Annotated in this window: 51 protein-coding genes, 1 other RNA gene and 6 pseudogenes; 33 read left to right on the top strand and 25 right to left on the bottom strand. The window is 72.3% G+C overall.

Annotation, left to right across the window (positions count from 1 at the left end; all coding sequences use genetic code 11):
- Positions 1-154: 154 nt before the first annotated feature.
- The 3 genes and pseudogenes from rnpB to AAW14_RS17415 all read right to left on the bottom strand — a co-directional run bounded on the left by rnpB (position 155) and on the right by AAW14_RS17415 (position 2,356).
- Positions 155-560, bottom strand: an RNA gene (rnpB, locus tag AAW14_RS17425) — RNase P RNA component class A.
- Positions 561-684: 124 nt separating this feature from the next.
- A pseudogene (locus tag AAW14_RS39755) lies at positions 685-1,464 on the bottom strand (DMT family transporter); the annotation flags it as partial.
- A 19-nt stretch (positions 1,465-1,483) separates the two neighbouring features.
- The gene (locus AAW14_RS17415) at positions 1,484-2,356 is read right to left on the bottom strand and encodes an AraC family transcriptional regulator (protein ID WP_416223325.1); all 873 of its coding nucleotides are present in this window, start codon (positions 2,354-2,356) and stop codon (positions 1,484-1,486) included.
- A 282-nt stretch (positions 2,357-2,638) separates the two neighbouring features.
- Here AAW14_RS17415 and AAW14_RS17410 point away from each other — a divergent pair.
- The 3 genes and pseudogenes from AAW14_RS17410 to eda form a co-directional block, all read left to right on the top strand.
- A pseudogene (locus tag AAW14_RS17410) lies at positions 2,639-3,124 on the top strand (hypothetical protein); the annotation flags it as partial.
- A gap of 101 nt (positions 3,125-3,225) precedes the next feature.
- Entirely contained in the window at positions 3,226-4,026 is an 801-nt protein-coding gene (gene yaaA, locus AAW14_RS17405; protein ID WP_265564767.1) for a peroxide stress protein YaaA, read from the top strand.
- Positions 4,027-4,204: 178 nt separating this feature from the next.
- Positions 4,205-4,879 (top strand): bifunctional 4-hydroxy-2-oxoglutarate aldolase/2-dehydro-3-deoxy-phosphogluconate aldolase, encoded by a 675-nt coding sequence (gene eda / locus AAW14_RS17400; RefSeq protein WP_265564766.1) that lies wholly within the window; start codon positions 4,205-4,207, stop codon positions 4,877-4,879.
- Here eda and AAW14_RS17395 read toward each other — a convergent pair.
- The 3 genes from AAW14_RS17395 to AAW14_RS17385 are packed head-to-tail and all read right to left on the bottom strand — an operon-like array spanning position 4,854 to position 7,912.
- Positions 4,854-6,251, bottom strand: a complete 1,398-nt coding sequence (locus AAW14_RS17395) for a bifunctional RNase H/acid phosphatase (protein ID WP_265564765.1) — start codon at positions 6,249-6,251, stop codon at positions 4,854-4,856. The two genes, eda and AAW14_RS17395, sit on opposite strands and share 26 nt — an antisense overlap.
- A gap of 12 nt (positions 6,252-6,263) precedes the next feature.
- A complete protein-coding gene (locus tag AAW14_RS17390) occupies positions 6,264-7,007 on the bottom strand; it encodes a zinc ribbon domain-containing protein (RefSeq protein ID WP_265564846.1) in 744 nt (247 codons plus the stop codon).
- Complete coding sequence (locus AAW14_RS17385) at positions 7,004-7,912, bottom strand: Nif3-like dinuclear metal center hexameric protein (protein ID WP_265564764.1); 909 nt, start codon at positions 7,910-7,912, stop codon at positions 7,004-7,006. The genes AAW14_RS17390 and AAW14_RS17385 overlap by 4 nt, the downstream gene beginning before the upstream one ends.
- 254 nt (positions 7,913-8,166) lie before the next feature.
- On the opposite strand from AAW14_RS17385, the gene AAW14_RS17380 reads away from it, so the two are divergent.
- Both AAW14_RS17380 and AAW14_RS17375 read left to right on the top strand, forming a co-directional pair.
- Complete coding sequence (locus AAW14_RS17380) at positions 8,167-9,456, top strand: hypothetical protein (protein ID WP_265564763.1); 1,290 nt, start codon at positions 8,167-8,169, stop codon at positions 9,454-9,456.
- 48 nt (positions 9,457-9,504) lie between these two features.
- Positions 9,505-9,669 carry a hypothetical protein gene (locus AAW14_RS17375; RefSeq protein WP_265564762.1) on the top strand — a complete coding sequence of 55 codons (165 nt, stop codon included), beginning with the start codon at positions 9,505-9,507 and terminating at the stop codon, positions 9,667-9,669.
- 200 nt (positions 9,670-9,869) lie between these two features.
- Here AAW14_RS17375 and AAW14_RS17370 read toward each other — a convergent pair whose 3' ends face one another.
- The 3 genes from AAW14_RS17370 to AAW14_RS17360 form a co-directional block, all read right to left on the bottom strand.
- On the bottom strand, positions 9,870-10,826 hold the full coding sequence (locus tag AAW14_RS17370; protein WP_265564761.1) for a 3-oxoacyl-ACP reductase: 957 nt from the start codon (positions 10,824-10,826) through the stop codon (positions 9,870-9,872).
- Positions 10,827-10,985: 159 nt separating this feature from the next.
- Positions 10,986-12,062 (bottom strand): Zn-dependent alcohol dehydrogenase, encoded by a 1,077-nt coding sequence (locus AAW14_RS17365; RefSeq protein ID WP_265564760.1) that lies wholly within the window; start codon positions 12,060-12,062, stop codon positions 10,986-10,988.
- A gap of 29 nt (positions 12,063-12,091) precedes the next feature.
- Positions 12,092-12,949, bottom strand: a complete 858-nt coding sequence (locus AAW14_RS17360) for a MaoC/PaaZ C-terminal domain-containing protein (RefSeq protein WP_265564759.1) — start codon at positions 12,947-12,949, stop codon at positions 12,092-12,094.
- A gap of 246 nt (positions 12,950-13,195) precedes the next feature.
- Between AAW14_RS17360 and AAW14_RS17355 the strand changes: the two genes are divergently transcribed.
- The 4 genes from AAW14_RS17355 to AAW14_RS17340 all read left to right on the top strand — a co-directional run bounded on the left by AAW14_RS17355 (position 13,196) and on the right by AAW14_RS17340 (position 16,889).
- Positions 13,196-14,107 carry an ABC transporter ATP-binding protein gene (locus AAW14_RS17355; RefSeq protein WP_265564758.1) on the top strand — a complete coding sequence of 304 codons (912 nt, stop codon included), beginning with the start codon at positions 13,196-13,198 and terminating at the stop codon, positions 14,105-14,107.
- Entirely contained in the window at positions 14,107-14,823 is a 717-nt protein-coding gene (locus AAW14_RS17350) for an ABC transporter permease (RefSeq protein WP_265564757.1), read from the top strand. Before AAW14_RS17355 ends, AAW14_RS17350 begins: the two co-directional genes overlap by 1 nt.
- A 17-nt stretch (positions 14,824-14,840) precedes the next feature.
- On the top strand, positions 14,841-16,145 hold the full coding sequence (locus AAW14_RS17345; RefSeq protein ID WP_265564756.1) for a sensor histidine kinase: 1,305 nt from the start codon (positions 14,841-14,843) through the stop codon (positions 16,143-16,145).
- 111 nt (positions 16,146-16,256) lie between these two features.
- On the top strand, positions 16,257-16,889 hold the full coding sequence (locus AAW14_RS17340) for a response regulator (protein ID WP_416223324.1): 633 nt from the start codon (positions 16,257-16,259) through the stop codon (positions 16,887-16,889).
- A 49-nt stretch (positions 16,890-16,938) separates the two neighbouring features.
- Here AAW14_RS17340 and AAW14_RS17335 read toward each other — a convergent pair whose 3' ends face one another.
- Positions 16,939-17,391: a hypothetical protein gene (locus AAW14_RS17335; protein WP_265564754.1), complete on the bottom strand. Its 453-nt coding sequence runs from the start codon at positions 17,389-17,391 to the stop codon at positions 16,939-16,941.
- A gap of 374 nt (positions 17,392-17,765) precedes the next feature.
- On the opposite strand from AAW14_RS17335, the gene AAW14_RS17330 reads away from it, so the two are divergent.
- From AAW14_RS17330 to AAW14_RS17310, 5 genes are all read left to right on the top strand, one after another.
- Positions 17,766-19,505: an MFS transporter gene (locus tag AAW14_RS17330; protein WP_265564753.1), complete on the top strand. Its 1,740-nt coding sequence runs from the start codon at positions 17,766-17,768 to the stop codon at positions 19,503-19,505.
- A gap of 136 nt (positions 19,506-19,641) precedes the next feature.
- A complete protein-coding gene (locus AAW14_RS17325) occupies positions 19,642-20,343 on the top strand; it encodes a class I SAM-dependent methyltransferase (RefSeq protein ID WP_265564752.1) in 702 nt (233 codons plus the stop codon).
- A gap of 10 nt (positions 20,344-20,353) precedes the next feature.
- A complete protein-coding gene (locus tag AAW14_RS17320; protein WP_265564751.1) occupies positions 20,354-21,295 on the top strand; it encodes an N-acetylmuramoyl-L-alanine amidase in 942 nt (313 codons plus the stop codon).
- A gap of 156 nt (positions 21,296-21,451) precedes the next feature.
- Positions 21,452-22,252, top strand: coding sequence for a DUF5336 domain-containing protein (locus AAW14_RS17315; RefSeq protein WP_265564750.1), 801 nt, complete (start codon positions 21,452-21,454; stop codon positions 22,250-22,252).
- A 112-nt stretch (positions 22,253-22,364) separates the two neighbouring features.
- On the top strand, positions 22,365-23,399 hold the full coding sequence (locus AAW14_RS17310) for an LLM class F420-dependent oxidoreductase (RefSeq protein ID WP_265564749.1): 1,035 nt from the start codon (positions 22,365-22,367) through the stop codon (positions 23,397-23,399).
- Positions 23,400-23,429: 30 nt separating this feature from the next.
- On the opposite strand, the gene AAW14_RS17305 is transcribed toward AAW14_RS17310, so the two are convergent.
- Positions 23,430-23,984: a hypothetical protein gene (locus tag AAW14_RS17305; RefSeq protein WP_265564748.1), complete on the bottom strand. Its 555-nt coding sequence runs from the start codon at positions 23,982-23,984 to the stop codon at positions 23,430-23,432.
- A 192-nt stretch (positions 23,985-24,176) separates the two neighbouring features.
- Here AAW14_RS17305 and AAW14_RS17300 point away from each other — a divergent pair, with 192 nt between their 5' ends.
- A complete protein-coding gene (locus AAW14_RS17300; protein WP_265564747.1) occupies positions 24,177-24,470 on the top strand; it encodes a hypothetical protein in 294 nt (97 codons plus the stop codon).
- Positions 24,471-24,504: 34 nt separating this feature from the next.
- Here AAW14_RS17300 and AAW14_RS17295 read toward each other — a convergent pair whose 3' ends face one another.
- From AAW14_RS17295 to AAW14_RS17285, 3 genes are read right to left on the bottom strand one after another with little or no spacing between them, the layout of a single operon-like run.
- The gene (locus tag AAW14_RS17295; protein ID WP_265564746.1) at positions 24,505-25,575 is read right to left on the bottom strand and encodes a prenyltransferase/squalene oxidase repeat-containing protein; all 1,071 of its coding nucleotides are present in this window, start codon (positions 25,573-25,575) and stop codon (positions 24,505-24,507) included.
- Positions 25,572-26,315, bottom strand: a complete 744-nt coding sequence (locus AAW14_RS17290) for a class I SAM-dependent methyltransferase (RefSeq protein ID WP_265564745.1) — start codon at positions 26,313-26,315, stop codon at positions 25,572-25,574. Before AAW14_RS17290 ends, AAW14_RS17295 begins: the two co-directional genes overlap by 4 nt.
- Positions 26,309-27,781 (bottom strand): glycosyltransferase family 4 protein, encoded by a 1,473-nt coding sequence (locus AAW14_RS17285; protein WP_265564744.1) that lies wholly within the window; start codon positions 27,779-27,781, stop codon positions 26,309-26,311. Before AAW14_RS17285 ends, AAW14_RS17290 begins: the two co-directional genes overlap by 7 nt.
- 216 nt (positions 27,782-27,997) lie before the next feature.
- On the opposite strand from AAW14_RS17285, the gene AAW14_RS17280 reads away from it, so the two are divergent.
- Positions 27,998-28,690, top strand: a complete 693-nt coding sequence (locus AAW14_RS17280; protein ID WP_265564743.1) for a TetR family transcriptional regulator — start codon at positions 27,998-28,000, stop codon at positions 28,688-28,690.
- Positions 28,691-28,959: 269 nt separating this feature from the next.
- Here AAW14_RS17280 and AAW14_RS17275 read toward each other — a convergent pair whose 3' ends face one another.
- Both AAW14_RS17275 and AAW14_RS17270 read right to left on the bottom strand, forming a co-directional pair.
- Complete coding sequence (locus AAW14_RS17275) at positions 28,960-29,193, bottom strand: ferredoxin (RefSeq protein ID WP_265564742.1); 234 nt, start codon at positions 29,191-29,193, stop codon at positions 28,960-28,962.
- A gap of 3 nt (positions 29,194-29,196) precedes the next feature.
- Positions 29,197-30,657: an aldehyde dehydrogenase gene (locus AAW14_RS17270; RefSeq protein WP_265564741.1), complete on the bottom strand. Its 1,461-nt coding sequence runs from the start codon at positions 30,655-30,657 to the stop codon at positions 29,197-29,199.
- Positions 30,658-30,864: 207 nt separating this feature from the next.
- On the opposite strand from AAW14_RS17270, the gene AAW14_RS17265 reads away from it, so the two are divergent.
- From AAW14_RS17265 to AAW14_RS17225, 9 genes and pseudogenes are all read left to right on the top strand, one after another.
- A complete protein-coding gene (locus tag AAW14_RS17265; RefSeq protein WP_265564740.1) occupies positions 30,865-31,923 on the top strand; it encodes an MBL fold metallo-hydrolase in 1,059 nt (352 codons plus the stop codon).
- Positions 31,924-31,980: 57 nt separating this feature from the next.
- Positions 31,981-32,445: pseudogene (locus tag AAW14_RS17260) on the top strand (nuclear transport factor 2 family protein).
- A gap of 334 nt (positions 32,446-32,779) precedes the next feature.
- Positions 32,780-34,006 (top strand): prenyltransferase/squalene oxidase repeat-containing protein, encoded by a 1,227-nt coding sequence (locus AAW14_RS17255; RefSeq protein WP_265564739.1) that lies wholly within the window; start codon positions 32,780-32,782, stop codon positions 34,004-34,006.
- The gene (locus AAW14_RS17250; protein WP_416223322.1) at positions 34,003-34,629 is read left to right on the top strand and encodes an SCO2322 family protein; all 627 of its coding nucleotides are present in this window, start codon (positions 34,003-34,005) and stop codon (positions 34,627-34,629) included. Before AAW14_RS17255 ends, AAW14_RS17250 begins: the two co-directional genes overlap by 4 nt.
- Positions 34,602-35,708 carry an energy-coupling factor transporter transmembrane component T gene (locus AAW14_RS17245; RefSeq protein WP_416223321.1) on the top strand — a complete coding sequence of 369 codons (1,107 nt, stop codon included), beginning with the start codon at positions 34,602-34,604 and terminating at the stop codon, positions 35,706-35,708. The genes AAW14_RS17250 and AAW14_RS17245 overlap by 28 nt, the downstream gene beginning before the upstream one ends.
- Positions 35,705-37,441, top strand: coding sequence for an ABC transporter ATP-binding protein (locus tag AAW14_RS17240; RefSeq protein ID WP_265564737.1), 1,737 nt, complete (start codon positions 35,705-35,707; stop codon positions 37,439-37,441). The genes AAW14_RS17245 and AAW14_RS17240 overlap by 4 nt, the downstream gene beginning before the upstream one ends.
- Positions 37,438-38,301 (top strand): ECF transporter S component, encoded by an 864-nt coding sequence (locus tag AAW14_RS17235; RefSeq protein ID WP_265564736.1) that lies wholly within the window; start codon positions 37,438-37,440, stop codon positions 38,299-38,301. The genes AAW14_RS17240 and AAW14_RS17235 overlap by 4 nt, the downstream gene beginning before the upstream one ends.
- A gap of 440 nt (positions 38,302-38,741) precedes the next feature.
- On the top strand, positions 38,742-39,158 hold the full coding sequence (locus tag AAW14_RS17230; protein ID WP_265564735.1) for a transglycosylase SLT domain-containing protein: 417 nt from the start codon (positions 38,742-38,744) through the stop codon (positions 39,156-39,158).
- Between the two features lie 176 nt (positions 39,159-39,334).
- The gene (locus AAW14_RS17225) at positions 39,335-40,030 is read left to right on the top strand and encodes a YoaK family protein (protein ID WP_265564734.1); all 696 of its coding nucleotides are present in this window, start codon (positions 39,335-39,337) and stop codon (positions 40,028-40,030) included.
- A gap of 15 nt (positions 40,031-40,045) precedes the next feature.
- Here the strand turns inward: AAW14_RS17225 and AAW14_RS17220 are convergent, their stop codons facing one another.
- Positions 40,046-40,336: an ATP-binding protein gene (locus AAW14_RS17220; RefSeq protein WP_322741080.1), complete on the bottom strand. Its 291-nt coding sequence runs from the start codon at positions 40,334-40,336 to the stop codon at positions 40,046-40,048.
- Positions 40,337-40,413: 77 nt separating this feature from the next.
- Between AAW14_RS17220 and AAW14_RS17215 the strand changes: the two are divergent.
- Positions 40,414-40,485, top strand: a pseudogene (locus AAW14_RS17215) (DUF397 domain-containing protein); the annotation flags it as partial.
- On the opposite strand, the gene AAW14_RS17210 reads toward AAW14_RS17215, so the two are convergent.
- On the bottom strand, positions 40,469-41,638 hold the full coding sequence (locus AAW14_RS17210) for a steroid 3-ketoacyl-CoA thiolase (protein ID WP_265564733.1): 1,170 nt from the start codon (positions 41,636-41,638) through the stop codon (positions 40,469-40,471). The pseudogene AAW14_RS17215 and the gene AAW14_RS17210 sit on opposite strands and share 17 nt — an antisense overlap.
- A 260-nt stretch (positions 41,639-41,898) precedes the next feature.
- Between AAW14_RS17210 and AAW14_RS17205 the strand changes: the two genes are divergently transcribed.
- Together AAW14_RS17205 and AAW14_RS17200 are read left to right on the top strand one after the other, a co-directional pair.
- Positions 41,899-43,134, top strand: coding sequence for a cytochrome P450 (locus tag AAW14_RS17205; protein WP_265564732.1), 1,236 nt, complete (start codon positions 41,899-41,901; stop codon positions 43,132-43,134).
- A gap of 185 nt (positions 43,135-43,319) precedes the next feature.
- On the top strand, positions 43,320-44,942 hold the full coding sequence (locus tag AAW14_RS17200) for a hypothetical protein (protein WP_416223320.1): 1,623 nt from the start codon (positions 43,320-43,322) through the stop codon (positions 44,940-44,942).
- On the opposite strand, the gene AAW14_RS17195 is transcribed toward AAW14_RS17200, so the two are convergent.
- A complete protein-coding gene (locus AAW14_RS17195) occupies positions 44,902-46,947 on the bottom strand; it encodes a bifunctional glycosyltransferase 87/phosphatase PAP2 family protein (protein WP_265564731.1) in 2,046 nt (681 codons plus the stop codon). The two genes, AAW14_RS17200 and AAW14_RS17195, sit on opposite strands and share 41 nt — an antisense overlap.
- 293 nt (positions 46,948-47,240) lie before the next feature.
- Here AAW14_RS17195 and AAW14_RS17190 point away from each other — a divergent pair.
- Together AAW14_RS17190 and AAW14_RS17185 are read left to right on the top strand one after the other, a co-directional pair.
- Positions 47,241-47,584 (top strand): annotated as a pseudogene (locus tag AAW14_RS17190) (MFS transporter); the annotation flags it as partial.
- A gap of 212 nt (positions 47,585-47,796) precedes the next feature.
- The gene (locus AAW14_RS17185) at positions 47,797-48,471 is read left to right on the top strand and encodes an O-methyltransferase (protein ID WP_265564730.1); all 675 of its coding nucleotides are present in this window, start codon (positions 47,797-47,799) and stop codon (positions 48,469-48,471) included.
- 15 nt (positions 48,472-48,486) lie between these two features.
- Here AAW14_RS17185 and AAW14_RS17180 read toward each other — a convergent pair whose 3' ends face one another.
- Positions 48,487-48,882: a hypothetical protein gene (locus AAW14_RS17180; RefSeq protein WP_265564729.1), complete on the bottom strand. Its 396-nt coding sequence runs from the start codon at positions 48,880-48,882 to the stop codon at positions 48,487-48,489.
- Positions 48,883-48,999: 117 nt separating this feature from the next.
- Between AAW14_RS17180 and AAW14_RS17175 the strand changes: the two genes are divergently transcribed.
- Positions 49,000-49,419: a DUF1992 domain-containing protein gene (locus AAW14_RS17175; protein ID WP_265564728.1), complete on the top strand. Its 420-nt coding sequence runs from the start codon at positions 49,000-49,002 to the stop codon at positions 49,417-49,419.
- A 171-nt stretch (positions 49,420-49,590) separates the two neighbouring features.
- Here the strand turns inward: AAW14_RS17175 and AAW14_RS17170 are convergent, their stop codons facing one another.
- The 4 genes from AAW14_RS17170 to AAW14_RS17155 form a co-directional block, all read right to left on the bottom strand.
- Positions 49,591-50,139, bottom strand: a complete 549-nt coding sequence (locus AAW14_RS17170) for a hypothetical protein (protein WP_265564727.1) — start codon at positions 50,137-50,139, stop codon at positions 49,591-49,593.
- Positions 50,140-50,144: 5 nt separating this feature from the next.
- Positions 50,145-50,822, bottom strand: coding sequence for a hypothetical protein (locus AAW14_RS17165; RefSeq protein WP_265564726.1), 678 nt, complete (start codon positions 50,820-50,822; stop codon positions 50,145-50,147).
- Between the two features lie 108 nt (positions 50,823-50,930).
- Complete coding sequence (locus AAW14_RS17160) at positions 50,931-51,353, bottom strand: nuclear transport factor 2 family protein (protein WP_265564725.1); 423 nt, start codon at positions 51,351-51,353, stop codon at positions 50,931-50,933.
- 106 nt (positions 51,354-51,459) lie between these two features.
- Positions 51,460-52,176, bottom strand: a complete 717-nt coding sequence (locus AAW14_RS17155; RefSeq protein WP_265564724.1) for a helix-turn-helix transcriptional regulator — start codon at positions 52,174-52,176, stop codon at positions 51,460-51,462.
- Between the two features lie 136 nt (positions 52,177-52,312).
- On the opposite strand from AAW14_RS17155, the gene AAW14_RS17150 reads away from it, so the two are divergent.
- A complete protein-coding gene (locus AAW14_RS17150) occupies positions 52,313-52,804 on the top strand; it encodes a GNAT family N-acetyltransferase (RefSeq protein WP_265564723.1) in 492 nt (163 codons plus the stop codon).
- Between the two features lie 6 nt (positions 52,805-52,810).
- Here the strand turns inward: AAW14_RS17150 and AAW14_RS17145 are convergent, their stop codons facing one another.
- Positions 52,811-54,910, bottom strand: a complete 2,100-nt coding sequence (locus AAW14_RS17145; protein WP_265564722.1) for an MDR family MFS transporter — start codon at positions 54,908-54,910, stop codon at positions 52,811-52,813.
- 222 nt (positions 54,911-55,132) lie between these two features.
- On the opposite strand from AAW14_RS17145, the pseudogene AAW14_RS17140 reads away from it, so the two are divergent.
- Positions 55,133-55,907: pseudogene (locus tag AAW14_RS17140) on the top strand (hypothetical protein); the annotation flags it as partial.

Here is a 55,907-nt window from a genome sequence, read left to right as displayed (position 1 = left end):
GTCTGAGCTTGACTCTGTCGTGACCTTCCTCAGCTACGCCGAACTCGGGCGGAAAATGCGCGGGCCCGAATTCGACCCGGATTCGACCCGGATTCGACCCGGGAGCTTTGTTCAGCGCGAAAAAATTGCCTCTGACCTGCGGAAATAAGAGCGGCAGACGAGTCGGGCTGTACGCCGGGTTCTGTCCCGAAGGGTCCTCGCGGGCCCTTCGGTGACGGCCATCCATCTAGGGCCGGCGTTGCCGCCGGCCTCGTGCGGTCTACCCGCGGACTCGGGCGGGCAGCCCTCAAGCGTCCGCGCAGAGCCGCCTGTGACAGCGGCTCCTTTTGACCTTGCTCCAGGTGGGGTTTACCTAGCTGCCCAGGTCACCCTGGGCACTGGTGGTCTCTTACACCACCGTTTCACCCTTACCGAGGACCGAGATCCCCGGCGGTCTGTTTTCTGTGGCACTGTCCCGCGGGTCACCCCGGGTGGCCGTTAGCCACCACCTTGCCCTGTGGAGCCCGGACGTTCCTCGGGGAGGTCCACCAGGGCCTCCACGCGGCCGTCCGCCCGGCTCGTCTGCCGTATCGACCATGGTACCGGGCGCCTGCCGCGCCCCGGTCCGGAGGCCTGTCCCGCGGCGGCGAGCACCGAGCCCGCCAGGATCAGGGCGAAGGCGGCGAGGATCCCGGCCGTGAGGCGTTCTTCCAGGAAGAGTGCTCCCGCCGCCACCGCGATCGCCGGATTGACGTACGTGATGACGGTCGCCCGGGCCGGCCCGGCCTCCTTGATCAGCTCCAGGAAGGCCACGAAGGCCACGGCCGTGCAGATCACGCCGAGGCCGGCCAGCGCGGCCAGGACCGGTGCGGACGGTACGCCGGCCGGCCGGCCGGCCGCGGCCGCCGGGGCGTAGACCAGCGCTGCAAGGGTCAGGCAAGGCGCGGTGAGCTGGAGCGAGGGGACATCCTTGAGGTGCCGGGCGGCTATCAGCGGTGCGGTCGCGTATCCGAGGACCGTCAGCAGCACCTCCGCCAGCGAACGCGCGTCGCCACCGGTCAGATGCGGGACCGTGAGGACCGCGACGCCGCCCAGGCCGAGTGCGAGCCCGGCCACCCGCCGCACGCCCAGCCGCTCGGTGTCGCCGAAGAACCGGGCCAGGACCAACCCGACGATCGGTACGCCCGCGATCAGCAACCCGGCCGTGGAACTGGACAGATGCCGTTCGGCGTCGGTGAGTGTGAACCAGGGGCCCATGATCTCGATGCACGCGAAGGCCAGCATGGGCCGCCAGTGCGCCCGTACGACCCGGGGCAGGCCCCCTTGCCGTACCGCGAAGGGGAGCAGGAGTGCGGCGCCCAGCGCACAGCGCGTGAACACCACCACGGACGGGGACACGGCATCCACCGCCACCTTGATCATCAGATAGGGGATGCCCCAGACCACTCCCATCAGGGAGAACAGAAGCCAGCCGCGTGCAGTCATACGCCGAGTTTCGGCCGCGTCAGGCCTGCGTGTCTTGAACGCTGTTGCGGTACGCCGTCGTGGCCACGCCCGCGCGGTACGCCGCCGGGGTCACCCCGAGCACCCGCCGGAACCACCGCGTCAGATGCGCCTGGTCGGCGAAGCCCACGAGCTCGGCGACCTCGGCCGGACGCACTCCGCGCTCCAGCAGTCCGCGGGCCCGGGACACCCGGTACTGGGCGAGCCAGGCGTACGGCGGTATCCCCATCGTCGTACGGAAGGCGCGCAGAAGCTGGTACCGGGACAGGCCCAGGTCGGCGGCGAGGTCGGCGAGGGAGGGCGGGGCGGCCAGTTCGTCGGCCAGGCGGTCACGTACGACGTGGGCGACGGACGCGGCGCCGGGGACCGTGTCGGAGACCGGACGGGCGGCGGAGTGGCGGCGGGCGAGAGCCGTGAGCAGCCACGGCAGCCGGGACTCGGCCTCCAACGGGTCGGGGCAGGCGCTGAGTTCGGTGTGCGCGAGACGGAATGCGGCGGCCAGCTCGGGGTCGTCGAGGAGCGGTTCGCGAAAGTGCGGGGGTCCGCCGAGGGTGCCGTCGGCGAGCAGTGCGGGGTCCGCGTACAGGGCGCGGTAGGCGTAGCCGTCGGTTGCGGTGGCCGGGCCGCCGGTGTGCATCTCGCCGGGGGCCAGGACGACGATGGAGCCCGGGCCGGTGCGGATGTGGCCCCCGCGGTAGTCGATGACCTCCGAGCCGCCGACGCAGACTCCGATGGTGAACTCCTCGTGGGCGTGCGGGGCGTAGACGTGCTTGTCGAAGCGGGCGGTGAGAAGGTCGAGCGGCGGGCCGCAGCGGCCGAGGCGCGCCCTGGTCCACCAGGCCTGTTCCCGCGTGCTCACCGTGTCCCCTTCCATTCCCCGCCAGGCGGTGTCGGACACCGCCTGGGATGCAACGCCTGGAGGCCCCGTTTCCATGCCGCGTACCTCCGGTACGCCTCCGTCGGCGCCCGCAGCCAGCCGGGGGCACGAGTCCCGGCGGCCTCCAGGGCCTCGGCCGGAACCTGCCGCACAGCGCCCCACGGCCGGGGCCCGGGTGATGGGCGCGGCCGTGGTGCGGACGGTCGACGTCGTGACAGCCGGGTGCCCCGGCCGCCCGGAGCCGGCGGGGCTGTTGGTGCGACCGGACGGGTTCACGCGGTGGGCCACGGGCACGGGCCCGGGCTCCGGGCCCGCCGGGGATCCGGGGCAGACACTCGGCGACGCTCCGGAGCGGTGGTCCGGGGCGGCGGCCCCTGTGTGAGAGCCCCCGTGCTGCTGCGCGACTGGCAGGTGCTGCACGGGGTGATGCTGTTCCTGGACGTCTACGCCGTCGTCTTCGTCGTCGCCCTGCACGCGGCCTCCGTGGTCCGCCCGCACGTCCTGGACGCCGTCTGTCTGCGGGTCCGCCGCGCCGTCCATGTCGATCTGCGCATACCGCTGGAGCGGATCGCGACCGTGCGCCACGAGCTGGTGACCACGCACGGGCGCGCCGACGGCGAACTGAACCTCCCCGTCGGCTCCCAGACGTCCGTAACGCTCGAACTCACCGAGCCGGTCGCTTACTTCACCCTTTTCGGCCGCAGGCGGGAGGTCTGCGTCGTCCGCGTGCACGTCGACGACGCCGACCGTTTCGTCCGAGCGGTCGTACCGACGGGGGCCCGGGGACCGAGCCCCGGGGACGGAACCGCGTCGGCGGGACCCCGTAATCTGGCGCAGGCCCCACCACTCGTCCTCGAGGAGAATCCGTGCTCGTCCTGCTGCCGCCCTCCGAAAGCAAGGCGTCCTCGGGGCGTGGCGCCCCGCTGAAGCTGGAGTCGCTGTCGCTGCCGGGACTGACCGCCGCGCGTGAGGCCGTCCTCGAGGAGCTGGTCGGGCTGTGCGAGGGCGACGAGGACAAGGCACGCGAGGTGCTGGGGCTCAGTGAGGGGCTGCGCGGCGAGGTCGCCAAGAACGCCGGGCTGCGGACCGCGGGGGCGCGGCCGGCCGGGGAGATCTACACCGGTGTCCTCTACGACGCCCTGGACCTCTCCTCGCTCCCCACGGCGGCCAAGCGGCGCGCGTCCGCGTCCCTGCTGGTCTTCTCCGGGCTGTGGGGCGCGGTCCGCGTGACGGACCGCATCCCCTCGTACCGCTGCTCGATGGGTGTGAAACTGCCCGGGCTCGGCGCGCTGGGTGCGTACTGGCGTACGCCGATGTCCGCGGCCCTGCCCGAGGCCGCCGGCGACGGCCTGGTGCTCGATCTGCGCTCCTCCGCGTACACGGCCGCGTGGAAGCCCAAGGGCGAGGTCGCGGGGCGGACTGCGACCGTGCGGGTGCTGCACTCCCAGATCGTCGACGGGGTGGAGAAGCGGTCGGTCGTCAGCCACTTCAACAAGGCGACGAAGGGGCGGATCGTCCGCAGTCTGCTGACGGCGGGGACCACGCCCAGGGACCCCGCGGAGCTGGTGGAGGCGCTCCGGGACCTGGGGTACACGGTGGAGGCCGAGGCACCGGCCAGGGCGGGAAGGAGCTGGTCGCTGGACGTTGTGGTGACGGAGATCCACTGACCGTGTCGGGGACCGCCAGGGCTGGACGTTCCCGCTGGCCTGGGCAGTCGTAGAAACAGCCGTTGGGCAGTCCTAGGTTCCGTTGGGCAGTCGTAGCAGCCGTTGGGCAGCCACAGCGGTCGTTGCAACCTGTGCAACGACCTTTGCGCATGCTGCACACCCCGGGCAGGATGAGGCCATGGCCTCACCGCTGCCCCCGTCGCCGTCCGCGGCCTCGGTCCTGGACCTCGCGCCCGTCGTCCCCGTCGTCGTCGTGCGGGACCCCGCCGACGCCGTACCGCTCGCGCGGGCGCTGGTGGCGGGCGGGCTGCCCGCGATCGAAGTGACGCTGCGCACGCCGGCCGGCCTCGGCGCGATCCGGGCGGTCGCGGACCAGGTCGCGGGCGCGGTGGTCGGGGCGGGCACGGTCATCACTCCCGGGCAGGTGGCCGCCTGCGTGGCTGCGGGCGCGCGCTTCCTGGTCAGCCCCGGATGGACGGACGCGCTGCTGGCGGCGATGCAGGCGTCCGGAGTGCCGTTCCTGCCGGGGGTGTCGACCACCTCGGAGGTCGTGGCGCTCCTTGAACGGGGCGTGCGGGAGATGAAGTTCTTCCCCGCGCAGGCGGCGGGCGGCACCGCATATCTGAAGTCGCTGGCCGGACCGCTCCCGCAGGCCCGCTTCTGCCCGACGGGCGGGATCGGCCCGGCCGACGCCCCGGAGTATCTGGCCCTGCCCAACGTCGGCTGCGTGGGCGGGACTTGGATGGTCCCGCAGGACGCGCTCGCTGCGCATGACTGGGCACGCGTCGAGCGGCTGGCGCGGGAGGCTGCGGGGCTGCGCCGCCCGCTCAGCGCAGGTGGGACGTGTCGTTGAGCAGGCGCAGGCTGGCGTTGCCGTCCGCGTAGTACGCCACCGCGGTCAGGGAGGCGGCGGACAGCTCCATGCGGAACAGCGCCTGCGGGGGTGCGCCGAGCGCAAGCCGGACCAGGGTCTTGACGGGCGTGACGTGCGAGACGAGCAGCACCGTGCGGCCCGCGTACGAGGCGATCAGCTTGTCCCGCGCGGCGGCGACCCTGCGGGCGACGGCCGCGAAGCTCTCGCCGCCACCGGTGGGCGCGGCCTCCGGATCGGCCAGCCAGGCGTCCATCTCCCGCGGGTACCGCTCGCGGACCTCGCCGAACGTCAGGCCCTCCCAGGCGCCGAAGTCGGTCTCGCGCAGCCCGTCCTCGACACTCACCCCGAGACCCAGGCGGGCGGCGACGATCCCGGCGGTCTCCCGGCAGCGGGCGAGGGGCGAGGAGACGACGGCCCGGACGGTCCCCCGCGCGGCGAGCGCACCGGCGACGAGCTCGGCCTGGCGTCGGCCGACTTCGGAGAGGGACGGGTCGCCGCCGCCGCTGCCGGAGAACCGTTTGAGGGGGGTGAGGGGCGTCTCGCCGTGACGCAGCAGGACGAAGGTGGTGGGGGTGCCGAGGTCGGGCGGAGCGGAGGCGACGTTCCGGGCGGCCCGGACCTCGGCCGTCACTGCACCGCCGCCGGAAGGCTCAGCCGCGCTCACAGCCGCTTTCGCGGCCACACCGGCAGGCGCGTTCGCAGCCACACCGGCAGGCGCGTTCACACGCGCGTTCGCAGCGCTCATGGTCTGCGCGCCCGGCTGGTCCGCCTCGCCACGCCCGGCCGGTGCGCGCGTGGCGGTGCCCGTCAGAGCCGCCCGCACCCGTGCCGCGCCGACGGTCGCTTCACCCGGGGTGCCCAGCTCCTCGGCTGCCGTCAGGCCCGGGATGCCGGTGGTCCCGGACCCCGTCACGCCCGACCGGGACGGCTCCCACCGCTCCCCCCGGCTCCCCGCGTCCATCGCCTCGTTGGCCAGACGGTCCGCGTGCTTGTTGCGGTCGCGCGGGATCCACTCGTAGGTGACCCGGTCGCCGGGGAAGACGGCGGCGGCCTGCATCGCCAGGGGCCTCATGGCCGGGTGCTTGATCTTCCAGCGGCCCGACATCTGCTCCACGACGAGCTTGGAGTCCATACGGACGTGGACGCGCGCGGCCGGGTCCAGGTCATGCGCCGCGCGCAGCCCGGCCAGCAGTCCCCGGTACTCCGCAACGTTGTTGGTGGCGACGCCGATGAACTCGGCCCGTTCCGCCAGCGTTTCGCCCGTCGCGGCGTCGCGCACCACCGATCCATAGCCCGCGGGCCCCGGGTTGCCCCGGGACCCGCCGTCGGCCTCGACGATGAACTCCCGCACGTCGTACGCCTCTTACAGGCCCGACTCGGACGTGCGCACCAGGATGCGGCGGCAGTTCTCGCAGCGGACGACCGTGTCGGGGGCGGCCGCGCGGATCTCGTTCAGTTCGGTGATCGCCAGCTCCTGGCGGCAGCCCTGGCAGGTGCGCTGGTACAGCTTGGCCGCGCCGATGCCGCCCTGCTGCTCGCGCAGCTTGTCGTAGAGCTTGAGCAGGTCCGCGGGGACGGAACCCGCGATGACCTCGCGCTCCTTCGTCACCGACGCGGCCTCGCCGTCGATCTCCTCGAAGGCCGCGTCCCGGCGCGCCGTGGCGTCGTCGATCTTCGACTGCACCGACGCGACCCGCCCGGTCAGCTCGGCGACCCGCTCCTGCGCGCCCTCGCGGCGCTCCATCACCTCCAGGACGACGTCCTCCAGGTCGCCCTGGCGCTTGGCGAGCGAGGCGATCTCGTGCTGGAGGTTCTCCAGGTCCTTCGGGGAGGTGACCGCGCCGGAGTCGAGGCGCTGCTGGTCACGGGCGGCGCGCTGGCGCACCTGGTCCACGTCCTGCTCCGCCTTCGTCTGCTCGCGGGCGGTGTCGCTCTCCTCGGTCTGCGCGGCCACCAGCAGGTCGCGCAGCTGGGTGAGGTCCTTGGTCAGCGACTCGATCTCGGCGTGCTCGGGCAGGGACCTCCGCCGGTGCGCGAGCTGCTGCAGGCGTACATCGAGGGACTGGACGTCGAGGAGTCGGATCTGGTCGGCGGGCGCGGCGTTCAGTTGGGGGCTCCCGGGGCATCGGAGGAGGCGCGCGAAGCGCTCCTTGGAGGGGTGGTGGCGGGCGACGGGTGGGAGGACGCCGCGTGGGCGGTCCAGGGGTCGGTGACCGTCTTCGAGACATGGACGCGAAGGTCCCATCCGTACCGGTCGGAGATCTCGTCGAGTTGGGTGGCGGCCAGCTCGCACCAGGGCCATTCGGTGGCCCAGTGCGCCGCGTCGAGCAGCGCGAGAGGACTGTGGGCGCGAGCCGCCATGAACTCTGACGCCGGGTGGTGGCGCAGGTCCGCGGTGAGGAAGGCGTCGACGCCGGCCACGCGGACATCGTCGAACAGGCTGTCGCCGGAGCCGCCGCTGACGGCGACCGTGCGCACCGTCGCCCCGGGGTCGCCGGCGACGCGGATGCCCTGCGCGGTGGCAGGCAGCCGCTCGGCGGCGCGTGCGGCCAGCTCGCGGACGGTCAGCGGGTGGTCGAGCTCGCAGACACGGCCGAGGCCCCGGCGGCCCTCCGGGTCGGTCGGGTCCGGGACGAGGGGTCGGACGACCCGCAGGTCGAGCGCGCCGGCGAGGGCGTCGCTGACACCGGGGTCGGCGCGGTCGGCGTTGGTGTGGGCGACGTGCAGCGCGATGTCGTTCTTGATGAGGGTGTGCACCACACGGCCCTTGAAGGTGGAGGCCGCCACCGTCGTCGTACCACGCAGATAGAGCGGGTGGTGGGTGACCAGCAGGTTCGCTCCCAGTTTCACCGCCTCGTCGACGATCTCCTGGACCGGGTCGACGGCGAAGAGGACCCGGGCGACCTCTTGGTCGGGGTCGCCCACGACCGTGCCGACCGCGTCCCAGGACTCGGCCCGCTCGGGGGGCCACAGGGTCTCCAGCGCGGCGATGACTTCAGACAGACGGGGCACGGGGAAAGGCTACCTGCCCCGGGTCCGTGCCCCACCTGTCGCGGGTCCTTCCACCAGTCCGGACTTCCGGGCGAGCGCTCCGCACGGCGCGGAGGGGTGTGTGCGGATGGGGCGCGCGCCCCCTCGTGCAGCACATCCGCCCCCATTTCCTCAGGCGAACCCCGGGACGAACACCCTTATGTGTGAAGCGTCCACCCAGGGGTGTCACGTCTGTGCGTACGAAAACTAGCTTCGTCGCCGGAGGTGACCGAACGATGACGGTCTGTGCTCTCACGTCCACCACGGCGAACGGTTACGAGGGGGCGGCCCGGCCCGGATGCGTGATCACCGCGGACGGGTCCTACGCGGCGCGCCTCGCCCTGGACGGCGAGTCCTGGTATCCGGAGCGCTGGACCCTGGACGGCCCGGAACCCTACGCGGTACCGCTGCCCGGCAACCAGCCGGAGGAGCCCGGTACGGAAGTGCAGCCGATGGCCGACGGCCGGGTGCTGATCCACCGTGTCGTGGCCGGGCGACACCTGTTCTCGCTGCTGTACCCGACGGGGCCGGGGACCGGCGAACTGCAGCTGGGCTCGGTGGACTGCCCGGACGGCGCGACCCGGCTGTGGCTGCTGCCGCCCGCGCCGACGGGGGACCGCGCGTTCGCGCTCATGGCGGGCCCGGTGTCCACGACGGTGTGGCTGGTGGCGGGCGGGCGGTTCGGGCCCGAGCAGCTGGCTCAGGTGCCGGGCCGGTGCTCGGGCGGGGTGTGGCTGGACCGCGTGGACCGGATGCTGGCCCTGGACCGCACACCGGACGGGGGCCCCACGAAGACGGTGGTGGTGGATTTGGCGCGGGGCGGGGAGGTGTCGCCGCTGCTGCAGATCGCGGACGGGAGCGACGACCGGTTGCTGCTCGCGGATGCGGACAGCGGTCTCCTGCTGATCCGCTCGGACGCGCCGTCCCCGGGCCACGGCAGGCTGGGCTGGGGGGTGTTGGGAAGCATGCTGCCGGTACGTTTTCCCGAGTGCCTGCAGCTGGACGGGCCGGTGACCCCCTTCGCGATCCAGCCGGGACAGGCGCTGATGCCGGAGAGCTGCGCGGTGGCGCTGCGGATCGGCGGCGCGTCGGGCAGCTGGGTCGGGGTGTGGTGTCCGGCGGAGGGCCGGGTCCATCATCTGGCGCCTCCCGAGGGGTGGTTGGCGGGGGCGGGGCTGTGGACGCCGGACGGGATGCTGCGGCTGCCGTATGCGACGGCGGCGGTGCGGTGCGGGGTGGCGGGGGTGTGGGCGCCCGCGGGGACGACCGGTCCCGGGACGCGGACGGCGGGCGAGTGGGCGGTTCCGGAATCCACGGAGCGTACGGAGCGGACGCACCAGGCGGCCGCGCGGCCGGTGCCGTTGCAGCAGGCGCCGTTGTGGAGGCGGGTGGAACCGGAGGAGGTTCCCCTGGTGATGCTCCGCGAGACGCCGCCGGTGACCGGGCTGCGGCTGGAGCGGCGGGAGAGGAACGGACACGGCGCGACACCCCTGACCCCCGACGCGTCTGTCAGTGCGGCCCGTTAGACTCGCCCGGCTGTACGAAGGATCATGTTGACGGGGTGAACACTTCCGATGAGCGACATCAGTACCACAACGCTTCCGCCTGCCGAGGCCCAGGAGAACCCGGGGCACGGCCGGCACCGCGGGCCGGTCTCCGCCGAGGACCACGAGGCGGCTCCGCACGGCCGGCACCGCAAGCCGTCCGAGCAGTCCGGACAGACCGGCACGGCGGCCTGACGTCACGGGGAACCACACACTGACGGGGCGTCAACTCCTCTGATCGAGACCGGTTGCCGCACCCGCACGGCCCCGCCCGTTCCCTGACGGGCGGGGCCGTTCCGTGTGTGCTGCCCCTGGGCGCGCGGGACCGTTCCGCCCGGGCTCCCCGGATTGACGGGTCCGCCCTTCGCGTGCCTCCCTCGACGGCGTCCGATCGCTCAGTGGTCCGCCGACGCCCGGCCGTGCCTGAGCCCGAGTACCTCCACCGCCCCGAACGTCTCGCCCTTCGGCCGCTGCGCATAGTGCTCGGTCAGCAGCGCGTCGAGTTCGTCGTAGGTGAAGGCGTCCTGCTTCGTGTCGAACCTGGCCCGCACCCGGGGCCGTTCGACGATCGCCACCATGCCGCCGTGCACGACGAGGAGCTGTCCATTTATCTGTGCGGCCGCGGGTGAGGCCAGATAGCCGACGAGGGGGGCGACATGCTCGGGGGCCAGCGGGTCGAGACCTTCGCCCGGCTCGTCGAGCCCGGCGAAGACGTCCTCGGTCATCCGGGTCCGGGCGCGCGGGCAGATCACGTTCGCCGTCACTCCGTACTTGGCGAGGGCGAGGGCCGTCGAGGTGGTGAGGCCCACGATCCCGCCCTTGGCCGCCGCGTAGTTGGGCTGCCCGGCAGAACCCGCCAGGAACGCCTCGGAGGAGGTGTTCACGATCCGCCCGTACACGGGCCCGTCCGCCGCCTTGGACCGCGCCCGCCAGTGCGCGGCGGCGAAGCGGGTCGTGTTGAAGTGGCCCTTGAGATGGACACGGATGACGGAGTCCCACTCGCCCTCGGACATCGAGAAGACCATACGGTCGCGCAGGATGCCCGCGTTGTTGACCAGCACGTCCAGCCGGCCGAACTCGGCGACCGTCAACTCGACCAGTTCACGGGCCTGTTCGAAGTCGGCGACGTCCCCGGTGTGGGCAACGGCCCGCCCGCCCGCCGCGCGGATCTGGGCGGCGACCGCCTCGGCCGGGGCCGCGGACGCCTCGCCCGAGCCGTCCCGGCCCGGCTGCCCGTAGTCGTTGACGACGACGGCCGCGCCGAGCCGAGCCAGCTCCAGCGCCTCCGCGCGGCCCAGCCCCCGGCCCGCGCCCGTGACGACCGTGGACAGCCCATCGAGTGGCAGTGACATCGGATCCCCTTCACTCCAGGCACTACGGGTGGGTTCAACTCCAGGCATTACGAGTGCGTCCGACCCCGGGCAAGCCGGGCGGGTCCGACCCCGGGCAAGACGGGCGGGTCCGACCCCGGGCAAGACGAGTGGGTCCGACCCGAGGCAGGACGGGCGGGTTCAGATCTCGATGCACGTACGCAGCGCCGTACCCGTCCGCATCTGGTCCAGAGCCTCGTTGATCTCGGCGAACGGCACCCGGTGGGTGATCAGGCCCGCCAGATCGATGCGCCCGGCGCGCCAGAGGGCGATGGCCCGCTCGTAGGAGCGCACCACGTCCCCGCCGCCGTACAGGGACGGCAGGATCCGCTTCTCGTCGAAGAACAGCTCGAACATGTTGAGCCGGAGGAAGTCGTCCATGGCGCCCGCGCCGACCACGACGAGCGTGCCGCCGCGCCGCGTGTTCTCGTACGCCGTGCGGGCCGTGGCCGACCTGCCGACGACCTCGAAGACGTAGTCGAAGCCCTCGCCGCCGGTGACCTGCTGCTTGGCGTCCGGCAGTTCGTCGGGCGACACCGCCTTCGTGGCGCCGAACCTGAGGGCGGACTCGCGGCGCGAGACGACCGGGTCGACGGCGACGATCTCCGCCGCGCCCCTGAGCCGCGCGCCCTGGATCGCGGAGATGCCGACTCCCCCGCAGCCGATGACGGCGACGGACGAACCGGCCTCCAGGTCCGCGGTGTTGAGCGCGGCACCGAGCCCGGTCGTCACCCCGCAGCCGATGAGCGCGGCAATGTCGAAGGGCACGTCGTCCGGGATCGGCACCGCGCAGCCCGCGTCGACGACGACCTCCTCGGTGAAGGTGCCGGTGCCCGCGAAGCCGAAGACGTCACCGCCGGGGCGCTTGAAATTGGGGGTGCCCGCGTTCATGAACCCCGCCAGGCACAGCTCGGTCTGGCCGCGCCGGCACGCGGGACAGGCTCCGCAGGCCGGCAGCCAGCAGACGACCACACGGTCACCGGCCTTCAAGTGGCCGACTCCCTCGCCGACTTCGAGGATCTCGCCGGCGCCCTCATGGCCGGGTACGAAGGGAGCGGGCTGCGGCAGTACGCCGTTCATCGCGGACAGGTCCGAGTGGCACAGCCCGGTGGCGCGCACCCGGATCCTGACCCTGCCGGGGCCGAAGCCCGTCGCCTCGACGTCGTCGAGGACCTCCAGCTTGTCCTGGCCGATCTCGTGCAGTACGGCTGCGCGCATGGTGCGGCTCCCCTCGAGGACTCGGTGGCTCAGGAGTGTTCGACGATCGTGTCGGTGAGGACCGGCGCGTCGTCCCGCTCGACCGCGCTCACGGCCGCGCGCACCTCCCCCTTCCGCCGCCACAGGCGGATGCGCAGGGTCTCGCCCGGGAAGACGACGCCGGCGAAGCGCGTGGAGTAGGTGCGGACGCGGGTCACGTCCCCGTCGAGCAGCGTGTCGACGACCGCCTTCAGCGTCATCCCGTAGGTGCACAGGCCGTGCAGAATGGGCCGCTCGAACCCGGCGAGCTTGGCGAACTCGGGGTCGGCGTGCAGCGGGTTGCGGTCGCCGGAGAGCCGGTAGAGAAGGGCCTGGTCCTCGCGGATCCGCCGCTCGACCACCTTCTCGGGTTCGCCGACGGGCGCCTCGAGACGGGTGAAAGGCCCCCGGTCGCCGCCCCAGCCGCCCTCTCCTCGTACGTAGATCTGCGCGTCGTTGGTCCACAGCGGGCCCTCGGCGTCTGTGACATCCGTGCGCATGACGAGTACGGCGGCCTTGCCCTTGTCGTACACGGCCGCGATACGGGAGGTGGCCCTCGCCCTGCCCTCGGCCGGGATGGGGCGATGGATCTCCAGGGTCTGACCGCCGTGCAGGACACGGGCGAGGTCGACGTCCACACCGGGCATGGACAGGCCGCCGATGACGCCCGGGGAGCCCGCGCCCGCGACGGTGGCGAAGCTCGGCAGGACGTGCAGCCGGGACTCCAGGGTGTAGCGCAGCTCGCCGGGGTCGGTGGCGGGGACTCCCGCGCCGATGCCGAGGTGGTAGAGCTGGACGTCCTTGGGGGTCCAGGTGAGTTCACCGGTCCGTGGCTCGGCCGCGAGGGCCGTGGCTGCGTCGATGGGCATGTGACTCCTGAGAGGTCCAAGACCCCGGTGCGGCCGTCCGCACCGTCGGCCGCACCGAGGTCGTCACGGGCCGGAATGGAACGCGTTCCAGTCCGGCGCCCCCTGTATAGCCCAGCGCTCCTTCGTTGTGAAGGCTCCTGACGTCGTGTCAGGTCAAGGGGCGATGTGCGCCGTGACATTTGTCCTGCCGGAGTCCGTACAGGAGCATCTGCCGCCGGGCGCCCCGCTCTCCGTACCGTCGACGTCATGACGAAGACGACTGGGACACCGCCCGCGGTGTCCTTCACGGGGGCGGTCAGGACCTACGGCGCCCTACGCGCGATCGACGGCGTCGATCTGGAGATCGCGACCGGCGAGACGGTCGCGCTGCTCGGCCGCAACGGCGCCGGGAAGTCCACGACGATCTCGCTGCTGCTCGGCCTGAACGAGCCCGACGAGGGCACGGTGGAACTCTTCGGCGGGCCCCCGGAGCGCGCCGTGCGCGCGGGCCGGGTGGGAGCCATGCTGCAGGAGGCGCGGGCGGTGCCCCGGGTCACCGTTCGCGAGCTGGTCGCCTTCGTGGCCGGCCGCTACCCGGCCCCCCTGCCCGTCGCGCGGGCCCTTGAGCTGGCCGGGATCGCGGACCTCGCCGGGCGGCGCGTGGACCGGCTCTCGGGCGGGCAGACCCAGCGGGTGCGGTTCGCGGTGGCGCTCGCCGGCGACCCCTCACTTCTCGTCCTCGACGAGCCGACGGCGGCCCTGGATGTGGAGGCACGGCACGTCTTCTGGACGTCGATGCGGGCGTACGCCCGCCGTGGTCACACCGTCCTCTTCTCCACCCACTACCTGGAAGAGGCGGACGCGCACGCGGACCGGATCGTCGTCATCGACCGCGGCCGGGTCGTCGCGGACGGCACGGGCGAGCAACTGCGGCGGGCCGCCGGCGGCAATCTGGTCTCCGTCGACCTGGCCGGCCGGGGCACGGAGGGCCTGGGTCTGCTGCCCGGCGTGCGGTCGGTGGAGGTGCGCGGGGACCGGGCGCTGCTGCGCACGGACGACTCCGACGCCACGGTGGTCGCCCTGGCCCGGCTGGGCGCGATACGGGGCCTGGAGGTCACCCCGGCGTCGCTGGACGACGCGTTCCTGGCTCTGACGGCACCCGAGACGGAGACGGTGTGATGCTGGATTATCTGCGGCTCGAGGTGCGCCGGACGCTGCGCGACGTGGGCTTCGTGATCGGCGGGATCGCGATGCCGGTGATGATGTATCTGCTCTTCACCAACATCGGCGCGAACGACGGCGCATGGAAGACGGCTTCCATGGTGGGCATGGCCGCGTACGGCGCGGTCGGCTCGGCGCTGAACACCGGCGGCGGGGTGGCCGAGGACCGTGCGATCGGCTGGCTGCGGCAGCTGAGGGTGACCCCGATGACCCCGCGCCAGGTCGTCGCAGGCCGGGCGCTGACCGGTTCGGTGACCGTGCTGCCCGCGATCGTCGCGGTGCTCACGGCGGGCGCTCTGGTCAACGGCGTACGGCTGGCGGTCTGGCAGTGGGCGGCTCTCGCGCTGCTGCTGTGGCTCGGTTCGCTCCCCTTCACCCTGCTCGGTCTCGGCAACGGCTACCGGCTGACCGCGCAGACCACGGGCGTGGTGAACATGGTCTGCAACCTGGGGCTCGCGGTGCTCGGCGGCCTGTGGTTCCCGACGGCCCTGTTCCCCGGCTGGCTGCGCTCGGTGTCCGCGTACACACCGACGCACCGCTTCGCCCAACTCGGCACGTCGGTCGCCGACGGACACGCCCCGGCCGTCGGTGCGGTCCTCGTGCTCGCGGCCTGGTCGGGGGCGTTCGGTTCGTACGCTGTTCTGGCGTACCGCCGGGCCGGGCGGAACGTCTGAACGGGGGGAGCGGGAACATGTCGTGGTCGCAGAAGTTCGCGGGGCACGTGGAGACATGGCGGGCGGCGCTCGAGGAAGGGCGGCGGCAGCAGCGCCACTACCAGGAGAACAAGGCGCGCCTCAAGGCCGAGCACCGGGCCGCGTGCAAGGCCGGGAAGGTCGACGAGCATCCGGGCCCGCCTCCCACCGGTTTCACCCTGCTTCCATGGCTGCTGATGGGGATGGGCGCCTTCTCCAACATCTTCCAGGGCAAGACCCCGAACCCGTGGATCGGGGGGACGGGCCTGCTCGCCTTCAACTCCCTGTACATCTACTTGGTGTTCCGCGCTTTCGACAAGAGGACGCGCGAGGCCGTCTCCACTCGGGTGGCCCTCGGGCTGATGACCGTGGTGACCTGCGGGCTCGCCATCGGCTACGGCGGCAACTGGCTGCTGTTCTTCCCGCTGCTGGGCCTGGCGGCCGGCGCGGTCCTGCGCGGACCGCGCCTGCGCCAACTCGGTACGGTAGTGGCCGTGCTGGCGGGCGCGGTCTCCGGCGTCCGCGACGGCTGGAGCGGGCTCAACATCGCCTATGCCACCTGGATCTCGACCTGGGTGACGGCGGCGATCCTGTCCCTCTCCGAGGCCGTACGGGAGCTGCGCGCCGCCCGCGAGGAGCTGGCCCGGCGCGCGGTGGAGAAGGAACGCATGCGCTTCTCGCGCGATCTTCACGACCTGCTGGGCCACACCCTCTCGGTGATCGTGGTGAAGTCGGAGGCGGCCCGCCGGCTGGCCCCCCGCGATCTGGAGGCGGCACTGGCACAGGTGACGGACATCGAGTCGGTCGGCCGCCAGGCGCTCACCGAGATCCGCGAGGCGGTGACGGGCTACCGCGAGGGCAGTCTGACCACGGAACTGGACCGTGCCCGCTCGGCCCTGACCGCCGCCGGCATCGAACCCGTCGTACGCCGGTCCGGTGCTCCCCTGGTGCCCCAGACCGAGGCACTGCTCGGCTGGGTGGTACGGGAGGCGGTCACCAACGCCGTACGCCACAGCGGCGCGAACCGCTGCGGGATCACCGTCGACAGTACGGCCGAACGCGTCCGGCTGACGGTCTCCGACAACGGCGACGGCGAGCCCTCGGCACCGGCCCCCGCGGGTGTCGGCGGGACCGGTCTGAAGGGCCTGACCGAGCGGCTCACGGCGGCGGGCGGCTCCCTGCGGGCCGGCCCGTCGCCGCGCGGCGGCTTCAAGGTCACCGCCGAACTCCCGGTGGAGTCCGAACTCCCCGGCCGGCCGCCGTACGCCCTACGCGCGGCGGCCACGGCGCCCACGACCGACTGACGACCCGGCTCGCGTCGTCCGCCCATGACGTGGCGCCGTCGCAGGTGTTGGCGCCACCGGGGGCCGCCCGGGCGGGCGCGCACGCCCCGTACGCTTGGCCTCGTGGATGAGATCCCTCCCCGTCACAGGCCGGTGAAATGCATCAGGGTCCTGCTCGCCGAGGACCAGGGCATGATGCGCGGCGCCCTCGCACTGCTGCTCGGCATGGAGGAGGACATCGAGGTCGTCGCACAGGTCGCGGCAGGCGACGCGATCGTGGACGCCGCCTTGGCCCACCGCCCGGACGTGGCCCTGCTGGACATCGAACTGCCGGGGATGAGCGGCCTGGACGCGGCGGCCGTGCTGCGCGAACGGGCCCCGGACTGCCGGGTGTTGATCCTCACCACCTTCGGCCGCCCGGGCTATCTGCGCCGTGCCATGGAGGCGGGCGCCGCGGGCTTCCTGGTCAAGGACGGGCCGGTGGAGGATCTGGCCGCCGCGATCCGGCAGGTGCTGGCCGGCGAGACGGTCGTCGACCCCGCGCTCGCCACGGCCGCGCTCAGTGCCGGTCCCAACCCGCTGACCGTGCGTGAGTGCGACGTCCTGAAGGCCTCCGTGGACGGGGCGACGGTGGCCGACATCGCGGCCAGGCTCCATCTTTCCGAGTCCACGGTTCGCAACTACCTCTCCTCCGCCATCGGCAAGACGGGCACCCGCAACCGCATGGAGGCGATGCGGGAGGCCCGGCAGCAGGGGTGGCTCTAGTACTGCAACGGTGTTCGCCGCGCCTGGTGGCCGAAGAGGTCTCGGCCGATCAGGCGGGCCCGTCCAGGCTGACATAGCACGTGTAATTGCTCCCAGGGTCCTCCGACGGAGTTCCGTTGTATCCGTCTTCCCAGCCGCCCCCGTCCTCGGGGAATCCTGTGTACGCCTCCTTCTTGGTCCCACCGATCCAGAAGTGGGCCTCCCGAGTGTTGTCGACGTCGGAGTCCAGCACGCAGGAGAAGTTGTTCTTGCACCAGAACTTTCCGCTCGGCGCCCCCGAGGAAATAAATTCGACGTACCAGTAGTCGAATTCCTCCGAGCCGATCCCGGTCTGGTAGTGCCGAAGGAACGGTCCGGCACTCTCCCCGTTCTTCAGCGAGTCGATCTTGTACGTATCGGCTTCGACACCACTCTTGGACGCGCTGAACTTCAGAACGACGTTCTGAATGTCCGCACCCCACATGTTGAAGAACCGAACATTGATGGTCCGATCGGTCGACACTTCGAAACCTTCCTTGTCGGATTGGGTGGGCGAGCCCACACGGCACCTCGCCCACCACCAGATGCACGTCGAACCTATTTGGCCTGACAAACCCCCGCAAATGGTGCACGGAGAAACCACTCATATGGCCCCGGCCATATGGCCCCGAGCCGCAGGCGGGCGAAATCGAAGGCGGGGCCGAGGCGCATGCGGAGCCCGGAGGGCCGGTCTGACGAAACGTCAGATTCCCATGGAATGTTCAAGGATTCATTAGTATGCCGAAGCATCGGAATAGTTGCCCGTGCATACGAGGTTTACCCAGCACCTATCCCGCGCGGATCTTCGCGAACGATCCCGCGCGCACCACTCCCCTTCCGGCCTGGAGGCCCCTCGTCATGACGCACACGACCACCGACCAGCCCGTCCGCAGGCCGTCCGGCGCGGTCGTGCCGGTGCTCGCCTTCGCGGGCATCGTGGTCGCGGTGATGCAGACCCTGCTGGTCCCGGTCATCAAGGATCTGCCCCAGTTGCTGAGCACCTCGCCCAGCAACGCCACCTGGGTCCTGACCTCGACCCTGCTCTCTGGCGCCGTGGCCACGCCGATCATGGGCCGCCTGGGCGACCTCTACGGCAAGCGGCGGATGCTGCTCACCAGCCTGGCCGTCATGGTGGTCGGGGCGCTGGTCAGCGGATTCACCAGCACCGTGCTGCCGATGATCGTCGGGCGCACGCTCCAGGGCTTCGCCATGGGCGCGATACCGCTCGGCATCGGCCTGATGCGCGACATGCTGCCCCGCGAACGGCTCGGCTCCGCGATGGCCCTGATGAGCTCCTCGATCGGAGTCGGCGGCGGACTCGCGCTGCCCGCCGCGTCCCTGGTCGCCCAACACGCCGACTGGCACGCCCTGTTCTTCGGCGCCGCCGGACTCGGCGCCCTCTCCATCGTCCTCACCCTCCTCGTCGTGCCGGAGTCCCCGGCCCGCGCCGAGGGCTCTTTCGACCTGCTGGGCGCGCTCGGCCTGTCCGCCGGCCTGGTGCTGCTCCTGCTGCCGATCACCAAGGGCAGCGACTGGGGCTGGGCGTCCGCCACCACGCTCGGCATGTTCGCGGCCTCCGTCACCGTCCTCCTCCTGTGGGGGCTGCTGGAGCTGCGCGTCAGCGCCCCGCTCGTGGACCTGCGCACCAGCGCCCGCCGTGAGGTGCTGCTCACCAACCTGGCCTCGATCATGGTCGGCGTCTCCTTCTACGTCGTCTCCCTCGTCCTGCCGCAGCTGCTCCAGCTGCCCACCGCCACCGGGTACGGCCTCGGCCGGTCGATGGTGGTCGCGGGCTTCTGCGTGGCGCCGCTGGGCCTCACGATGATGTTCACCGCGCCGGTCTACGCCCGGCTGTCCGCCAGGTACGGCCCGAAGGTCACCCTCATCATCGGCCTGCTGGTCATCGCCATCGGCTACGGCGGCGGCCTCGGCCTGATGGGCGCCGCCTGGCAGACCGTGGTCACCTCGGTGGTCCTGGGCGCGGGCATCGGCCTCGCGTACTCCTCGCTGCCCGCGCTGATCGTCGGCGCGGTCCCGGCCTCCGAGACGGGCGCGGCCAACGGCCTCAACACCCTGATGCGTTCGATCGGCACGTCGGTCTCCAGCGCCGTCATCGGCATGGTGCTGGCCAACACCGCACACCATGTGAACGGCCTTGCCATCCCCACCATGCACGGCTTCCGCGTCTCCTTCCTGATCGCGACCGCCGCGGTGGCGCTCGGCCTGCTGCTCGCCCTCTTCCTGCCCGGGCAGCGCCCCTCGGCGAAGCCGCAGCTGCGCGCGAGCAGCGAGGAGGACGCCAACCTGGAGCGGGCCGAGGAGGTGCTGCGGGGCTTCCGCGGCCGGATCCTGGACGCCGAGGGGGCCCCGGTCGCCCGCGCCAAGGTCACGCTGATCGACCGCCGGGGCCGGCAGGCGGGTGCCACGCTGTCCGGGGAGGACGGCAGCTACGTGCTGGCGGTGCCGGCCAAGGGCCCCTATGTGCTGGCCGCCAGGGCCGTGGGCCACGCCCCGCTCGCCTCGTCGGCGACCCACACCGGCGACGACCGCCCGGTCGACCTGGACCTCTCCCTGCCGGGGGAGACGGTCCCGGCCTGATCCGGGTCCGGACGCACACCCGCACCCCCCCTCTCCCACGTGACGGGGGGTGCGGCAGCATGGGCCGTCCACAGGTCCGTACGACGCCACCGGGGCCGTACGGCGCCTGCCCGCACCGACGACCGAAAGGACCCCCATGCCCGCGGCACCCTCCCCCGAGCACTCGCCTTCGCTCGAGCAGGGGGGACCCTCACCCGAGATCCTGGCGACGTTCGAGGCCGCCAAGGGGTTCATGCCGCTGCGCGAGGGGCTCGCGCTGTACGAGGCCGCGGTCGCGGCCGGGCGGCTCGGGCTGCCCCTGCTGGAGGTCGGAACGTACTGCGGGCGCTCCACGATCCTGCTCGCCGACGCGGCCCGTTCCGCCGGGGTCACCGCGCTCACCGTCGACCACCACCGCGGCAGCGAGGAGCAGCAGCCGGGCTGGGACTACCACGACCCGGAGACGGTCGACCCCGAGGTCGGCCTGATGGACACGCTGCCCACGTTCCGCCGCACGCTGCACCGGGCGGGCCTGGAGAACCACGTGGTCGCGCTGGTGGGCCGTTCGCCGCAGGTGGCCAGGGTCTGGAACACCCCGCTCGGTCTCGTGTTCATCGACGGCGGCCACACCGACGAACACGCGAGCGCCGACTACGAGGGCTGGGCCCCGCACGTGGCCGAAGGCGGGCTGCTCGTCATCCACGACGTCTTCCCGGACCCCGAGGACGAGTTCACCGGTCAGGCTCCGTACCGGGTGTACCTCAGGGCGCTCGGGTCCGGCGCGTTCACGGAGGTCTCGGTGACCGACTCACTGCGCGTCCTGAGGCGAACGCGGGCGGGGAGCGGACCGCGCGGTTAGGGTCGCAGTCATGTCGTACGTGGGTCCCGACTTCGATCCTCCGCAGCCGCGCCGCCCCCGGCGCGGACCGCTGATGGTGGCGGTCGCCGCGCTGGTGCCGGCCGCGCTCGTCGGCTGGCTGGTGTACGAGGCGGTGGCCGACACCGGCGGCCGGTCCGGCGCCGCGCCCGCCACGCGTTCCTCGGCGCCCTCGACCGTCACGGGCTCCCCCGAGGACGACGGCAAGCAGCCGGCCGCCTCCCCGGCGCGGACTCCGACCGCCGCCGCGGACGCGTCCGGGGCGCTCAGGGGCAAGGTCGTCGTCATCGACCCCGGGCACAATCCCGGCAACGTCCAGCACGCCACCGAGATCAACCGCAAGGTGAACATCGGGACGAACTGGAAGGAATGCGACACCACCGGGACCTCCACCAACTCCGGCTACACGGAGGCACGTTTCACGCTGGACGTGGCACGCCGGCTGCGCACGATCCTCCAGCAGCAGGGCGCCACGGTGAAGTTCACCCAGGACGGGGACCGCCCGTGGGGACCGTGCGTGGACGAACGGGCGCGCTTCGGCAACGAGGCGCACGCCGACGCGGCGATCTCCATCCACGCGGACGGTGCGGCGGAGGGCGACCGCGGCTTCCATGTGATCCTTCCGGCCTCGGTGCACCAAGGCGCCGCGGACACCCGTCCGATCATGGCCTCCTCGCGCTCGCTCGGCGAACGGGTCGCGGGCAGCTTCGTCCGCGTCACCGGAAGCGCACCCTCCAACTACGTGGGCGGCGGCACCGGTCTGGTCGTGCGCGACGATCTCGGCGGTCTCAATCTGTCAACGGTTCCAAAGGTGTTCATCGAGTGCGGCAACATGCGCGACAGCAAGGACGCGGCACTGTTGACCAGCGATGCGTGGCGGCAGAAGGCGGCGCAAGGAATCTCTGAGGGAATCGTGAGTTTCCTGCGCGGGTAGCGATCACCCGTCCGGACCCGGCGGACACCCAGCTCGGGCGGACGATAGTGTCGCCCGTACGATAAAGGGCCCACCCCCGCGCTTCACACCGCGGCCCGAGGTCGACATGGTGACAGCGACGCCTCCACCGACGAGACGACAGACGAAGGACCCGAAGTGAACATCCGCTCCCTCACTAGGGGCGACGGCGTGGTGATCGGAGCAGCGGTACTGCTGTTCATCGCGTCGTTCCTCGACATCTACTCGATTGACGGGGCCCCCAGCGGCATCAGCCTCCCCAACGCCTGGGGCAGCGGACCGCTCCTGCTGAGCGTCTTCCTGGCGGGCATCATCGGCGCCGCGCTCGTCGTCGTCGCCCGCGGACTTCCGCAGACGCCCAAGGTCGTCGGCCTCGACCTCGGTCAGTTCGGCGCCGCCTTCACGGTGTTCGCCGCGTGGAGCGCACTCGGCAACGTCTTCGACCCGGCCGGAGGCTTCGACAACATCCGTGACGGTTCGAGTGGCCTCAGCGCCGGCACGGGTGCGATCCTCGGCCTGGTCGCCGCCCTGGTCATGGCCGCGGCCGCCGTCGCCACCCCCCTCGTCCCGGCCCTCCAGGCCCCTCTTCTCCCCGCCCCCAAGCCCGCCGCTCCCCAGCCCTACGGCGCGCAGCCGCAGGGCGGTTACGGCTACCCGGGCGCGCAGCAGCCGTCGTTCGGCAGCCAGCCGCAGCAGGGTCAGCCCTTCGGCGGACAGCCGCAGCCGGCCCCCGCCGCGGCGGACTTCTCGCCGTTCTGGTTCGCCGTGCCGGTGCCGCGTCCGCTGTACGCGGAGGACGGCTCGCCCACACCGATCGCCGAACTCGCGCCGGGCACCTGGTACTTGGCCGTCGAGCAGCGCGGTCCGGCGCTGGTGGCGCAGACTCAGGACGGCCGTCGCGGCGTGCTGCAGGACACCACCGGGATCCAGCGCGGCTGAGCAGGTCCACGCACGGCCCCTCGCCCTTCCGGGCGGGGGGCCGTTGTCGTACAGTCGGGGCCCGCAAGAGAACTGACGTGACGTCAGATAATGGGTGGCGGCTGGAGGCGGCATGCGGCTCGGACTCGCGCTCGGCTACTGGGGCCGCGGCCCCGCGAGTGACCATGTCGCGCTGGCGCGGGAGGCCGAGCGGCTCGGCTACGACTCCGTGTGGACCGCCGAGTCCTGGGGTTCGGACGCCTTCACCCCGCTGACCTGGATCGCCGCCCGGACGACGAGGATCGAACTGGGCACGGCGGTGGCCCAGATGGCCGCCCGCTCCCCCACCACCACGGCGATGCACGCGCTCACCCTCGACCACCTTTCGGGCGGACGCATGATGCTCGGCCTCGGTCTGTCGGGGCCGCAGGTCGTCGAGGGCTGGTACGGGCGGCCGTTCCCCGCGTCACCGCTGACCGCGACCCGGGAGTACGTCGACGTCGTACGGCAGGTCCTGCGGCGCGAGGCCCCGGTCACCCTGGACGGGCGCTTCCACCCCCTCCCCTACCCGGGGGCGGACGGCACCGGGCTCGGCAAGCCGCTCAAGCCGATCACACACCCCCTGCGCGCCGATCTGCCGGTCCTGCTCGGCGCCGAGGGGCCGAAGAACGTGGCGCAGACGACCCGGATCGCGGACGGCTGGCTACCGCTGTACTGGTCGCCGAACCGTCCGGAGGCGTACGGGGTGTCGCCGGCCGGGCTGTGCGAGGTCCACGGGGGCTCCGGCACACATCACTTCCGCGTCGCCCCGATGGCCCGGGTGAAGGTGTGCGCGGATGTGGCCGAGGGGCTCCTGCCGGTGAAGGCGATGCTCGGCTTCTACATCGGCGGGATGGGGCACGCGGCCCGCAACTTCCACGCCGACCTCATGGCCCGCATGGGGTACGAGGAGGAGGCGCGCCGGATCCAGCGGCTGTTCCTGGAAGGCCGGCGCCAGGAGGCGGTGCTGGCCGTGCCCGATGCCTTCGCCGACGAGATCTCCCTGGTCGGGCCACGTGAACGCATCGCGGAACGGCTGGAGTTGTGGCGCAAGGGGCCGGTGACGGACCTGCTCGCCCTGGCGCCGGATCCGCACACGCTGCGGGTGCTGGCGGAGCTGAACGCATGAGGCGCCACGCCCCGGTGGCGTGGTCACAGGTCAGCCCCGATGGAGTTGTGCGGCCGACGGGACGTGGTTGCCGACCGGGGCGCCCGAGCGCCTGCCGGCGTCCTTCACCTTGGCGATGACGTCGTCGAAGGACCGCACGGCCGACTCGTCGCCCTTGCGGAGCCTGGCGGACAGGCCCTTGAGCGCGTCGATCCCCTCGACCAGCGGGGCGAGGGACCTGGAGAGCCTGGGGTCGCCGTGGGCGTTGCGCACGGCGGCCTTGAGGCGGTTGTAGGCGAAGGTGCCCGCGAGGGCCGCCTTGGCGAGGGCGGCCGTCCGTCCCCTCGTGCCCTTCCTGAACGCGCCCGCCTTCCATGGCTTCACGATCCACTGGTACGACGCCCCGGCCGCGAGACCCGCGTTCGCCACGAAGCGGGTCCTGGCGAACTTCTGCCGCTGCGCTTGGGTGGTCGGGGACGGCGTAGGTACCGCGATGTAGGCGGCGGCCTCCTGCGCCGCACTACCGCCACCGCAGGCGGCGGCGCCGACGAACAGGGTGGAGCAGAGTGCGAGCGCCACGGCGAGGGCTCGTATCGGTGCGGGCACGGGGTCCTCCGGGTCTCCGGGACGGCTGGGACGGCTCTCCCGGGCCGGGAGAACACGGCTCTACCGGCAGCCTCACCCGCCCCGTCCGGCCGTGCCGCCCCGGCTGGCCCGTTCGGGTGACGTCCGGGCCGGGCGAGCGACGCGCCGCACCCGTACGGGTTTCAGTCGAGGATCCCGGGCAATCCGAAGGGCATGTCCCCCAGATATCGCAATGGCGCCAATCAGGCCGGCACGGTGATAGCGATCGTCGCCGACGTCATGGCCTTCATCCTGGGCCTGTGGATCCTGATGTACCTGCTGGACGCGAACCGCGCCAACGAATTGGTGCAGTTCGTGCATGACGCGGCCAACTGGCTCGCCAGTTGGTCCTACGACCTGTTCACCTTCAACAAGGCGTGGGCACGGGTGGTCGCCGGTTACGGTCTCGCCGCCGTCGTCTACCTCTTCGTGGGCCACGCCATCGCCAACCGGATGCACCGGCAGTGAACCGCCCAGGCGCACTGCACCGGCAGTGAACCGCCTATTCGCAGCAGTCCGGGTCCAGCCCCCTGGGCAGGTGTTCGCCGCCGAAGACCGCGCACGTCGGCTCGTCGCCGCCGAGCGCGGCCACGGCGAGCAGGAGTGAGCCCGCCGTCCAGGTGGTGAGTTCCTCGGGCCAGATCGCCCCGTCGTCGAAGACGTAGCCCGTCCAGTAGAGGCCCGTCTTCGGGTCCCGCAGATGCTGGATGGACTGGAGAATCTCCAGGGCGCGGTCGGACTCGCCCATCGCCCAGAGCGCCAGGGCGAGTTCGGCCGACTCGCCTCCGGTCACCCACGGGTTCGGGACGACGCAGCGCACCCCGAGGCCGGGGACCACGAAGCGGTCCCAGTCCCCTTCGATGCGCTCCTTCGCCTCCGCACCGGTGAGCGCGCCGCCGAGGACGGGGTAGTACCAGTCCATCGAGTAGCGGTCCTTGTCCAGGAACCTCTCCGGGTGCCGGCGTATCGCGTGCCGCAGCACGCCCACCGCCAGCTCCCAGTCCGGCTGGGGCTCTTCGCGTAGCTCGGCGATCGCCAGGGCGCAGCGCAGCGCGTGGTGGATCGAGGAGCAGCCGGTCAGCAGCGCGTCCGCCGTGGGCGTGCCGTCGTCCTCGCGCTTCCAGCCGATCTGCCCGCCGGGCTGCTGCAGCCGGAGCACGAACTCCACCGCCGCGTACACCGTCGGCCACATCCGGTCCAGGAACGTGTCGTCGCCGGTCGCGAGGTAGTGGTGCCAGACACCGACGGCCACGTAGGCGACGAAATTCGTCTCCCGGCCGCGGTCGCCGACCTCCTCCGGGTCGCCGTCGGCGTACGCCGCGTACCAGGACCCGTCCTCGTTCTGGTGCCGGGCCAGCCAGTCGTACGCCCGCTCGGCCGCCGTGTGCTCCCCCGCCGCGTCGAGCGCCATGGCCGCCTCGACGTGGTCCCACGGGTCGAGGTGGTGCCCGCGGAACCACGGTATGGCGCCGTCCTCCCGCTGCACGGCGAGGATCCCGCCGACGGTCGCGGCGGCCTGCTCCGCGGTGAGGACCCCGGGCAGGACGAGGTGTTCTGTCCGGGGAGTGGTCACGTGGCGTCCGCCTCGGAGACGCGCGGCAGGTGGGGCTTGGTCGCGTACGCCACGAAGCTCTTGCCGATCAGCGGGTTCAGCGCCTGCTCGGCGACCCGCGTGGCGAGCGGCTTCTTCATGATGTCCCAGACCAGCAGCTTGTGGTACGCGCGCACCGGCAGCGCCTTGTCGTTGTCGACGCCGAACGCGCACTTCAGCCACCAGTACGGCGAGTGCAGCGCGTGCGCGTGGTGCGTGCCGTACGGCTCGAGCCCCGCCTCCCGGATTCTGGCGAGGAGTTCGTCCGCCTTGTAGATGCGGATGTGGCCGCCCTCGACCTCGTGGTAGGCGTCGGACAGGGCCCAGCAGACCTTCTCGGGGCCGTAGCGCGGGACGGTGACGGCGATGCGGCCGCCCGGCTTGAGCACCCGGACCATCTCGGCGAGGACGCCCTTGTCGTCCGGGATGTGCTCCATGACCTCGGAGATGATCACGACGTCGAACGACTCGTCGGGAAAGGGAAGCGCGAGGGCGTCCCCCTCCATGGCGGTCGCGGTGGCTCCGGCGGGGGCCTCGCCCGCCTCCTTCATCGCCGCGAACCACTTGGCGACCTCGCGGATCTCCTCGCCGTTCCGGTCGACGGCCACGACCCGCGCGCCGCGCCGGTAGCACTCGAACGCGTGCCGTCCGGCACCGCAGCCGAGGTCCAGGACTCGGTCGCCCGGGGCGAGCGGGAACCGGGAGAAGTCGACGGTCAGCACGTGGCCCTGCTTTCGCGGTTGGGTACGACTAGTTCTTCGGCGGCGACGGTTACCCGGGCGGCGACCGCCGCTTCGGCGCGGACAGTTGCTCCGGCGGCAGCGGCCTCCTCGGCGGCGGAGCGACCCGGGTGCCGGGGCGCCGAAGGCTCGGGGCGCGCCGCGGTGCGGACGATCGCCTCGCGGTACCGCGCCACCGTGCCCTCGGCCGCCTTCGCCCAGGTGAAGTGGCGTAGCACCCTTTCCCGTCCGGCGGAGCCGAGCCGTACCCTCAGTCCCGGGTCCGCGAGCAACCGGCTCAGCCCGGCGGCCAGCGCACCCGCGTCGCCGGGCGGTACCGCGAGGCACGTCTCGCCGTCCGGCCCCGCGACCTCCGGTATGGCACCGCCGGTCGTGGCCACCAGCGGCGTACCGGTCGCCATCGCCTCGGCCGCCGGCAGGGAGAAGCCCTCGTACAGCGACGGCACGCACGCCACCTCGGCCGAGCGCACCAGGTCGACCAGTTCCGCGTCCGAGATGCCCTTCACGAACTCGACGGCGCGCTCGAGCCCGTACCGCTCGATCGCCTGCGCGACCGGGCCGTCCTCGGCGCGCTTGCCGACCACGACGAGATGCGCCCCGGGGTGCTCGGTCCGCACCTTGGCGAGCGCCTCGACCAGGAAGACGAGGCCCTTGAGCGGGACATCCGCGCTGGACGTCGTCACGATCCTGCCCGGCACCTGCGGCACCGACGGATCCGGCGAGAAAAGGTCGGTGTCGGCGCCGATGTGCACGACATGGACACGGTCCCGGGAGACGCCCAGATGGTCCACGATCTCCTGGCGGGACGTCCCGGAGACGGTGAGCACCGACGGCAGCCGGCGCGCGACCCGCCTCTGCATCCGGGTGAACGCGTACCAGCGCCGTACAGACGCGCGCCGCCGCCAGCCCTGGGCCGCGTCCAGCTCCAACTGCCGGTCCACGGTGATGGGGTGGTGGATGGTGGTGACCAGCGGCGCGCCCACATCGCCCAACAGGCCGTATCCGAGTGTCTGGTTGTCGTGCACGACGTCGAAGTCCCCGCGCCGGGCGCCCAGATGACGACGGGCGCGCAGCGAGAACGTCAGCGGCTCGGGGAAGCCGCCGGTCCACATCGTGGCGACCTCGAGCGCGTCGATCCAGTCCCGGTACTCGTCGCGCTTCGGGGTGCGAAAGGGGTCGGGCTGGCGGTACAGGTCGAGGCTGGGCAGTTCGGTGAGGGAGAGCCCCTCCAGACCCTCGCCCTCGTCGAGGACGGGGTACGGCTGTGCGCCGATGACCTCCACCTGGTGGCCGAGCCTGGCCAGCTCGCGCGAAAGGTGCCGTACGTACACGCCCTGACCGCCGCAGAACGGGTTGCCCTTGTACGTGAGGAGCGCGATGCGCAACGGGCGTTCGCCGCCCGCGGCCGACCCCTCCTGGGGACCCGCCTCCCTGGCCTCAGCGGTCACTCTCGGCCCCTTCTCCCTGGCATTTCCCGCGAGATTACGCCGGGACGGTAATCTAGAACAAGTTACAGACTTGATCGTTCAGGAGGCTCCGAATCTACCGGCAGGTAAGGGCACTGTGAGCAGTGGATCAGGTGATTCGCGCCACGACGCAGAACCCTGCCATGCTGTCTGATCATTTGCCCTCACCGACCGTCACGGAACAACGGAACGGGATCCATGCCTGCGGAAGCCAAGGTGCCAGCCAGTACCGCGCGACCGGCGGCACAGCCGGCCTCACCTCCGCTCACCGAGCGGCAGGAGGCGCGCCGTCGCCGCATCCTGCACGCGAGCGCACAGTTGGCCAGCCGGGGCGGTTTCGACGCGGTGCAGATGCGCGAGGTGGCGGAGTCCTCACAGGTGGCTCTCGGCACGCTGTACCGCTACTTCCCGTCGAAGGTGCACCTGCTGGTCGCCACGATGCAGGACCAGTTGGAGCACATGCACGGCACGCTGAGGAAGAAGCCGCCGGCCGGCGAGACGGCGGCCGAGCGGGTGGCGGAGACCCTGATGCGCGCCTTCCGCGCGCTGCAGCGCGAGCCGCATCTGGCCGATGCCATGGTCCGCGCGCTGACCTTCGCCGATCGCAGTGTCTCCGCGGAGGTGGACCAGGTCTCCCGCCAGACGACGGCGATCATCCTGGACGCGATGGGTCTGGACGACCCGAGCCCGGAGCAGCTGTCCGCGGTGCGGGTGATCGAGCACACCTGGCACTCGGCCCTGATCACCTGGCTCTCCGGCCGCGCGTCCATCGCCCAGGTGAAGATCGACATCGAGACGGTGTGCCGCCTGATCGACCTCACGGGCCCGGACGACCTCACGGGCCCGGACGAGAGGGGCCGGGGCCAGGAGGGGTCACACCCCGGACCGTAGGAGCGCACACGAAAACCTACGAGACGGGTTTGGATGACCTTCAGATCTTTCGATCCTCCGATCTTGCGATCTTCTGACCTTCCAGTCTTCCGGTCCCTCGACCGTCGATGTCGGCCTCAGCGGAAGCCGAAGCTTCACGCCAAAGTCGGCGACTCCGGTTGAGTGCCTCACTCGTCCCGTAGGCACTCTCAGGATATGACTTACAACAGCGAATGGAACCCCCCTGAATCAAGATTTTTGGGATGATTCGGACCAATCCTCGGTGTGGACTAGTCCTCGGGCGGGAACACCGACTCTCCACTCCCCACAAGCGTGATCGCGATGGCCTCCACCGGGCAGTTCTCCGCCGCCTCCAGGATCTGCTCGCCCGCGTCGGCGTCCGGCTCCACCGGGTGGGACTGCCGGGCGGCGTCGAGACGGAAGGCGCCGGCCGCCCGGTGGACGCACTGCCCCGAGCCGATGCAGACCGAGCGGTCGACCTCGATGCGCCAGCGGTCGCCCATGTGCTACGCCTCCCCGTGCCCGGCCGGCAGGTGGATCATCTTGTGCTCCAGGAACTCCCCGTACCCCTCGGGCCCGAACTCCCGCCCGAGGCCCGAGTTCTTGTAGCCACCGAAGGGGCCGAGCATGTCGAGGCTGAAGGTGTTCACGGAGTAAGTGCCGGTGCGCACCCGGCGGGCGATCTCGATGCCGTGCTCGACGTCCGCCGTCCACACGCTGCCGCTCAGCCCGTACTCGGAGTCGTTGGCGATCTTCACGGCCTCGCTCTCGTCGCCGTACGGGAGCAGGCAGATGACCGGCCCGAAGATCTCCTCGCGGGCGATCCGCATCGAGTTGTCCACGTCCCCGAAGAGGGTCGGCTCCACGTACCAGCCGCGGCCGAGCCCCGGCGGACGGCCGCCGCCGGTGAGGATCTTGGCGCCCTCCTCCTGGCCGATTCGGATGTAGTCGAGGTTGCGCTGCTGCTGGCGCCTGGCCACCAGGGGGCCGACCTGGGTCGCCGGGTCCAGCGGGTCGCCGACCACGAGGGCGCTCGCCGCGGCGGCGAAGGCGTCGGCGAACTCGTCGTAGCGCGAGCGCGGCACGAGGATGCGGGTCTGGGCCACACAGGCCTGGCCGTTGTTCATCCAGGCGGCCGGGACGATCCCCGTCACGGCCTGGTCGAGGTCCGCGTCCGGCAGCACCAGGGCCGCCGACTTGCCGCCCAGCTCCAGGGTCACCCGCGTCAGGTTCCGGGCCGCGACCTCCATCACGCGCCTGCCGGCCGCGACCGAGCCGGTGAAGGACACCTTGTCCACGCCGGGGTGCCCGACCAGGTACTCGCTCACCTCGCGGTCCGCGGGCAGGACCGACAGCACGCCCTCCGGCAGCCCGGCCTCACGGGCGATCTCGCCGAGGATGTACGCGTCCAGCGGCGACTCGGGCGACGGCTTGAGCACGACCGTGCAGCCGGCGAGCAGCGCGGGCGCCAGCTTGGCGGCCGCCACGAACTGCGGCACGTTCCATGGCACGACGGCAGCCACGACCCCGACGGGCTCGCGCCGCACGAGGATCTTGCCGAGGACGCCGTCGCGCCGCTCCTCGTAGGTGAAGGTTCGCGCGACGGTGATCGCCGCGTCCCACACCATCATCGCGCCGAGGGCCTGCGCGAGGACGCTCCAGGAATACGGGGAGCCGTTCTCGGAGGAGATCACCCGGGCGATCTCTTCGTGCCGCAGCGCGATCGCGTCCTTGATCCGGGTGGCGGCCTCGGTCCGCTCGTCGAGCGTCGCCCGCGGCCAGGGCCCCTCGTCGAAAGCGCGGCGCGCCACGGCGACGGCCCGGTCGACGTCCTCCCGCGAGGCGTGCGGCACCCGCCCGACGACCTCCTCGGTGTGCGGCGAGACCACCTCGATGACGTCCTGGCCCAGGGGGTCGGTCAACTCCCCGCCGATGAACAGCTGTCCGTGTTCCACGAGTTCGGTCATGGCCGACTGCCTCCCCGGGGGACGGTCTCCGACGGCCCCCACCTTCCCTGACGGTCCATCAGATACCGCAACTGATACCAGCTCGGGCCGACGGAGTCCACGGGAGGGACACGGCCGGGACGCGGACGCGGCACGGAAGGTCGACCCGGGCCACCGTAGAAACGTGTTCTAGTTATAGTGGGCCGGAGGACGGCGATTGGGGAGCCCATGGCGCAGACGGCCGATCACGGCGGGGGCGTACGGTCACTCAGGGTTCCCATCCCGGACAATCCCCTCGGTCACACGCTGGTGTACGTCGTCGACACCGACCGCGGTCCGGTGCTGGTCGACACGGGCTGGGACGACCCGGACTCCTGGGACGCCCTCACCGAGGGGCTGGCGGCCTGCGGCACCTCGGCCGCCGAGATCCACGGCGTCGTCATCACCCACCACCACCCCGACCACCACGGCCTCTCCGGCAAGGTGCGGGAGGCCTCCGGGGCGTGGATCGCGATGCACGCGGCGGACGGCGCGGTCGTACGACGGACCCGCGAGACCCGTGCCGAGCGGTGGTTCACCTACATGGCCGTCAAGCTGGCGGCCGCGGGCGCACCCGAGGAGCACCTGGCGCCCCTGCGCACCCCCCGCTCCCTGCCCGGCTTCTCCCCCGCGCTCCCGGACCGCGAGATCGTCCCCGGCGAACTCCTCGACGTCCCCGGCCGCCGCCTGCGCGCGATCTGGACCCCCGGGCACACACCCGGCCACGTCTGCCTCCACCTGGAGGAGGAGCATCCGGCGGGGCTCGCGGGCCACGGCCGCCTGTTCTCCGGCGACCACCTGCTCCCGGAGATCACCCCGCACATCGGCCTGTACGAGGACCCGGACGACTGTGAGGGGACCCCCTGCTCGAACGAAGTTGAGAGCTTGGGGGAGGTCACCGATCCCCTGGGCGACTACCTGGACTCCCTGGAGCGCGTCGGCCGCCTCGCCCCCGCAGAGGTGCTCCCGGCCCACCAGCACGCGTTCACCGATTGCCCGGGCCGCGTACGGGAGTTGCTGGCGCACCACGAGGACCGGCTGGCCGGGCTCCGGTCCCTGCTGACCACCCCGCTCACCCCCTGGCAACTCGCGGAGCGCATGGAGTGGAACCGGCCCTGGGAGCAGATCTCGTACGGGTCACGGCACATCGCGGTCGCGGAGGCCGAGGCCCATCTGCGCCGACTGGTGAAACTGGGCCGGGCGGAGGCGGTGACGGGAAGCGATCCGGTGGCGTACGTGGCGGTGTGACGGCGTGACGGCGTAATCCGGTCGTGTCCGTACGGCTGCCAGTGCTACCACCGTGCCATGGACCCCTGGGAGCAACTCCTCGCCGAACGCGCCTGCGAGCGCCTCGTCCTCGGCTTCGCCCACCGCCTCGACCTCGGCGAACCACCCACCGTGGCCGAGCTGTTCACCGAGGACGGCATCTGGGAATAGCCGGAGGGCGGGCGGCGGATCGAGGGCCGGGACGCCCTGCGGACGTACTTCGCCTCGCGCCCCGCGGACAGGCTCTCGCGCCGCCTGATGACGAACGTCCTCGTCACGGCGGCCTCCCCGACGACGGCCACCGCCACGTCGTACTTCGCGACCCATCGGGTCGACGGCTACGCGGGCGGCATGGTCCCGGCGGGCCCCCCGACGCAAGTGGGCAACTACGAGGACACCTTCCGCAAGGTGGACGGCGCCTGGCTGCTCGCCTCCCGGACCCTCTTCCTTCCCTTCGGCGGCCCGACCGCGCGCCTGGGTGACGGCGGGCCGTGCGGCGGGTGAGGCCGCGGGGCCCGAGGTCGCAGGCGGCTCCCGGGTGTGTCCGTACGGGCCGGTAGAGTGTGCGGGTCGTCATCACCCGTACGGTGGGAAGCCGCGCAAATCCGGCGCTGGCCCTTCCCCAAGCCCTCGACTTCGCTCGAGCACGGGAGGCCCCGATCCGTGATCCGTCTGCCCAAGGCGGTGAGCCGGACTGCCTCGCACGGGACATGACCGGCTCATGCCGTCGGCAGTCCGCCGACGGCAGGCACCGTCGAGGTCACGGGGCCGGAGCCGCCCGGCTGCCTCCGAGCGCCCGTGCGCCCCGGTCCCCCACAGGGAGAGGCATCCGCCGATCATGATCGTTCGCCGCAGCGCAGCGGTACTGGCCGCCATAGCCGTGATCGGCGCGGCCGCTGCCCCGGCCGCAGTGGCCGGGAGCCCCTCCCCGTCCGCCCCGCCGTCGCTCCCCTCCGGCCTGTACGGCACCACGGACCCCACCTACGACGGCGTCTGGCGCCAGTCGTTCGCGCTGTTCGCCCAGCACACCGTCGGTGTGAGGCCGGCCGTGGAGGCCGTGGACTGGCTCGCCGGGCAGCAGTGCGCCGACGGCGCCTTCGCCCCCTACCGCGCGAACCCGACGGCGAAGTGCGACGCGAAGACACCCGTCGACACGAACAGCACTGCGGCCGCCGTCCAGGCGCTGGCCGCGCTCGGCGGGCACGCCCAGGCCGAAAAGGCCGTGGCCTGGCTGAAGTCCGTGCAGAACGCGGACGGCGGCTGGAGCTACACCCCGGGCGGCGCGAGCGACGCCAACTCCACGTCCGTTGTGGTGGGAGCACTGGCCGCAGTCGGCGAAAAGCCGGGGGAGGTCAGGTCCAAGGGCGGCAAGTCGCCCTTCGAGGCGCTGCTGAAGCTGTCGATCCCGTGCGACCAGGACGGCGGCGGCGCGTTCGCCTATCAGCCGGACAAGAAGGGCGGGCTGGCGGCGAACGCGGACGCCACGGCCGCCGCCGTGGTCGGCGCACTCGGCCAGGGGCTCGCCGGTCGGGCCGCGAAGCCGTCGGGCACCGCTGCCTCGTGCCAGACCGCCGAGAGCCCCGAGCAGGCCGCGCGCAACGGGGCCGCCTTCCTGGTCAAGGCCCTGGCCAAGGACGATCACCTGACGTCGGCGCTCCCCGGTGCCAAGCCGGGGCCCGACTACGGCAACACGGCGGACGCGGTCGTCGCGCTCGCCACGCAGGGCTCGACGGAGTCCGCGAGGAAGACGTACGCCTGGCTCGAGAAGAACTCCGCGCAGTGGGCGAAGACGAGCGGCCCGGCCGCGTACGCGCAGCTGATCCTCGCCGCGCACGCGCTGGGCGCCGACCCGCACGACTTCGGCGGGGCGGACCTGGTCACCGAGCTGGGCGCCACGGGCCCTGCACCGCAGGCGGCGCAGGCGACCGGGCACAGCGACGAAACCGGCAGGAAGACCGACTCGAGTTCCAGCACCGGCTTCTGGTGGGTCATCGGCGTCGGGCTCGTCGCCGGCGTCGGCATCGGCTTCCTGCTGTCCGGCCGCAGCAAGAAGCGGCAGCCGTGATACGCCGCACCTCGACCGCCCTGCTCCTGGCCCTGCTCGTTGTCTTCGGCGCCGGCCAGGCGCACGCCGTCGGCTACCGGTACTGGTCCTTCTGGGAGCGCAACGGCAACGCGTGGACGTATGCCACGCAGGGCCCGTCGACGGCGCGCCCGGCCGACGGGGACGTCCAGGGCTTCCGGTTCGCCGTGAGCGCGGACTCGAAGGACGCCATGAAGCCGCGCGGCACGGCGGACTTCGCCGCGATCTGCGCGAGGACGCCCGCGCAAAGCGGTGAGAAGCGGGTGGCGCTGGTCCTCGACTTCGGTACGACGGCGGACGCCCCCTCCGGCGAGACCCCTCCGGCACCGCGCACCGCCTGCGCCCGCGTGCCCGGGGACGCGACCACGGCGGACGCCCTGGCGGCCGTGGCCAAGCCCCTCCGGTACGACATGAACGCCCTGCTGTGCGCGATCGCGGGGTATCCGGAGAAGGGGTGCGGGGAGCAGGTGACGGCGCCGGGCAAGCCGGCGCCGGCGCGGAGCAGGCCGCACCACGGCCCGTCGGTGGGCGTGCTGGCGGGCGCCGCCGCCGTGGCCGCGCTCGGCGCGGCGGCGATATGGCAGGCACGCCGCCGCAGGGGCTGACCATGGCACCCCGCCGAGGCCGGCCCGCCGTGCACCCGGGCGCGTGGTGGCTGTGGGCCCTGGGCCTGGCCACCGCCGCCACCCGGACCACCAACCCCATCCTGCTCGCCCTCCTCATCGCCGTGTCCGCCTACGTCGTCGCGGCCCGCCGTACCTGCGCCCCCTGGTCCCGCTCCTACTCCGCCTTCGTACGGCTCGGCCTCGCCGTCCTCGCCGTCCGTCTCCTGTTCGCCGTGGTCCTCGGCTCGCCCGTCCCCGGCACCCACACCGTTCTCACCCTCCCCGAGGTGCCCCTCCCGCACTGGGCCCAGGGCATCCGCCTCGGAGGCCGGGTCACCGCCGAGGGCCTCGTCTTCGCCCTCTACGACGGTCTGAAGCTGGCCACGCTCCTGATCTGCGTAGGCGCCGCGAACGCCCTCGCGAACCCCGCCCGGCTCCTCAAATCCCTCCCGGGCGCCCTGTACGAGGCGGGTGTCGCGGTCGTCGTGGCGCTCACCTTCGCCCCGCACCTCATCGCCGACGTCCGGCGTCTGCGTGCCGCGCGCCGGCTGCGTGGCCGGCCCGACCGGGGCCTGCGCGGTCTGCTCCAGGTCGGACTTCCGGTCCTGGAGGGCGCGTTGGAGCGCTCGGTCGCGCTCGCCGCGGCGATGGACGCGCGCGGCTTCGGCCGCACCGCCGATGTCCCGCCCGCCGTCCGCCGCACCACCACCGCCCTCACGCTGGGCGGTCTGCTCGGCGTGTGCGCGGGAACGTACGGACTGCTGACCGCGGAAGGGGCCGTCTACGGTCTGCCCGTCCTGCTCGCCGGCCTGGCAGCCGCGCTCGCCGGGCTCCTGCTCGGCGGCCGCCGCTCGCCGCGCACCCGCTACCGGCCGGACGCATGGGGCGCACGGGCGTGGCTGGTCGCCGGTTCCGGGATCGCGGCGGCGGCGCTGCTGGCCGCCGCCGGTGATCCCGCCGCGCTGCGCCCCGGCGTCGTACCGCTGACCGCCCCGACGCTCCCGCTGCTCCCCGCCGCGGCCCTGCTGCTCGGTCTGCTGCCCGCGTTCGTCACTCCCACCCCCGAGGAGCCCGCGTGATCCGCTTCGAGAACGTCTCCGTGACGTACGACGGGGCGGCCGAACCCGCCGTGCAGGGCGTCGACTTCGAGGTACCGGAGGGCGAACTGGTGCTGCTCGTCGGCCCGTCGGGGTCCGGGAAGTCGACGGTGCTCGGGGCGGTGAGCGGACTCGTCCCGCACTTCACGGGCGGCACCCTGCGCGGCCGTGTCACCGTGGCCGGACGCGACACCCGTACGCACAAGCCGCGCGAGCTCGCCGACGTGGTGGGCACGGTCGGGCAGGATCCGCTGTCCCACTTCGTGACGGACACCGTCGAGGACGAACTCGCCTACGGCATGGAGTCGTTGGGACTCGCCCCGCAGATCATGCGGCGACGGGTCGAGGAGACCCTGGACCTGCTCGGGCTCGCCGCTCTGCGGGACCGGCCCATCGCCACGCTCTCCGGCGGGCAGCAGCAGCGCGTCGCGATCGGCTCCGTGCTCACCCCGCACCCGAAGGTCCTCGTCCTCGACGAGCCGACGTCCGCGCTGGACCCGGCGGCGGCCGAGGAGGTCCTCGCCGTCCTGCAGCGGCTCGTCCACGACCTCGGCACGACGGTCCTGCTGGCCGAGCACCGGCTGGAGCGGGTCGTCCAGTACGCCGACCTGGTCGCCCTTCTCCCGGCCGCCGGCGCCCGCCCGGTCCTGGGCACCCCCGCGGAGGTGATGGCCGTCTCCCCGGTGTACCCGCCGGTGGTGGCCCTGGGCCGGTTGACCGGCTGGTCGCCGCTCCCTCTGACGATCCGCGACGCCCGCCGCCGCGCGGCACCCCTGCGCGACCGGCTCGCGAACGCCGCTCGCATACCGGATTCCGCTCTCCAAAGGGATGCTCCCCCTCCCCCGGATTCCGCTCTCCGCGGGGATGCTCCTCCTCCCGGCGGGGCGGCCACCCGCCCCGCCGTCCCCGCCCCGCGCCGCTTCCTGCGCCGGCGTACCGTCCCGGGCGCCCCACCGTCCCGGCCCACGGCGGTGGTCACGTCCCTCGACGTGCGTCGTGGCGGTATCGAGGCCCTGCGGCATGTGGACCTCACCGTCACCCCGGGAGAGACCGTCGCCCTCATGGGACGCAACGGTGCCGGGAAGTCCACCCTGCTCTCCGCGCTCGTCGGGCTGGTCGAACCGGCCCGTGGATCCGTGCGGGTCGGCGGCGCGGTGCCGCATCGCACCGCCCCGCGCGAGCTGGTGCGTCGCGTGGGCCTCGTGCCCCAGGAGCCACGGGACCTGCTGTACGCCGACACGGTGGCCACCGAGTGCACGGCAGCCGACCGGGACGCGGGCGCCGCCCTCGGCAGCTGCCGGGCCCTGGTGTCCGAACTGCTGCCGGACGTCGCGGACGACACCCACCCCAGGGATCTGTCGGAGGGACAGCGGCTGGCGCTCGCCCTCGCCGTCGTGCTCACGGCCAGGCCCCCGCTGCTGCTCCTGGACGAGCCGACGCGCGGTCTCGACTACGCGGCGAAGGCCCGTCTGCTCGCCGTACTGCGCGGGCTCGCCGCCGACGGGCACGCCATCGTCCTCGCCACCCATGACGTGGAGCTGGCCGCCGAACTCGCCCATCGTGTGGTGATCCTCGCGGACGGCGAGGTCGTGGCCGACGGCCCCACCGCCGAGGTCGTGGTCGCCTCCCCGTCGTTCGCGCCCCAGGTGACGAAGGTCCTGGCCCCTCAGCGGTGGCTCACGGTCACCCAGGTCCGGGAGGCGTTGTCGTCATGACTCCACATGACGCAGGAACACCCGCGCCCTCCCGGCCGCGACCGGTCACGGTCTCCCAGGCCCGTCCCGTCCGCCTCGGGCCCCGCTCCCTCGCCGCCCTCGCCCTCGTGAGCGCGGTCGGTGCCGCGGGCTTCGCCTGGCCCCTGTTCGCCGATCCCGGCTCACAGCTCGGCGCGCACGCCCAGGACGCCCCCTGGCTGTTCGCCGGGCTGCTCGTCCTGCTCGTCGCCGTCGTGACGGCGACGATCTCCGAGTCCGGGCTCGGCCCCAAGGCGGTGGCCATGCTCGGCGTGCTCGCCGCGACCGGCGCCGCCCTGCGGCCGATGGGCGCCGGGACCGCCGGTATCGAGCCGATGTTCTTCCTGCTGGTGCTGAGCGGGCGGGTGCTCGGGCCGGGGTTCGGCTTCGTGCTCGGCGCCGTGACGATGTTCGCTTCCGCGCTGCTGACGGGCGGGGTCGGTCCCTGGCTGCCGTTCCAGATGCTGGCCATGGGGTGGTTCGCGCTGGGTGCGGGACTGCTGCCGGGACCGGACCGGCTGCGGGGGCGGGGCGAGGCGGCGGTGCTCGCCGGGTACGGCTTCCTGGCCTCGTTCGCGTACGGCACGGTGATGAACCTGGCGGGCTGGCCCTTCATGAGTGCCCTCGCCTCGGGCATCGCCTTCGACCCGCACGCCGGGCTCGCCGCCAACCTCACCCGCTTCCTGGCGTACTGCATGGCCACCTCCCTCGGCTGGGACCTGGGCCGCGCCGTCGTCACGGTCGTGCTGACCTTCGTCCTGGGCCCGGCCGTGCTCAGGGCACTGCGCCGGGCGACCCGGCGGGCGGCCTTCGAGAGCCCGGTCACCTTCGAAGGGCCGTAGGGCGCGACGCCGGTGACTGCGCCGCCCTCCTCCGTGCGGCGCCCGTCACATTCCAACTCCCGCGCGTGCGGCGCAGGTCACACCGTCCGGCACCTGTCCGTGGGTCACCCATCGACGGTCCGTTACACAAACCGTGACGAGTCCCACGTGACCACCGTCACCTACGACACGCGACCGTAGTTCCACGGGAAGGCATGCACTCGTCAATCTTGCCCCTGACCTGCACATTGAGACCCAGGTCACACAGGGGACCTTCGCGACGGATGCGACCACAACTAGTAAAAAGGGTCATTGCGGACGAGTCGCCCAGCTGCTTCTCTGGATGACGTCGCCGGGCGCCGACGAGCCCACACGGGCCGCGGCGCCGACGCACGCCCCCTCCACTCCCACGTGGTTCCGGCATGCAGCGACACCCATGCCCCCAACGAAAAGGTTTCTCTGTGTCCGTCTCTTTCATCCGCCGCATCGCTTCCCCGAAGAAGGCCGTCGCCACTGCCGCCGTGGCCGCCGCCGCGACCGGCATGCTGCTCACCTCGGCGCCCGCTCAGGCCGCCGTCCCCGCTTCGGCCACCAACGCACAGGCGATCGCGCACAAGATGATTCCTGACGCCACGCAGTTCGAAGCGTTCAACAAGATCGTCTCCCACGAGAGCGGCTGGAACCCCAGCGCCACCAACGCCTCCTCCGGTGCCTACGGCCTGGTCCAGGCGCTGCCGGGCTCGAAGATGGCGTCCGCCGGCTCCGACTGGAAGACCAACCCGGCCACCCAGATCAAGTGGGGCCTGGACTACATGAACTCCCGCTACGGCAGCCCCGCCGCGGCGTGGAACTTCTGGTCCACCCACCACTGGTACTGATCCAGCCGGTCTCACGCGACTGCGCAGGCGGCGACCCCGAATCCGGGGTCGCCGCCTTCGGCGTATCCGCACTCGGCCGGGTACGGCTCGCCGGTGGCGGGTCCTCCGTACCGGTCGACGGCCCCCGGCCGTGGTGGACTTGAGGGCACCGCGCCCGTTCCGCCACCGGAGGCCCCATGACGAGGGAGACGACCGCCGCCGAGGAGCACGGCCCCGAGGCGCGCGGACTGCGTCTGGTGCCGGTGCTCCTGGTGATGACCGTGGTCAGCGGGCTCATCGACGCGGTGAGCTACCTGGGCCTCGGACACGTCTTCACCGCGAACATGACCGGCAACGTGGCTGTGCTCGGCTTCGCCGCCGCCTCAGCCCCGGGCTTCTCCGCGCCGTACTCGCTCGTGTCGCTGGGATCGTTCCTGCTGGGGGCGGTGGTGGGCGGGCGCGCCGGGAGACGGTACGGCGGCGACTCACGGCGCGCGTGGGCCCGGATGACGCTCGCGGTGGAGGCCGTACTGCTGGGCACGGCCTCGGCGGTGGCGCACACCACCCCGGGCACCACCGGCACGGTCTACGCACTGATCGCACTCACGGCCTTCGCGATGGGCGTGCGCAACGCGACGGTACGGAAGCTGGCCGTGCCCGATCTGACCACGACGACCGTCCTCACCACGACCCTCACCGGCCTGGCCTCCGACTCCCGGGCCGCAGGCGGCTCGGGCAAGCGGTCACCGCGCCGCGCGGCCTCCGCGCTCGCCCTGCTGGCGGGCGCGGCGCTCGGCGGCTGGCTGGTGATCCACCGGGGCCTGGCCATCCCGCTGCTGATCGCTTCACTGACGACGGCGACGCTGGCGGTGACGGTGTCCGAGCGGGAGTGAACCCCGCGCGAGCCGTCACACGACCCGGCATTCGAACCAGACAGTCTTGCCACCCGCAACCCCGGGCTCCACACCCCATTTGTCGGCCACCGCATCCAGCAGAGTGAGCCCACGGCCGCTCTCCGCGTCCTGAGGCAACTCCAACGGCACCGACGTGAGCCCGGCGAACCCGTCGGCCACCTCCACACGGACCCCCGTCGCCTGCCGCAGCACCAGCACGGTGCAACGCCGGTCCGGGACATGGCGTACGACGTTGGCGATCAGCTCGCTCACGCCCAGCTCCGCCGCGTCGGCCAGGTCCGCCATCTCCGACTCGCGCAGGAACGAGTGGACGACGCGCCCCGTGCGCCACCGTAGCCGTACGCGACTCCAAGAACCCGGCGGGGCCCGTCCTCGCCTTCGACCCCGCCGCGTTCACCACGTTCGTCTCCTGGACCTCTACAGCCGCTGAATGATCGTCCCGGTGGCCAGTCCGCCACCCGCGCACATCGTGATCAGCGCGAACTCCTTGTCGCTGCGCTCCAGTTCATGGAGCGCAGTGGTGATCAGCCGGGCCCCCGTCGCCCCCACCGGATGCCCCAGCGCGATCGCGCCACCGTTGACGTTGACCTTCTCCAGGTCCTGCTCGAAGACCTGCGCCCAGCTCAGCACCACCGACGCGAACGCCTCGTTGATCTCGACCAGGTCGATGTCCTTCAGGGACATCCCGGCCTTCCCCAGCACGGCCTTCGTCGCGTCGATCGGGCCGTCGAGGTGGAAGTGCGGGTCCGATCCCACCAGCGCCTGGGCCACGATCCGCGCGCGCGGCCTCAGCTTCAGTGCGCGCGCCATGCGCTTCGACGCCCACATGATGGCCGCCGCACCGTCCGAGATCTGCGAGGAGTTGCCCGCCGTGTGCACGGCCGTCGGCATGATCGGCTTCAGCGTCGCCAGCACCTCCATCGAGGTGTCGCGGAGCCCCTCGTCCCGGTCGACGAGCCGCCACATGCCCTGGCCCGCCCGCTGTTCCTCCTCGGTGGTCGGCACCTGGACGGCGAACGTCTCGCGCTTGAAGCGCTCCTCCGACCACGCGACCGCGGCCCGCTCCTGCGAGATCAGCCCGAGCGAGTCCACGTTCTCGCGGGTGAGTCCCCGGTGCCGGGCGATCCTCTCCGCCGCCTCGAACTGATTGGGAAGGTCGACGTTCCACTCGTCCGGGAAGGGCTTGCCCGGCCCGTGCCTGGACCCCGAGCCGAGCGGTACGCGCGACATGGCCTCGACTCCACAGCTGATCCCGATGTCGATGACGCCCGCCGCGACCATGTTGGCGACCATGTGCGAGGCCTGCTGCGAGGAGCCGCACTGGCAGTCGACGGTCGTCGCCGCGGTCTCGTACGGCAGACCCATGGCCAGCCAGGCGGTGCGGGCCGGGTTCATGGACTGTTCGCCCGCGTGCGTCACCGTGCCGCCGACGATCTGTTCCACACAGTCGGCATGAATGCCGGTGCGCCCGAGGACCTCACGGTAGGTTTCGCCCAGGAGATAGGCGGGATGCAGATGGGCGAGCGCGCCACCGCGCTTGCCGATGGGCGTGCGTACGGCTTCGACGATCACGGGTTCCGCGGCCATGGGGGGTTCGTCCTCTCCTCGGTCACCCGCGCGGCGCGGGCGTCCCGGCCCACCCGCCACGCTGAACTAGTACGCGTTCTAGTTCTGCTTGCAGTTTGCTGACAGCGCGTCCGGGCCCGCAAGTCTCTTGCAGCCCAAGAAGTGGTGATCTGCACGAATCCCGCACGCAATTGGGGACTCCGCACCCCTTGCCACTTGTAGAACCCGTTACTACCTTCACGGCAGTTCCTGATGGTCCGTCAGACTGCTGGGAGTCGTCCATGCCCTGTCCAGCGCTGCCCGACGGGTTCGACTTCACCGATCCCGATCTGCTGCACCACCGCGTTCCCCTCCCGGAGTTCGCCGAGCTGCGCCGGATCGAACCGGTGCGCTGGATACCGCAGCCGGGCAACGTGGCCGGTTTCCGTGACGAGGGATACTGGGCCGTCACCCGGCACGCGGACGTCAGGTATGTCTCCACGCACCCGGAGCTCTTCTCGTCCTCCCTCAACACCGCGATCATCCGCTTCAACGAGCACATCGAGCGGGACGCCATTGACGCCCAGCGGCTGATCATGCTCAACATGGACCCGCCCGAGCACACCCGGGTCCGGCAGATCGTCCAGCGCGGCTTCACACCACGCGCCATCCGTGCCCTCGAGGACCGGCTGCGCGCCCGCGCGCACGCCATAGTCGAGGGCGCCCGCGCGCACCCGGGCCCCTTCGACTTCGTCACCCAGGTCGCCTGCGAACTGCCCCTGCAGGCCATCGCCGAGCTGATCGGCGTACCGCAGGACGACCGGGCCAAGATCTTCGACTGGTCCAACAAGATGATCGCGTACGACGACCCGGAGTACGCGATCACCGAGGAGATCGGCGCCGAGGCGGCCACCGAACTCATCGCGTACGCGATGAACATGGCCGCCGACCGCAAGCAGTGCCCGGCCCGGGACATCGTGACCACGCTGGTGGCCGCGGAGGACGAGGGCAACCTGGCCTCCGACGAGTTCGGGTTCTTCGTCCTGATGCTGTCCGTCGCAGGCAACGAGACGACCCGCAACGCCATCACGCACGGCATGCACGCCTTCCTCACCCACCCCGGCCAGTGGGACCTCTACAAGCGGGAGCGCCCGGCGACCGCTGCGGAGGAGATCGTCCGCTGGGCGACCCCGGTGGTCTCCTTCCAGCGCACGGCCACCCAGGACACCGAACTGGGCGGAAAGCAGATCAGGAAGGGCGACCGGGTCGGCCTCTTCTACTCCTCCGCCAACCACGACCCCGAGGTCTTCGACGCCCCGGACGTCTTCGACATCACCCGCGACCCCAACCCGCACCTGGGCTTCGGCGGCGGCGGCCCGCACTACTGCCTCGGAAAGTCCCTTGCCGTGCTGGAGATCGACCTCATCTTCAACGCACTCGCCGACGCCATGCCGGACCTGAGGCCGGCCGAGGACCCGCGCCGCCTGCGCTCCGCCTGGATCAACGGCGTGAAGGAACTCCGCGTCAGCGCGAGGTGACAGGCGCGGGCCGTCGGCATCCCGGCGCCGCCGGCCCGTCCCGCGGGAGGCAGGGGCATCCCCCTACGCCCCGCCCCTGCCTCCCACGCGCCCCGCCAACGGGTGAACGCCCCTCTTCACTTCCGCGTCTTCGGAAGGGCACAGTCGTGCCGCTCCGCAGAAGACGTCGAACGGAATGCGAACCCGTGGTCCCAGCCGAGCCCGCCCTCGTCCGGCCGAAGGACACGGCCGTTTCCCCGAGCCGTCCCCTGCGGGCCTTCCGCGACCGCCATCGGGTCCCGCTCCTGGCCACGCTCCCCACCCTGCCGCTGTACGCGGTGTGGTGGCTGTTCCTGGCCACCGGAGGCGGGGACCTCGCGGCCCAGGAGGCGTGGGCGCAGTTCGCGGCCCGGCACGGGGCGTCGGCGTACAACCTCTTCTGGTACGGCGGGATGCACCCCGCCAACTACAGCGTGATCTCCCCGTACCTGATGGCCGTGCTCGGCGTGCGCACGGTCACCGTGGCCTCCGGACTGACCGCGTCCTGGCTGGCCGCGGTGCTGATCGTGCGCGCCGGGGTGCGACGGCCGGTCGGCCCGGCGCTGCTCGCGTCGGGGGCCCTGTGGTGCGACGTGGCGTCGGGCCGCACCACGTTCGCGCTGGGGGTCGCGTTCGCTCTGGCGGGCTGTGTGCTGCTGACCCGGCAGTGGCGGCCGGTGCCGGCGGCGGCGTGCGCGGCGCTCGCCACCATGGCGAGCCCGGTGGCCGGGCTGTTCCTGGCCATGGTGGGCGCCGGCTTCCTGCTCGTACGGGACTGGGGGCGTGCCCTCGTGCTGCTGGTGCCGCCGTTCGTGGTGGTCGCCGTCACCACGCTGCTGTTCCCGTTCCATGGCGAGCAGTTGATGCCGTCGGACCGCATCTGGCAGCCGGTGCTGCTGGGGCTGGCCGTGACCGTGCTTGCCCCGCCCGGCTGGCGGGTCGCCCGGTGGAGCGGAGTCGTCTACGCGGCCGCGACGGTCCTCGCGTATCTGCTGCCCTCGCCGGTCGGGACGAACGTCGAGCGGTTCGCGGAGCTGTTCGCGCCGGCCGCGCTGCTCGCGGTGCTGCTCACCGCGCCCCGGCTCCAGGTGCTCAGGCGCACCCTGTTGATCGCCGCGCTGGTCTTCTCGGTCGTCTGGGTGGGCCGCAAGACCGTCGACGACCTTCGGGTCTCCACCGCCGTGCCGGCCTGGGCGGCGGACACCGACGGCGTGGTACGCGCCCTGGAAGGGCTCGGCGCCGACCGCACGCGCGTCGAGGTCGTCCCGGCCCGCGACCACCGCGAGGCCACCGCGCTCGCCCCGTACGTGAACATGGCCCGCGGCTGGAACCGCCAACTCGACGTGGAGCGCGGCCGCCTCTTCTACGACGGCACGTTCTCGGCTGCCACCTACCGCGGCTGGCTGGACCACTGGGCGGTCGGCTTCGTCGTCCTGCCGCTGGGCAGGCCGGACGGGCCCGCCGAGGACGAGGCGCGGCTGGTGCGCGACCACCGGCCGGACTGGCTGCAGCCGGTGTGGCAGGACGCCCACTGGAGCGTCTACCGCGTCACGCGCGCCACGCCCCTGGTGTCCGGGGGTGCGTCCGTGGTGTCGTCGGACGGTGCCGAGACGGTCGTACGCGTCCCCCGGCGGGGCTCGGTGACCGTGCGCGTCGTCTACTCCCCCTGGCTGCGCACGGACGGCGGCTGTCTGGGCCGGGTGGGCGAGTGGACGCGGCTCACCGTGCCCGCCGGCGGCACCTACCGCCTCAGCTCGTCGTACCGACTGCCGCGGCAGGAGCACTGCTGACGCTCCCCGACCGCTCGGCGTCCGGGACCGCCGCCACGACGGCCCGCGGCCCGGCGAGCAGATGGGTGAGCGCGAAGCCCGAGCCCACCACGAGCGCGCCGCCGACCGCGTCGAGCACCCAGTGGTTGGCGGTCGCCACGATCGCGGACACGGTCAGGAGCGGATGGAGCATGCCCAGTGCCTTCATCCACCAGCGGGGCGCCAGTACGGCGATCACGATGCCGCACCACAGGGACCAGCCGAAGTGCAGGGACGGCATCGCGGCGTACTGGTTGGTGACCGAGGTCATCGCACCGTAGTCCGGCTTCGCGAGGTCCTGGACCCCGTGCACGGTGTCGATGAAGCCGAGACCCGGCATGAGCCTGGGCGGGGCGAGCGGGTACAGCCAGAAGCCGAGCAGGCCGAGGAGCGTGGCGAGGCCGAGCGAGGTGCGCGCCCACCGGTAGTCCACCGGCCGCCGGGCGTACAGCACGCCGAGGATCGTCAGCGGCACCACAAAGTGGAACGACAGGTAGTAGAAGCCGAGGAAGTGCTCCAGCCACGGCATCCGCACCGCCGTGTGGTTGACCCAGCTCTCGACGTCGATGGACAGCGCCTGCTCCAGGGAGTGGATCTGGCGGCCGTGCGCCTCCGCGGTGGTACGGCTGCCCGTCGCGGCCACGCGCACCGAGGAGTAGGCGGCGTAGCAGACCCGCATCAGCAGCAGTTCGAACAGCAGGTTGGGGCGGCTGAGCACCCGGCGCCAGAACGGGAGCAGCGGCACCCGGGAGAGCCGGGAGGGCACCGGCGTGGCCTGCACGGCGGGCCGCGGCGCGCGGTAGGAGGGCGACTCCCGGTCCAGGAACGGTACGGCGCACGCTGCGGCCAGGGCCGCCAGCAGGATGACGTTGTCCCGCAGCGGCCGTATCGCCGCCACGTTGGGGATCAGGACCGTCGCCGGCAGCGTCATCACCAGGACCACCACGAACGGCCACACATACCGGTCGGCGGCCCGTGTGCCGACCCGGCCGACGACCGCGAGCAGCACCCACAGCAGCTGGTGCTGCCAGGTCGTCGGCGACACGGCGACCGCCACGCATCCGGTGACCGCGACCGCGAGCAGCAGCTGGCCGTCGCGCGCGTAGTGCACCGCTCGGCGCAGGCCGAGGGCGGCGACGGCCGCGCCGAGCACCAGGAACAGGCCGATCTCCAGCGGGCCGGTGAGCCCCAGCCGCAGGAGCGCGCCGTGCAGCGACTGGTTGCCGTGGTCGTACGCCTTGCCGCCCAGGCCGACACCCGCCAGGTGGTGCACCCAGTAGGTGTAGGAGTCGTGCGGCATCGCGGCCCAGGCGAGCGCAGTGCACACGGCGAAGGTGACGGCGGTGGACACGGCGGCCCGGCGCCGGCCGGTGAGCCACAGCAGCGGCACGAACAGCAGGACGGTCGGTTGCAGGGCCGCCCCGATTCCGATCAGCACACCGCTCGAGCGTTCGCCGCGCACCGAGAAGCAGCCGAGCAGGACGAGCAGCACCGGGATGATGCTGGTCTGACCGAGGTGGAGGGCGTTGCGCACCGGCAGCGACAGCATCAGCAGGCTGATCGCCACGGGCGCGGCGAGCAGCGAGGTGCGCCGGCTCACCGGCTGCGGCAGGGACCGCGCGGCGACCAGACCGAGCGCGACGACCAGCACAAGCGACCCGAAGGTCCAGGCCCAGCCGAGGGACTGTTCGGCCGCCCGGGTGAGCGGTTTGAGGACGAGCCCCCCTAACGGGGTACCGGTGAACCGGGTCGAGTCGTACAGCGAGCCCTTGACGTGCAGCACACCGTTGGGACCGACCCAGGTCTCCAGGTCCGTGAGGCGGTCGGCTCTGGGGGTGAGCAGGACGACGGCGACCTGCCGGACCGCCAGGACGGCCGCGACCAGCCACATCCCGAGCCGGATCGCCGCCAGCCGTGCCGTTCTCGTCCCAGCGGCCCCCGCCCCCAGGGCACCGCTCATCTGCCCGCCGTGCTCCACGTTCGCCACGCCCCGTCGGCCCTCCCGCCCCGTTCGCCCCGTTCGTGCCGTGCGTGCGTCCCGTGCATCCATTGCGCCCCGCGCGTACACGCCTGTCCGAACCCTATGAGGTTTTGCGGCACCCCCGCTGTGAGACGCAGGCAACCCCCTCTTCACCTGAGGTACGTCCGGCTTTTGTCCGCACGACGATAGTGCGCGGGCCGGGCGGTTCCATCGCCGTTGCGCGAGATGGGTTCACATATGCGCCAGTCCGCCGCCGCACCTCAGCGGCCCGTCCCGCCCGCACAGACAGCATTTAGGTGCAGACGGTCACCGGCCAGTGGAAGGCGCTGCTGCTGTGCACGGGCCCGGTGCTCGTCTTCAACGTCACCGACTACCTGCTGCTGTCGTACATGCCGAGCCGTCCGGCCGGCGAGCTGAAGTGCGACGAGACCCACGGACTGCTGGTGGTGCTCGGCGTGATGGCGCTGATGATGATCGTGCAGCCGTTCGCGGGCGCGCTGAGCGACCGGATCGGCCGCCGCCCGGTGATCGCGGCGGCCTGTGCGGGCTTGCCGTTCCTGTCGGTTCCGGCCGTGCCGCTGATCCGCCGGGGCAGCCTGCTCGCGGCCCGCTCGGCATGGGCGCCCTCGGTCTGCTGCTCGTCTGATTCACGGCGGCGATGCCGGCGGCGCTCCCGGCCCTCTTCGGGTCGGGCCCCTCCCCCCGATCGGCTGAATTCCGCTCACACTGCACCCTGCCCGGGCTATATTCTTTAGCGAGTCTAGTTAGGTCATCTAATCACCTTGCTCGTCTCACCCCTACCCGTCTCGATACCCGTCTCATCGGATCTGATCGGACAGACGAAAGGCACCGTGCATGAGCACAGCGCAAGAGCTCTGGGACGACGTCGACGCCTACTTCACCACGCTTCTCGCGCCCCCCGACGAGGTGCTCGCCGCGACCCTGCGGGACAGCGAGGCGGCCGGGCTGCCGCCCATCAACGTGGCACCGAACCAGGGCAAGCTGCTCCAGCTCCTGGCCCGGATCCAGGGCGCGCGCCGCATCCTGGAGATCGGCACACTCGGCGGCTACAGCACGATCTGGCTGGGGCGCGCCCTGCCCGCGGACGGCCGGCTGATCACCCTGGAGTACGAGGCCACGCACGCGGAGGTCGCCCGCCGCAACCTCGACCGGGCGGGCCTGAGCCGCATCACCGAAGTGCGCGTCGGCCCGGCGCTGGAGTCGCTGCCGAAGCTGGCCGAGGAGCAGCAGGAGCCGTTCGACCTGGTCTTCATCGACGCTGACAAGGTCAACAACCCGCACTATGTCGAGTGGGCCGTGAAGCTGACCCGCCCCGGCGGCCTGATCATCCTCGACAACGTGGTGCGCGGCGGCCAGGTCACCGATGCGGGCAGCGAGGACCCGGGCGTGCGGGGCACCCGTGCCGCACTCGAACTGATGGCATCGCATCCCAGGCTGAGCGGGACGGCGGTGCAGACGGTGGGCACGAAGGGGTACGACGGGTTCGCGCTGGCACGGGTGACGGACTGACCGCCGCGGGGCCGCTCAGGCCTCGTGGTAGAAGCCCACGTTGACGCTGCGCGGGGCGGTGCGGTCCTGGATGACGAGCTCTCCCGCGCCGCCTCGCGGGAGCCTGACCGTGCCGCCGTAGGGCAGGGGCTGGAGCGGCTGCCCGGCGAGGGTGAGCAGCACCTCGGAGGAGGGCTCGGCGTGGGAGCCGCGCAGCCAGGTCACCTGCCAGCCGCCGTCGGGGCCGCAGAGGAACTCCAGGTGGACCCGCGAGACGAACAGCCAGTCCTCCGGGGTCGCCAGCCTGCACACGGACGCGTCCCGGCCCACCCGCAGCACGGTCCCCGGGGCGCTGGGCGCGTCGGCCATCAGCATGCCGGCCGTCGACCCGGCATCCGCCCCGGAGACCGAGGCCATGGTGAGTTCGAGCACGTGCGCTCCTCCTGGATGCGGTGGTTCAAGGCTCCTACGGCCGAGCCCGGTTGGCGTACCGGCGGAATGATAATTCGCCCGATCGCCTCGTCGGGGGGCGTCCGGCACAATGAACCCATGACCGAGCGCAAGCCACCCGGTGTCAGCTTCGAGTCGTATGTCGACAAACAGATCCGCGACGCCCAGGCGCGCGGCGAGTTCGCCGATCTCCCCGGTGTGGGCCGGCCGGCACCGGCCGTCACCGAGACGACGTACGACGAACTGTGGTGGATCAAGCGCAAGATGGCCCGCGAGGGGTTCTCGGTCCTGCCGCCGACGCTGGCCCTGCGCAAGGAGGCCGAGGACACCCTGGCGGCGGCCGCGGTCGCGCCGTCCGAGCGGGTGGTCCGGCGGCTGGTCGAGGACCTCAACGTGAAGATCCGCGACATGATGCTCAAGCCGCCGCCGGGACCGCCGCTGGGCCTCAAGCCGTACGACGTCGAGGAGATCGTCCGGGAGTGGCACGAGCGCCGGGCCGGGCTCCACGACGCGGGCTGAGCATCACGCCGGGCGGGGCCGCGCCCCGGGGACATGGTCCGGGACGCGGCCCCGCCCACGGCCGCCGCTCACAGATCTAGTGCCGTATCAGGCAACGTTTTAGGAGGGACGCGGGGCGCGCAGGTGCGCCCGTTCCTTCAGCTCCTACTGAGCAGCCGCTCGGCCGTCGCGTCACAGACTGAGCAGCCGCTCGGCCGTCGCGCGGTAGTCGCGCAGGGCGAGCCGAAGCTGTTCGGTGTCGCCGCTGTCGCCGGTCTCCTGCCAGGAGGCCTTCAGAGTCCGCCGCCGTGAGGCCACGGCCTCCGCGAGCCGCGAGGCCACCTCTTCCACCACGTGGTCGGCTTCCTCGACGGCCTCCTGGGGGCTGTCCACGAACCCGCCCACGGCGTGCTGCAGCCTCAGCGAGAACTTGTCCGACTCGTCCCGCGGCAGCAGGCGGCCCTCCCGCGGGACGCCCTCGGGCCGCGCCCCGGCCGCCCCCCGCCGCTCGCCGCCTTCGAGCCGCGCCCCCGTGGTCCCCGGGGGCTCCTCCCCGCCGGGCCGCGCCGCGCGTGCCTCACGCTGCTCGACCTCGCCGGGCCGCAGCCCGGCCGCCTGCCGTCGCTCGGTCTCCCCGGCCCGCAGCGCGGCCTCCTCCTCCCGGCTCTCGATCTCGTCGTCGGGCCGCCGGCCGGCCTGCTCCGAACGCCCGACGCCGCCACCCGGTGTCACATCGGTCATCGCCCTCAACTCCCCTTCGCATGCTGCCTGTGGAAGGTCCACGGGAGACGGGAGCGCCCGTCGGCACGCGCGGGCACGTGCCGGGCCGTCCCCTCCGTGGAGTCGGCCGCCTGCCCGCGCGGGGGTGCCACCAGGTCCTCGAAGAGGGCGCGGGCCTCCAGCAGGGCCTCCCGCATCTCCTCCGTCTCCGTGCGGCTCCCGGCCGCGCCGTCGGCGGCCGGGGCGTGGGCGGCCCCGTGCAGTCGGCGGTAGCCGTGGACGTGCCGGGCGTGGTGCACGGACAGCGCGTCGAGCTGGTCCTCGTAGCGGCCCCCGTCGGGGAAGCCCCGCGCGCCCGCCAGTTCGGCAAGCAGCCGGTCCGCCTCGGCTACGGCCTCCCTGGGGGAGTCGACGAAGTGCTCCTGCGCGGCTGCCCAGCGCGTCGCGTACCGTTCGCGCTCGGACGCCTCCAGTGACCGCTCGCGCAGCGAGCCGTACTGGTTCAGCCGCTCGGTGAGTTCACGTTCGGCGGCCTTGGTGTCGCCGTCGTGCCGGGCCACGGTCCGCTCGTACTCGGGCCCGAAGCGGCGCCTCAGGCCTGCGCCGAGTGTGCCCCGGGTACGTGGGTTCAGGGCGGCCGCACCCGCGACAACGGCCGCCAGGATCACGATCACGATCAAAGCGATGATCACGCCTGTGGACATGGATGCCTTCCGGTCTCTCGGCCCCGCGGGCCGTCTTCCGCCCGGGTTGCCCGGACGGCCGTCCCCAAACGAGCCGGGACGGCCGGAAGCCACCTCACCGGGCGGGCGTCACGGCGCGAACCGGCGCAGCCCGGTCACCGACCAGACGGTCGCGATCCGCCCGTCGACCACCTCGAACTGATCGATGCCGCTCTTCTCGGTCACATCACCGGCGACGTCCTCCCCCGACACGTACCAGCGCGAGACGACAATGCCCCGCTCGGTGTCGACGAGGGGAGTGCCGTCCACGGCGTACCGCAGGCGGGGCCGGGCGACGCGGAAAGACGCGACGTACTCGACGATGCCCTGCGGGCCGTGGATCGTGTCGGTCTCCTCGGCGCGGTCGGGACTGTTGCCGAAGCGGATGCGGAAGCCGGGGGCCAGGAAGCGCTCGGGGTCGCTGAAGTCCCCGTTCCACAGGGCCGTCCAGCGGTCGAAGAGAGCGATACCGGCCGCGGGGGTGAGGGGGGTGCCGGTCGTGGTCTGAGACATGGCTGCCGCCTTTCGTGCGTTTCGGGCCGGGTGCGGGCCCGTCGGTCCATCGGAACGGGCCCCAGCCTCGGACACGTGCGCGACATCCCCCTGTCGGTGATTGGGGTCACATTCCCAGCTCGCTCAGAGGCACCACGTCGGAGCCGAGCCGGTCGAGTTCGGACAGGTCGACGGGACGGCGCGGGACCCGCTCTGCGAGTGCCTCCACCGCGCGGATGCGGTCCAGCCGGAAGCCGCGCACGCCCGCGCGCAGCCGGCACCAGGCGACCAGGTACCAGTGTGCGTTCCCGCCGAGAAAGACGAGCGGTTCGACGTCACGGCCGGTGACGGCGCCCGACGCGTCGGCGTACTCCAGCCGCAGTACCCGCTCCGCCGAGAGCGCCTCGCGCAGCGGCCCGGGAACGACCGGCTCGGCGGGCACCGGCCGTGACAGCGGTACGAGCAGCCGAACGCGCCCGGCCAGCTCGGCCGCCGCCGCGCGCTCGCGCCGCGGCATCACCGCGAGCACCTTGTGCAGCGCGCTGCGGGCGTCGGCCGCGAACGGCGTGCCCTCCAGCGCCCGCAGCGCCACGGCGAGCGCGGTCGCCTCCGCCGGGGTGACGGTCAGCGGTGGCAGGGTCCGCGACGGGTCGAGCGCGTAGCCGCCGCTCCGGCCGGGTTCGGCATGGACCGGTACCCCGGCCTGCTGGAGCGCGCCGAGGTCCCGCTCGATCGTACGGACGCTGACCTCGAAGCGGCGGGCGAGCGTGCGCGCGCTGCGGGGTCGGGGAGCGGCGGCGCGCAACTCCTCGACCAGGGCGTACAGCCGGTCGGTGCGATTCATGCGACCAGTCTGCTGAGTCCGCCTCAGGGGCACGCCGATGCCCGCCCGGACCAGGCAGGAACGACAACCCGCGGCTCACGGTGTCTCACCCATATTCGGTTGCGCGACCTGGCCGCCCCCTCCGGAGAATGTCCTCATGACCTGGACCGTGGCCCCGGAGAACCATGACTCGCCCGTCGCCGCCGCGTTGTGGCGGGCGTACTACACGGAGGTCAGCGACCGCTGGTACGACGTCCACGAGGGGCGCTCGACCGACCCGGACGAACTGGAGCGCGAGATCGCCGCCGACACCGGCGACTGTCTGGCGCCGCCCGACGGGGTGCTCCTGGTGGCCCGTTACGAGGGCGAGCCGGCCGGGACCGCCGGCGTGCGGCTGACGGATCCGGCGACGGCCGAGCTCAAGCGGGTGTTCCTGCGCAAGGAACTGCGCGGCCGGGGCGGCGCCCCGCTCCTGTTGGCCGCCGCCGAGGACGCGGCCCGCTCGCTCGGTGCCCGTCGGATGGTCCTCGACACCCGCCACGACCTGGTGGAGGCCCGCGCCCTGTACGCCCGCCTCGGTTACGCGGAGACCCCGCCGCACAACGACCAGCCGTACGCGGAGCACTGGTTCAGCAAGCAACTGGCCTAGGAGGACTCACGCCGGACGCGTCCTCGGCCCGTCGTGCGGGCGTTCCGCGTCCGAGCCGCAGAGCTCCCGGTTCAGTTCCTGGACCAGCTTGGCCAGATCGGTGGGACGGTCCGGGCCCCACCAGTCGCCGAGCAGTTCGGCGAGCGACTCCTCGCGGGCATCGGCGAGACGGTCGGCGACCTCGCGGCCCTGCTCGGTGAGGACGAGGTCGAGCCCCTCGCGCACGGCCAGGCGCCGCTCCTCCAACTGCCTCCCGGCGGCGAGGATGACGTTGAGCGGGACCGTGCTGCGCTCGGCGAGCACGGCCGGCTCGGCCCAGCCGTACTTCCTGACCCGCAGCAGCAGCCAGCTCGCCCCGGGCAGCAGGTCGTACCCGGCCCGTCTGGTGATCTTGTCGTAGATCTCGCGCCGCCCTTCCCGGGAGCCGAGCACGGACAGCGCCCGGCAGACCTCGTCGTACGACGAACGCTCCACCGGGTTGCTGGCCAGCGTCTCGGTCACGTCCGGCGCCGTCACCGAACCGCGCAGCCGGTCCTCGCGCAGGAACCACGCCAGCACGAAGCCGAAGAGGGCGACCGGGGCGGCGTACAGGAAGACGTCGGTGATCGAGGAGGCGAACGCGTGCAGGACGGCAGGCCGTACGGCGGGCGGGAGGGCCGCCACGCCACGCGGATCGGCCTTCAGTACGCCCGGGCTGACGCCCGCCGGCAGCGGACGGCTTGCAAGAGCCACGGTGAGGTTGTGGCCGAGACGGCTCGCAAAGATCGCGCCGAAGACGGACACACCGAACGAGGCTCCGATGGAGCGGAAGAAGGTGGCGCCGGAGGTGGCGACGCCGAGGTCCTCGTAGCCGACGGCGTTCTGCACGATCAGCACCAGGACCTGCATGACCAGGCCGAGGCCCAGGCCGAAGACGAAGAAGTACCAGCTCATCTCGGCCGTGCTGCTGTGCTCGTCGAGCCGGTGGAGCAGGAGCAGGCCGATCGTGGTGACGCCGGTGCCCGCGATCGGGAACACCTTCCATCGGCCGGTGCGGCTGACGATCTGTCCCGAGGTGGTGGACGCCAGCAGCATGCCGACCACCATCGGCAGCATGTGCACGCCGGACATGGTGGGTGTGATGCCGTGGACGATCTGCAGGAATGTCGGCAGGTAGGTCATCGCGCCGAACATCGCGAAGCCCACGATGAAGCTGATGACGGCGGAGAGCGTGAAGGTGCGGACGCGGAAGAGCTTCAGCGGCAGGACCGGTTCGGCCGCCCGGCGTTCGACGAGCACGAAGACCACGACCAGCGCGGCGCCGACGACCGCGAGGCCGACGGTCTGGGGCGACCCCCAGCTCCAGGTCGTGCCGCCGAGTGAGGCGAGAAGGACCAGACAGGTGGCGACGGAGGCGATGAGGAGGGTGCCGAGGTAGTCGATGACATGCCGTTCGGCCTTCCGCGGGATGCGCAGGGCCGTCGCGATCACGGCCAGGGCGACGACACCGACGGGCAGGTTGACGTAGAACACCCAGCGCCAGCTGAGGTGCTGGGTGAAAAGCCCGCCCAGCAGCGGCCCCAGCACACTCGTCGCGCCGAACACGGCACCGAACAGCCCCTGGTAACGCCCGCGTTCCCGGGGCGGGACGATGTCGCCGACGATCGCCATCGACAACACGATGAGTCCGCCGCCGCCGAGACCCTGGACGGCGCGGAAGGCGATGAGCTGCGGCATGTTCTGCGCCATGCCGCACAGGGCGGAGCCGACCAGGAAGATCACGATGGCGGTCTGGAACAGCCTCTTGCGGCCGTACTGGTCACCCAGCTTGCCCCACAGGGGGGTCGCCGCGGTGGAGGCGAGCAGATAGGCGGTCACCACCCACGACAGGTGTTCCAGACCGCCGAGGTCGCTGACGATGGTGGGCAGCGCCGTCGAGACGATGGTCTGGTCGAGGGCGGCGAGCAGCAGGCCGAGCAGCAGCGCGCCGATGGAGACGATGACGCCACCGTGCACGCCCTCCGGCGGGAGAGCGTGCCGCCCGGCAAGCGGGCCGCCGATGCCGGGCGACTCCCTGTCCGCGGCCCGTGCCGCCTCGCCCGCCCTGCCCTGTGCGTCGCCGCTCATGTGAAGGCCTCCCGGTCGTACGACCTCCGTGAACCCGGAGCGCGGGCGGCACGGTCCGCGCGGCCCTGGGGTTCTCGTCCATCCTGCACTCCCATCGTGGTCGGTGTGACCCGTTATGGCCTGTTGAGTCCTGATGGGAAGCGGGGATTCCGGGGGGCTCCTGGCAGATTGTGTGAGGGAGATCTGCATAATCTCTGGAATTCGGCGGGAGGGGGCCCACGGGTGAGCGGATCGAACGGACAGGCCTGCCCGGAGTGCGCGGCGCCACGACTGCCGGACGGCACGCCGTCGTGCGGATGCACCCGACGGGCGTCCGAGGCGCTCCGGGACACGCGTACGGCGGAGGCGGCAGCGGCGGAGGACTTCGATCCGCTGCGGATCCGGCCGTACGTGGAGTTGGAGACCTCCCCGGCTCCGGCGGAGACGGCCGCGCAGGACACAGCGGCGGGAGGTAGGACGGCGGGGGGCACGACGGCGAGGGGCGCTACAAGGAGAGGCGCCACGACGAAAGGCGCTACGACGAAAGGCGCTACGACGAGAGCCGCGGCGCCGGACGAGACAGTGCCGCTCGCGCCCGCCGGGTACGAGAGCGCGTGGCGCGCGGCTTCCGCAGACGAGACGGTACAAATGGGTGCCGCCGTGGACGGGACCGTACGCCATCCGGCCGACACCGACGAGACGGTGGGCCATTCGGCCGCCACCCACGAGACCGTGCACCATCCCGCCGCCACCGACGAGACCGTCCGGCTCGGTGCCACCCACGAGACGGTGGGCCATTCGGCCGCCACCGACGAGACCGTGCACCATCCCGCCGCCACCGACGAGACCGTCCGGCTCGGTGCCACCGACGAGTCCGTCCGGCTCGGTGCCGTACCCGGTGGCGTCGATGAGCTCGAGCCGGCCGGGGTGCCGGTCGTGGCGGGGCCCTTGGACCACGCGCCGCCCGGGCGCCGGCGCCGGACCGTGCTGCTGGCCGCCGGCGGGGGCGTGGTCGCGG

Source organism: Streptomyces hygroscopicus (assembly GCF_026168105.1).
GTDB classification, from domain to species: Bacteria; Actinomycetota; Actinomycetes; order Streptomycetales; family Streptomycetaceae; genus Streptomyces; species Streptomyces hygroscopicus_D.
Note: the sequence above shows the minus strand (reverse complement) of the source record. Positions and strands in the feature narration are given on the sequence as shown.

Excerpts from the sequence above, each read along its gene's own strand:
- AAW14_RS17375 (WP_265564762.1), top strand. The coding sequence starts at position 9,505 with ATGAGCGACATCAGTACCACAACGCTTCCGCCTGCCGAGGCCCAGGAG.
- AAW14_RS17325 (WP_265564752.1), top strand. The coding sequence starts at position 19,642 with ATGCCCGCGGCACCCTCCCCCGAGCACTCGCCTTCGCTCGAGCAGGGG.
- AAW14_RS17160 (WP_265564725.1), bottom strand. The coding sequence starts at position 51,353 with ATGTCTCAGACCACGACCGGCACCCCCCTCACCCCCGCGGCCGGTATC.
- AAW14_RS17150 (WP_265564723.1), top strand. The coding sequence starts at position 52,313 with ATGACCTGGACCGTGGCCCCGGAGAACCATGACTCGCCCGTCGCCGCC.
- AAW14_RS17220 (WP_322741080.1), bottom strand. The coding sequence starts at position 40,336 with ATGGCGGACCTGGCCGACGCGGCGGAGCTGGGCGTGAGCGAGCTGATC.
- AAW14_RS17165 (WP_265564726.1), bottom strand. The coding sequence starts at position 50,822 with ATGTCCACAGGCGTGATCATCGCTTTGATCGTGATCGTGATCCTGGCG.
- AAW14_RS17170 (WP_265564727.1), bottom strand. The coding sequence starts at position 50,139 with ATGACCGATGTGACACCGGGTGGCGGCGTCGGGCGTTCGGAGCAGGCC.
- AAW14_RS17145 (WP_265564722.1), bottom strand. The coding sequence starts at position 54,910 with ATGAGCGGCGACGCACAGGGCAGGGCGGGCGAGGCGGCACGGGCCGCG.
- AAW14_RS17415 (WP_416223325.1), bottom strand. The coding sequence starts at position 2,356 with ATGGAAGGGGACACGGTGAGCACGCGGGAACAGGCCTGGTGGACCAGG.
- AAW14_RS17300 (WP_265564747.1), top strand. The coding sequence starts at position 24,177 with ATGTCCCCCAGATATCGCAATGGCGCCAATCAGGCCGGCACGGTGATA.
- AAW14_RS17155 (WP_265564724.1), bottom strand. The coding sequence starts at position 52,176 with ATGAATCGCACCGACCGGCTGTACGCCCTGGTCGAGGAGTTGCGCGCC.
- AAW14_RS17270 (WP_265564741.1), bottom strand. The coding sequence starts at position 30,657 with ATGACCGAACTCGTGGAACACGGACAGCTGTTCATCGGCGGGGAGTTG.
- AAW14_RS17330 (WP_265564753.1), top strand. The coding sequence starts at position 17,766 with ATGACGCACACGACCACCGACCAGCCCGTCCGCAGGCCGTCCGGCGCG.
- AAW14_RS17175 (WP_265564728.1), top strand. The coding sequence starts at position 49,000 with ATGACCGAGCGCAAGCCACCCGGTGTCAGCTTCGAGTCGTATGTCGAC.
- AAW14_RS17210 (WP_265564733.1), bottom strand. The coding sequence starts at position 41,638 with ATGGCCGCGGAACCCGTGATCGTCGAAGCCGTACGCACGCCCATCGGC.
- AAW14_RS17370 (WP_265564761.1), bottom strand. The coding sequence starts at position 10,826 with ATGTCACTGCCACTCGATGGGCTGTCCACGGTCGTCACGGGCGCGGGC.
- AAW14_RS17280 (WP_265564743.1), top strand. The coding sequence starts at position 27,998 with ATGCCTGCGGAAGCCAAGGTGCCAGCCAGTACCGCGCGACCGGCGGCA.
- AAW14_RS17185 (WP_265564730.1), top strand. The coding sequence starts at position 47,797 with ATGAGCACAGCGCAAGAGCTCTGGGACGACGTCGACGCCTACTTCACC.
- AAW14_RS17350 (WP_265564757.1), top strand. The coding sequence starts at position 14,107 with ATGCTGGATTATCTGCGGCTCGAGGTGCGCCGGACGCTGCGCGACGTG.
- AAW14_RS17265 (WP_265564740.1), top strand. The coding sequence starts at position 30,865 with ATGGCGCAGACGGCCGATCACGGCGGGGGCGTACGGTCACTCAGGGTT.
- AAW14_RS17360 (WP_265564759.1), bottom strand. The coding sequence starts at position 12,949 with ATGCCCATCGACGCAGCCACGGCCCTCGCGGCCGAGCCACGGACCGGT.
- AAW14_RS17320 (WP_265564751.1), top strand. The coding sequence starts at position 20,354 with ATGTCGTACGTGGGTCCCGACTTCGATCCTCCGCAGCCGCGCCGCCCC.
- AAW14_RS17345 (WP_265564756.1), top strand. The coding sequence starts at position 14,841 with ATGTCGTGGTCGCAGAAGTTCGCGGGGCACGTGGAGACATGGCGGGCG.
- AAW14_RS17355 (WP_265564758.1), top strand. The coding sequence starts at position 13,196 with ATGACGAAGACGACTGGGACACCGCCCGCGGTGTCCTTCACGGGGGCG.
- AAW14_RS17380 (WP_265564763.1), top strand. The coding sequence starts at position 8,167 with ATGACGGTCTGTGCTCTCACGTCCACCACGGCGAACGGTTACGAGGGG.
- AAW14_RS17225 (WP_265564734.1), top strand. The coding sequence starts at position 39,335 with ATGACGAGGGAGACGACCGCCGCCGAGGAGCACGGCCCCGAGGCGCGC.
- AAW14_RS17235 (WP_265564736.1), top strand. The coding sequence starts at position 37,438 with ATGACTCCACATGACGCAGGAACACCCGCGCCCTCCCGGCCGCGACCG.
- AAW14_RS17275 (WP_265564742.1), bottom strand. The coding sequence starts at position 29,193 with ATGGGCGACCGCTGGCGCATCGAGGTCGACCGCTCGGTCTGCATCGGC.
- AAW14_RS17205 (WP_265564732.1), top strand. The coding sequence starts at position 41,899 with ATGCCCTGTCCAGCGCTGCCCGACGGGTTCGACTTCACCGATCCCGAT.
- AAW14_RS17365 (WP_265564760.1), bottom strand. The coding sequence starts at position 12,062 with ATGCGCGCAGCCGTACTGCACGAGATCGGCCAGGACAAGCTGGAGGTC.
- AAW14_RS17255 (WP_265564739.1), top strand. The coding sequence starts at position 32,780 with ATGATCGTTCGCCGCAGCGCAGCGGTACTGGCCGCCATAGCCGTGATC.
- eda (WP_265564766.1), top strand. The coding sequence starts at position 4,205 with ATGGCCTCACCGCTGCCCCCGTCGCCGTCCGCGGCCTCGGTCCTGGAC.
- AAW14_RS17245 (WP_416223321.1), top strand. The coding sequence starts at position 34,602 with ATGGCAGGCACGCCGCCGCAGGGGCTGACCATGGCACCCCGCCGAGGC.
- AAW14_RS17310 (WP_265564749.1), top strand. The coding sequence starts at position 22,365 with ATGCGGCTCGGACTCGCGCTCGGCTACTGGGGCCGCGGCCCCGCGAGT.